Origin of the sequence: Pseudomonas sp. NPDC089422 (genome assembly GCF_044749405.1) — a bacterium.
Taxonomy (GTDB): Bacteria; Pseudomonadota; Gammaproteobacteria; order Pseudomonadales; family Pseudomonadaceae; genus Aquipseudomonas.
Genome location: NZ_JBIVHW010000018.1, coordinates 1 through 55,218 on the forward strand (window position 1 = coordinate 1; position 55,218 = coordinate 55,218).

The 55,218-nt window shown below is 64.0% G+C and carries 53 protein-coding genes and 4 pseudogenes (1 of these 57 only partly in view); 41 read left to right on the plus strand and 16 right to left on the minus strand.

The genetic code is table 11. From position 1 onward, the window contains the following. Positions 1-373 precede the first annotated feature (373 nt). From ACIPZ8_RS25820 to ACIPZ8_RS25865, 10 genes are all read left to right on the plus strand, one after another. Positions 374-1,888 (plus strand): ArnT family glycosyltransferase, encoded by a 1,515-nt coding sequence (locus tag ACIPZ8_RS25820; RefSeq protein ID WP_400729396.1) that lies wholly within the window; start codon positions 374-376, stop codon positions 1,886-1,888. 407 nt (positions 1,889-2,295) lie between these two features. Then, positions 2,296-3,447: a UDP-4-amino-4-deoxy-L-arabinose aminotransferase gene (arnB, locus tag ACIPZ8_RS25825; protein WP_400729399.1), complete on the plus strand. Its 1,152-nt coding sequence runs from the start codon at positions 2,296-2,298 to the stop codon at positions 3,445-3,447. Then, positions 3,444-4,466, plus strand: coding sequence for an undecaprenyl-phosphate 4-deoxy-4-formamido-L-arabinose transferase (arnC, locus tag ACIPZ8_RS25830; protein WP_400729402.1), 1,023 nt, complete (start codon positions 3,444-3,446; stop codon positions 4,464-4,466). Before arnB ends, arnC begins: the two co-directional genes overlap by 4 nt. Continuing rightward, entirely contained in the window at positions 4,463-6,469 is a 2,007-nt protein-coding gene (arnA, locus tag ACIPZ8_RS25835) for a bifunctional UDP-4-amino-4-deoxy-L-arabinose formyltransferase/UDP-glucuronic acid oxidase ArnA (protein ID WP_400729405.1), read from the plus strand. Before arnC ends, arnA begins: the two co-directional genes overlap by 4 nt. Continuing rightward, on the plus strand, positions 6,469-7,353 hold the full coding sequence (gene arnD, locus ACIPZ8_RS25840) for a 4-deoxy-4-formamido-L-arabinose-phosphoundecaprenol deformylase (RefSeq protein WP_400729408.1): 885 nt from the start codon (positions 6,469-6,471) through the stop codon (positions 7,351-7,353). The genes arnA and arnD overlap by 1 nt, the downstream gene beginning before the upstream one ends. After that, complete coding sequence (gene arnT, locus ACIPZ8_RS25845; RefSeq protein WP_400729411.1) at positions 7,350-8,999, plus strand: lipid IV(A) 4-amino-4-deoxy-L-arabinosyltransferase; 1,650 nt, start codon at positions 7,350-7,352, stop codon at positions 8,997-8,999. Before arnD ends, arnT begins: the two co-directional genes overlap by 4 nt. Further along, positions 8,996-9,340 carry a 4-amino-4-deoxy-L-arabinose-phosphoundecaprenol flippase subunit ArnE gene (gene arnE, locus ACIPZ8_RS25850; RefSeq protein WP_400729414.1) on the plus strand — a complete coding sequence of 115 codons (345 nt, stop codon included), beginning with the start codon at positions 8,996-8,998 and terminating at the stop codon, positions 9,338-9,340. Before arnT ends, arnE begins: the two co-directional genes overlap by 4 nt. Continuing rightward, entirely contained in the window at positions 9,337-9,750 is a 414-nt protein-coding gene (gene arnF / locus ACIPZ8_RS25855) for a 4-amino-4-deoxy-L-arabinose-phosphoundecaprenol flippase subunit ArnF (RefSeq protein WP_400729416.1), read from the plus strand. The genes arnE and arnF overlap by 4 nt, the downstream gene beginning before the upstream one ends. Beyond that, on the plus strand, positions 9,747-11,120 hold the full coding sequence (locus tag ACIPZ8_RS25860) for a UDP-glucose dehydrogenase family protein (RefSeq protein WP_400729418.1): 1,374 nt from the start codon (positions 9,747-9,749) through the stop codon (positions 11,118-11,120). Before arnF ends, ACIPZ8_RS25860 begins: the two co-directional genes overlap by 4 nt. Next, on the plus strand, positions 11,117-12,712 hold the full coding sequence (locus tag ACIPZ8_RS25865) for an ArnT family glycosyltransferase (protein WP_400729421.1): 1,596 nt from the start codon (positions 11,117-11,119) through the stop codon (positions 12,710-12,712). The genes ACIPZ8_RS25860 and ACIPZ8_RS25865 overlap by 4 nt, the downstream gene beginning before the upstream one ends. 17 nt (positions 12,713-12,729) lie before the next feature. Here the strand turns inward: ACIPZ8_RS25865 and ACIPZ8_RS25870 are convergent, their stop codons facing one another. Continuing rightward, on the minus strand, positions 12,730-13,005 hold the full coding sequence (locus tag ACIPZ8_RS25870; protein WP_400729424.1) for a hypothetical protein: 276 nt from the start codon (positions 13,003-13,005) through the stop codon (positions 12,730-12,732). A 181-nt stretch (positions 13,006-13,186) separates the two neighbouring features. Between ACIPZ8_RS25870 and ACIPZ8_RS25875 the strand changes: the two genes are divergently transcribed. Continuing rightward, positions 13,187-13,882 carry an ATP-binding cassette domain-containing protein gene (locus ACIPZ8_RS25875; RefSeq protein WP_400729427.1) on the plus strand — a complete coding sequence of 232 codons (696 nt, stop codon included), beginning with the start codon at positions 13,187-13,189 and terminating at the stop codon, positions 13,880-13,882. Then, the gene (locus tag ACIPZ8_RS25880) at positions 13,879-14,673 is read left to right on the plus strand and encodes an ABC transporter permease (RefSeq protein WP_400729429.1); all 795 of its coding nucleotides are present in this window, start codon (positions 13,879-13,881) and stop codon (positions 14,671-14,673) included. Before ACIPZ8_RS25875 ends, ACIPZ8_RS25880 begins: the two co-directional genes overlap by 4 nt. A gap of 11 nt (positions 14,674-14,684) precedes the next feature. Here ACIPZ8_RS25880 and paaX read toward each other — a convergent pair whose 3' ends face one another. Both paaX and paaY read right to left on the minus strand, forming a co-directional pair. Further along, positions 14,685-15,608, minus strand: a complete 924-nt coding sequence (paaX, locus tag ACIPZ8_RS25885; RefSeq protein WP_400729431.1) for a phenylacetic acid degradation operon negative regulatory protein PaaX — start codon at positions 15,606-15,608, stop codon at positions 14,685-14,687. A gap of 77 nt (positions 15,609-15,685) precedes the next feature. Further along, a complete protein-coding gene (gene paaY, locus ACIPZ8_RS25890) occupies positions 15,686-16,285 on the minus strand; it encodes a phenylacetic acid degradation protein PaaY (protein ID WP_400729432.1) in 600 nt (199 codons plus the stop codon). Positions 16,286-16,561: 276 nt separating this feature from the next. Here paaY and paaF point away from each other — a divergent pair, with 276 nt between their 5' ends. The 16 genes and pseudogenes from paaF (at position 16,562) to ACIPZ8_RS25970 (ending at position 32,771) form a co-directional block, all read left to right on the plus strand. Beyond that, positions 16,562-17,335 (plus strand): 2,3-dehydroadipyl-CoA hydratase PaaF, encoded by a 774-nt coding sequence (gene paaF / locus ACIPZ8_RS25895; RefSeq protein ID WP_400729433.1) that lies wholly within the window; start codon positions 16,562-16,564, stop codon positions 17,333-17,335. A 38-nt stretch (positions 17,336-17,373) separates the two neighbouring features. Next, the gene (paaG, locus tag ACIPZ8_RS25900) at positions 17,374-18,165 is read left to right on the plus strand and encodes a 2-(1,2-epoxy-1,2-dihydrophenyl)acetyl-CoA isomerase PaaG (RefSeq protein WP_400729435.1); all 792 of its coding nucleotides are present in this window, start codon (positions 17,374-17,376) and stop codon (positions 18,163-18,165) included. A gap of 2 nt (positions 18,166-18,167) precedes the next feature. Further along, positions 18,168-19,685, plus strand: coding sequence for a 3-hydroxyacyl-CoA dehydrogenase PaaH (gene paaH, locus ACIPZ8_RS25905; RefSeq protein WP_400729437.1), 1,518 nt, complete (start codon positions 18,168-18,170; stop codon positions 19,683-19,685). Next, positions 19,678-20,133: a hydroxyphenylacetyl-CoA thioesterase PaaI gene (paaI, locus tag ACIPZ8_RS25910; RefSeq protein WP_400729439.1), complete on the plus strand. Its 456-nt coding sequence runs from the start codon at positions 19,678-19,680 to the stop codon at positions 20,131-20,133. Before paaH ends, paaI begins: the two co-directional genes overlap by 8 nt. After that, positions 20,126-21,346 carry a 3-oxoadipyl-CoA thiolase gene (gene pcaF / locus ACIPZ8_RS25915; protein ID WP_400729441.1) on the plus strand — a complete coding sequence of 407 codons (1,221 nt, stop codon included), beginning with the start codon at positions 20,126-20,128 and terminating at the stop codon, positions 21,344-21,346. The genes paaI and pcaF overlap by 8 nt, the downstream gene beginning before the upstream one ends. Positions 21,347-21,459: 113 nt before the next feature. Continuing rightward, complete coding sequence (gene paaK / locus ACIPZ8_RS25920; RefSeq protein WP_400729443.1) at positions 21,460-22,779, plus strand: phenylacetate--CoA ligase PaaK; 1,320 nt, start codon at positions 21,460-21,462, stop codon at positions 22,777-22,779. Positions 22,780-23,204: 425 nt separating this feature from the next. Continuing rightward, positions 23,205-24,194 carry a 1,2-phenylacetyl-CoA epoxidase subunit PaaA gene (paaA, locus tag ACIPZ8_RS25925; RefSeq protein ID WP_110637633.1) on the plus strand — a complete coding sequence of 330 codons (990 nt, stop codon included), beginning with the start codon at positions 23,205-23,207 and terminating at the stop codon, positions 24,192-24,194. Positions 24,195-24,219: 25 nt separating this feature from the next. Then, complete coding sequence (gene paaB, locus ACIPZ8_RS25930) at positions 24,220-24,501, plus strand: 1,2-phenylacetyl-CoA epoxidase subunit PaaB (protein ID WP_004374528.1); 282 nt, start codon at positions 24,220-24,222, stop codon at positions 24,499-24,501. 8 nt (positions 24,502-24,509) lie between these two features. Further along, complete coding sequence (gene paaC, locus ACIPZ8_RS25935) at positions 24,510-25,268, plus strand: 1,2-phenylacetyl-CoA epoxidase subunit PaaC (RefSeq protein WP_400729445.1); 759 nt, start codon at positions 24,510-24,512, stop codon at positions 25,266-25,268. Beyond that, complete coding sequence (paaD, locus tag ACIPZ8_RS25940) at positions 25,255-25,788, plus strand: 1,2-phenylacetyl-CoA epoxidase subunit PaaD (RefSeq protein ID WP_400729447.1); 534 nt, start codon at positions 25,255-25,257, stop codon at positions 25,786-25,788. Before paaC ends, paaD begins: the two co-directional genes overlap by 14 nt. A gap of 15 nt (positions 25,789-25,803) precedes the next feature. Continuing rightward, a complete protein-coding gene (gene paaE / locus ACIPZ8_RS25945; RefSeq protein WP_400729450.1) occupies positions 25,804-26,880 on the plus strand; it encodes a 1,2-phenylacetyl-CoA epoxidase subunit PaaE in 1,077 nt (358 codons plus the stop codon). Between the two features lie 131 nt (positions 26,881-27,011). After that, the gene (locus ACIPZ8_RS25950) at positions 27,012-27,320 is read left to right on the plus strand and encodes a DUF485 domain-containing protein (protein WP_110637637.1); all 309 of its coding nucleotides are present in this window, start codon (positions 27,012-27,014) and stop codon (positions 27,318-27,320) included. Beyond that, positions 27,317-28,879 (plus strand): annotated as a pseudogene (locus ACIPZ8_RS25955) (cation acetate symporter); the annotation flags it as partial. The gene ACIPZ8_RS25950 and the pseudogene ACIPZ8_RS25955, both read left to right, overlap by 4 nt. 27 nt (positions 28,880-28,906) lie before the next feature. Continuing rightward, entirely contained in the window at positions 28,907-30,139 is a 1,233-nt protein-coding gene (locus ACIPZ8_RS25960) for an OprD family porin (protein WP_400729453.1), read from the plus strand. 24 nt (positions 30,140-30,163) lie between these two features. Then, entirely contained in the window at positions 30,164-32,215 is a 2,052-nt protein-coding gene (gene paaZ / locus ACIPZ8_RS25965; protein ID WP_400729456.1) for a phenylacetic acid degradation bifunctional protein PaaZ, read from the plus strand. A 256-nt stretch (positions 32,216-32,471) separates the two neighbouring features. Continuing rightward, the gene (locus tag ACIPZ8_RS25970) at positions 32,472-32,771 is read left to right on the plus strand and encodes a hypothetical protein (protein WP_159410483.1); all 300 of its coding nucleotides are present in this window, start codon (positions 32,472-32,474) and stop codon (positions 32,769-32,771) included. On the opposite strand, the gene ACIPZ8_RS25975 is transcribed toward ACIPZ8_RS25970, so the two are convergent. Further along, positions 32,758-34,413, minus strand: a complete 1,656-nt coding sequence (locus ACIPZ8_RS25975; RefSeq protein ID WP_400729459.1) for a hybrid sensor histidine kinase/response regulator — start codon at positions 34,411-34,413, stop codon at positions 32,758-32,760. The genes ACIPZ8_RS25970 and ACIPZ8_RS25975 overlap by 14 nt on opposite strands. 116 nt (positions 34,414-34,529) lie before the next feature. On the opposite strand from ACIPZ8_RS25975, the gene ACIPZ8_RS25980 reads away from it, so the two are divergent. After that, on the plus strand, positions 34,530-35,144 hold the full coding sequence (locus tag ACIPZ8_RS25980; RefSeq protein WP_400729462.1) for a LuxR C-terminal-related transcriptional regulator: 615 nt from the start codon (positions 34,530-34,532) through the stop codon (positions 35,142-35,144). 4 nt (positions 35,145-35,148) lie between these two features. Here the strand turns inward: ACIPZ8_RS25980 and ACIPZ8_RS25985 are convergent, their stop codons facing one another. Next, on the minus strand, positions 35,149-35,418 hold the full coding sequence (locus ACIPZ8_RS25985) for a DUF6555 family protein (RefSeq protein WP_400729464.1): 270 nt from the start codon (positions 35,416-35,418) through the stop codon (positions 35,149-35,151). A 138-nt stretch (positions 35,419-35,556) separates the two neighbouring features. Next, a complete protein-coding gene (locus tag ACIPZ8_RS25990) occupies positions 35,557-35,772 on the minus strand; it encodes a general stress protein (protein WP_079228121.1) in 216 nt (71 codons plus the stop codon). Positions 35,773-35,882: 110 nt separating this feature from the next. On the opposite strand from ACIPZ8_RS25990, the gene ACIPZ8_RS25995 reads away from it, so the two are divergent. Then, on the plus strand, positions 35,883-36,665 hold the full coding sequence (locus tag ACIPZ8_RS25995; RefSeq protein ID WP_400729579.1) for a response regulator: 783 nt from the start codon (positions 35,883-35,885) through the stop codon (positions 36,663-36,665). Positions 36,666-36,696: 31 nt separating this feature from the next. Here ACIPZ8_RS25995 and ACIPZ8_RS26000 read toward each other — a convergent pair whose 3' ends face one another. Beyond that, positions 36,697-37,248, minus strand: coding sequence for an ATP-dependent Clp protease proteolytic subunit (locus ACIPZ8_RS26000; RefSeq protein ID WP_400729467.1), 552 nt, complete (start codon positions 37,246-37,248; stop codon positions 36,697-36,699). A gap of 249 nt (positions 37,249-37,497) precedes the next feature. On the opposite strand from ACIPZ8_RS26000, the gene ACIPZ8_RS26005 reads away from it, so the two are divergent. The 7 genes and pseudogenes from ACIPZ8_RS26005 to ACIPZ8_RS26035 form a co-directional block, all read left to right on the plus strand. Further along, the gene (locus tag ACIPZ8_RS26005) at positions 37,498-38,283 is read left to right on the plus strand and encodes an endonuclease/exonuclease/phosphatase family protein (RefSeq protein WP_400729470.1); all 786 of its coding nucleotides are present in this window, start codon (positions 37,498-37,500) and stop codon (positions 38,281-38,283) included. Further along, positions 38,280-39,482, plus strand: coding sequence for a cardiolipin synthase ClsB (gene clsB, locus ACIPZ8_RS26010; protein WP_400729473.1), 1,203 nt, complete (start codon positions 38,280-38,282; stop codon positions 39,480-39,482). The genes ACIPZ8_RS26005 and clsB overlap by 4 nt, the downstream gene beginning before the upstream one ends. Further along, positions 39,482-40,429, plus strand: coding sequence for a lysylphosphatidylglycerol synthase domain-containing protein (locus ACIPZ8_RS26015; protein WP_400729476.1), 948 nt, complete (start codon positions 39,482-39,484; stop codon positions 40,427-40,429). The genes clsB and ACIPZ8_RS26015 overlap by 1 nt, the downstream gene beginning before the upstream one ends. 140 nt (positions 40,430-40,569) lie before the next feature. Continuing rightward, entirely contained in the window at positions 40,570-43,068 is a 2,499-nt protein-coding gene (gene ligD, locus ACIPZ8_RS26020; RefSeq protein ID WP_400729479.1) for a DNA ligase D, read from the plus strand. Further along, entirely contained in the window at positions 43,065-44,108 is a 1,044-nt protein-coding gene (locus ACIPZ8_RS26025; RefSeq protein ID WP_400729481.1) for an acyl-CoA dehydrogenase, read from the plus strand. The genes ligD and ACIPZ8_RS26025 overlap by 4 nt, the downstream gene beginning before the upstream one ends. After that, on the plus strand, positions 44,105-44,860 hold the full coding sequence (locus ACIPZ8_RS26030) for a PIG-L deacetylase family protein (RefSeq protein ID WP_400729484.1): 756 nt from the start codon (positions 44,105-44,107) through the stop codon (positions 44,858-44,860). Before ACIPZ8_RS26025 ends, ACIPZ8_RS26030 begins: the two co-directional genes overlap by 4 nt. A gap of 1 nt (position 44,861) precedes the next feature. After that, a pseudogene (locus ACIPZ8_RS26035) lies at positions 44,862-44,957 on the plus strand (glycosyltransferase family 2 protein); the annotation flags it as partial. A gap of 15 nt (positions 44,958-44,972) precedes the next feature. Here ACIPZ8_RS26035 and ACIPZ8_RS26040 read toward each other — a convergent pair. From ACIPZ8_RS26040 to ACIPZ8_RS26060, 5 genes and pseudogenes are all read right to left on the minus strand, one after another. Further along, the gene (locus ACIPZ8_RS26040; RefSeq protein WP_400729487.1) at positions 44,973-45,812 is read right to left on the minus strand and encodes a Ku protein; all 840 of its coding nucleotides are present in this window, start codon (positions 45,810-45,812) and stop codon (positions 44,973-44,975) included. A gap of 91 nt (positions 45,813-45,903) precedes the next feature. Next, the gene (locus tag ACIPZ8_RS26045; RefSeq protein WP_400729490.1) at positions 45,904-46,494 is read right to left on the minus strand and encodes a nucleosidase; all 591 of its coding nucleotides are present in this window, start codon (positions 46,492-46,494) and stop codon (positions 45,904-45,906) included. A 244-nt stretch (positions 46,495-46,738) separates the two neighbouring features. Next, positions 46,739-46,861: pseudogene (locus ACIPZ8_RS26050) on the minus strand (general stress protein); the annotation flags it as partial. A gap of 248 nt (positions 46,862-47,109) precedes the next feature. Beyond that, a complete protein-coding gene (locus ACIPZ8_RS26055; RefSeq protein WP_400729493.1) occupies positions 47,110-47,301 on the minus strand; it encodes a hypothetical protein in 192 nt (63 codons plus the stop codon). Positions 47,302-47,650: 349 nt separating this feature from the next. Next, positions 47,651-48,532, minus strand: a complete 882-nt coding sequence (locus ACIPZ8_RS26060) for a Dyp-type peroxidase (protein WP_400729496.1) — start codon at positions 48,530-48,532, stop codon at positions 47,651-47,653. A gap of 192 nt (positions 48,533-48,724) precedes the next feature. Here ACIPZ8_RS26060 and ACIPZ8_RS26065 point away from each other — a divergent pair, with 192 nt between their 5' ends. Further along, positions 48,725-49,612, plus strand: coding sequence for a bile acid:sodium symporter family protein (locus tag ACIPZ8_RS26065; protein WP_400729499.1), 888 nt, complete (start codon positions 48,725-48,727; stop codon positions 49,610-49,612). Here the strand turns inward: ACIPZ8_RS26065 and ACIPZ8_RS26070 are convergent. Next, positions 49,569-50,042 (minus strand): sterol desaturase family protein, encoded by a 474-nt coding sequence (locus tag ACIPZ8_RS26070; RefSeq protein WP_400729502.1) that lies wholly within the window; start codon positions 50,040-50,042, stop codon positions 49,569-49,571. The two genes, ACIPZ8_RS26065 and ACIPZ8_RS26070, sit on opposite strands and share 44 nt — an antisense overlap. A 383-nt stretch (positions 50,043-50,425) precedes the next feature. Here ACIPZ8_RS26070 and ACIPZ8_RS26075 point away from each other — a divergent pair, with 383 nt between their 5' ends. After that, the gene (locus tag ACIPZ8_RS26075; RefSeq protein WP_400729505.1) at positions 50,426-51,139 is read left to right on the plus strand and encodes an MgtC/SapB family protein; all 714 of its coding nucleotides are present in this window, start codon (positions 50,426-50,428) and stop codon (positions 51,137-51,139) included. On the opposite strand, the gene dksA is transcribed toward ACIPZ8_RS26075, so the two are convergent. Continuing rightward, positions 51,136-51,543, minus strand: a complete 408-nt coding sequence (gene dksA / locus ACIPZ8_RS26080) for an RNA polymerase-binding protein DksA (protein ID WP_400729507.1) — start codon at positions 51,541-51,543, stop codon at positions 51,136-51,138. The two genes, ACIPZ8_RS26075 and dksA, sit on opposite strands and share 4 nt — an antisense overlap. A gap of 108 nt (positions 51,544-51,651) precedes the next feature. Between dksA and ACIPZ8_RS26085 the strand changes: the two genes are divergently transcribed. Continuing rightward, positions 51,652-52,161 carry a GNAT family N-acetyltransferase gene (locus tag ACIPZ8_RS26085; RefSeq protein ID WP_400729510.1) on the plus strand — a complete coding sequence of 170 codons (510 nt, stop codon included), beginning with the start codon at positions 51,652-51,654 and terminating at the stop codon, positions 52,159-52,161. Between the two features lie 37 nt (positions 52,162-52,198). On the opposite strand, the gene ACIPZ8_RS26090 is transcribed toward ACIPZ8_RS26085, so the two are convergent. After that, positions 52,199-53,179 (minus strand): DNA-binding protein, encoded by a 981-nt coding sequence (locus ACIPZ8_RS26090; protein WP_400729512.1) that lies wholly within the window; start codon positions 53,177-53,179, stop codon positions 52,199-52,201. A 959-nt stretch (positions 53,180-54,138) separates the two neighbouring features. Here ACIPZ8_RS26090 and ACIPZ8_RS26095 point away from each other — a divergent pair. Further along, a pseudogene (locus tag ACIPZ8_RS26095) lies at positions 54,139-54,468 on the plus strand (PrpF domain-containing protein); the annotation flags it as partial. Here ACIPZ8_RS26095 and ACIPZ8_RS26100 read toward each other — a convergent pair. Next, positions 54,456-55,218, minus strand: the 3' portion of a protein-coding gene (locus ACIPZ8_RS26100; RefSeq protein ID WP_400729515.1) for a TonB-dependent siderophore receptor. It continues 1,679 nt past the right edge of the window; only the last 763 of its 2,442 coding nucleotides appear in the window; the start codon falls outside the window, past its right edge; its stop codon occupies positions 54,456-54,458. The pseudogene ACIPZ8_RS26095 and the gene ACIPZ8_RS26100 overlap by 13 nt on opposite strands.

The window sequence follows — 55,218 nt, forward strand, 5'->3', positions numbered from 1 at the left end:
AGTGAGTAATCACGCTGTGTGCGCTTTACACCTTGCTCCATCTGACTCTCCGGAAATTCGGGATGGGAGGTGTAAACCTTATTCAGGACGGGACAACAGGAATATATAAGCCTGCTGCAGAACCATGGTATCGTAACCCTGGATCACATCGTGGAAGACCCGGCCTGTGGCGGCCTGACGGTCTGGCTCGCCCGCTCCTGTCTTTGAATGCCACCGTAATCTGGTTATAACTACACTAAATATTCATTTAGTTTAGTTATATAAAGAGCGTGCTCCGCCCACTATTCTGCAACTTTTTCACCAATTCTTCACTGCCCTCGCACTTTTTGCTGCCTAGGATTCGCCGACAATTTGCCTGCCCGCAGAGTCAGCCATGCATCAGAGAAGAACCGATCAACGCGCGCTGCTGTTACTGCTTGCCACTACCGCCGTCTTATTGATGCTCGGCCTGGGTAGTCGCGAACTATGGGGTGCAGAAACCCGTTGGGCAAACATCGCCCTGCAGATGCTGCAAAGCGGCGACTACTTTGACCCGTACCTCAAGGGTGGCGCCTATTACGACAAACCCCTGCTGTCCTACTGGCTGATCACTGCCAGCGCCTGGCTGACCGGTGGCCTGGGCCCCTGGTCACTGCGCATGTCCTCCGTCATCGCGGCGTGGTTCAGCGTCTGGCTAATCTACCTGCTCGGCGAGCGCCTGTTCCGTAAAGGCACCGGCCTGGTGGCTGGCTGGATGCTGGCCACGACCTTCTACTTCGTGTTCTGGGCACGGGTCGCCACCGCTGACATCCTGACGGTGTGCGGCGTGCTGGCAGCGGTCTGGTGGTACTGGCGTGGGCCGGACGATACCCGTTTCTGGCGCTATGTCGGCTTCTTCGGGCTGCTGGCGTTGACCTCGCTGTTCAAGGGCCTGATCGGCTTCATCCTGCCAGGCCTGGTGTTGCTACCGCACCTGCTGAGTGAAGGCCGTTGGCGCCGCCACCTGAACCTGCGCCTGCTGGCTGCGCTGTTGCTGGCCGGAGCGCTGTACATGTTGCCGTTTCTACTTTCGCACCTGTACGGCGCGCCCAACTACGGCGAAAGCGGCCTGGGGCTGGTGCTGCGGGAAAACGTGGTGCGGTTCTTCCAGCCATTCGACAACCTCGGGCCGATCTACACCTACCTGGTGTACCTGCCGGTCTACACCCTGCCCTGGGCGCCCTGCTGGATCATTGCCGTGTGGGTCGCCCTGCGCCACTGGCGACAGATCGAGCCGGATACCCGCTGGCTGGTTCAGGGTCTTGGCCTGCTGATGCTGTTCTTCACCGCCAGTGGCAGCAGGCGCAGCTACTACGTGCTGCCGCTGGTGCCGTTCGCGCAACTGCTCGGTGCCTGGTGGATCACCCGGCGCATGGCCCTGCGCGAGGCCGCTGGGCGGCGCCTGCAGGCCGGCTTCGCGGTCACCGCGGTGTTGCTGATGGCGGTGCTGGGCATTCTGGTGCCCTGGAGCAATGGCGGCGGCGGCGTGATCCGCTTCGGCGAGGCCGTGCGTAAGCAGGCGAGCCGTCAGGCACCCCTGGCGCAGTGGCAGCTGGTCATGGTCGAGGTGGATAACAAGGTGCCGATGTACCTCCAAACGGGTGGTGCCCCCTTCTACTATGTGGCGCAGACCGAGGATTACCCGCGCAGTGGCGACACCGCCCGCTTGATGGCCTGGCTGGAACGTACCAGCGGCAAGCACTGGGACCCGCAGCGCACGATCATCGTCGCGCATTACCGCCACGGCGAGGTGCCCCCTTTTGGCTACCTGGATCGTGACCATCAGGTCGTCACCACCCGGCCCAGCCGTGGCGAGCAATGGCTGCACGCACGCGATGATCAAAGCGTGGCTTATATTCCCAAAGCCTAGACCAGGCTCCCGGTTGCTCTGTAAGGCCGTAACTAACGGGGACTTTTCGGTCAACTACAAGCACCGCTCTACATCCATCCGAATGGATGTTTATACGTATCCAATTTGTTGGTACGTTCAAACTTGTTGAGCAACCTGAACCTCAGCTGTCTGACCTTGCAATCTAATGATAATGCGACCCTTTTTTAATACTTCTTTCACAAAATCGAGCATAACCTTGGCCGGATAAGCCCCTGACAATCACTACGGCATGGATGACTGAGCCTCGCAGAAAAAACCTGACTTAGCGCAACACAGCAACTTTTAGCCTGTGCACAGGATGCAAAAAATCCCTTTGCGTCTACGCTGGCAATTGAACCAATGAAATCAATGGGTTCTGTCATTTTTCCTGTATCACCGAGGTGCTCATGAGTGAGGCGTTTCTCCCCTTCTCTCGTCCGAGTATGGGCGAAGAAGAAATTGCGGCTGTCGAAAAAGTCCTGCGTTCGGGCTGGATTACGACCGGGCCACAGAACCAGGCACTTGAAGAGCAGTTCGCGCAGTACGTCGGTTGCCGCCATGCGGTAGCCTTGTCATCGGCCACGGGTGGTATGCACATCGCCTTGCTGGCACTGGGTATCGGCCCGGGGGATGAAGTCATCACCCCGTCGCAGACCTGGGTGTCCACGGCCAACATGATTTCCCTGCTCGGTGCCACGCCGGTGTTCGTCGATGTCGATCGCGACACCCTGATGACCGACGCGTCGCGCATCGAGGCAGCCATCACCCCGCGGACCAAGGCCATCATTCCGGTGCATTACGCCGGCGCTGCCTTCGACCTCGACCCGCTGTACGCACTCGCCGACAAACATGGCATCGCCGTCATCGAAGACGCCGCCCATGCCGCCGGCACCCGTTACAAGGGCCGCCATGTCGGGGCCCGTGGCACGGCAATCTTCTCGTTCCATGCCATCAAGAACATGACCTGCGCCGAAGGCGCAATGTTCGTCAGCGACGACGAAGCCCTGGCCAGCCGCGTGCGCATGCTCAAGTTCCACGGCCTGGGTGTCGATGCCTACGATCGCATGACCCATGGCCGCAAGCCCCAGGCCCAGGTCATGGAGCCAGGCTTCAAGTACAACCTCGCCGACATCAACGCCGCCATCGCCCTGGTGCAACTCAAGCGCCTGGACGCGATCAACACCCGCCGAACCGAGCTGGCCGCCCGCTACCAGCAACGCCTCGAAGGCGTGCCAGTGCAGCCCCTGGCCGTGCCGACTGCCTATCCGCAGCAGCACGCCTGGCACCTGTACATCCTGCGCATCGACAGCGAACGCTGTGGCCTGGACCGCGAAGCCTTCATGAAAGGCCTGCAGGAGCGCGGCATCGGCACCGGTATCCATTTCATCGCCACGCACCTGCACACCTGGTACCGCCAGCGTGATCCACAACTCTCGCTGCCGAACACCGAATGGAACTCGGCGCGGCTGTGCTCCATTCCGTTGTTCCCCGACATGACCGACCACGACCTCGACCGGGTCGTCACCGCCATTGAACAGCTTGTGGGAAATCGCTCGTGAGACCTTATCCGATCCATTGCGTATCCATCGTCATCCCGGTCTACAACGAGCAGGAAAGCCTGCCCGAACTGCTGCGCCGCACGGGCGCAGCCTGCCAGCAGCTGCGCCATCCCTATGAAATCGTGCTGGTCGACGACGGCAGCCGCGACCATTCTGCGCAAATCCTCGAAGACGCCGCCCAGGCCGAGAACAGCCCGTTCGTGGCGGTCATTCTCAACCGCAACTACGGGCAGCACGCGGCGATCATGGCGGGTTTCGAACAGTGCAAGGGCGACGTGGTGATCACCCTCGACGCCGACCTGCAGAACCCGCCGGAAGAAATCCCGCGCCTGGTCGCCGAAGCCGAACGCGGCTTTGACGTGGTCGGCACGGTGCGCAGCAACCGCCAGGATTCGGCCCTGCGCCGCTGGCCATCCAAGGTGATCAACTACGCGGTCAAGCGCTCCACCGGCGTAGCCATGAGCGACTATGGCTGCATGCTGCGCGCCTACCGGCGCACGGTGATCGACGCCATGCTCGCCTGCCGCGAGCGCAGCACCTTCATCCCGATCCTGGCAAACAGCTTCGCCCGCCACACCACCGAGATCACCGTGCACCACGCCGAGCGCGAACACGGCGACTCGAAGTACAGCCCCATGCGCCTGATCAGCCTGATGTTCGACCTGATCACCTGCATGACCACCACGCCGTTGCGCCTGCTGAGCATCGTCGGTTTCAGCATGGCCGCGCTTGGCGTGCTGTTCGCCTTCGGGCTGATCGTGCTGCGCCTGGCGTTTGGCCCGGGCTGGGCCGGTAACGGCCTGTTCGTGCTGTTCGCCGTCTTGTTCGTGTTCACCGGTGGCCAGTTCATCGGCATGGGCCTGCTCGGCGAGTACCTGGGGCGCATGTACAGCGACGTGCGCGCCCGCCCGCGCTTCTTCATCGAAAAAGTGCTGCGCAGCGGTCCGCCGCCTGTGCCGGCCCAAAGCGCCACCGTTGATGGTTTCAATTCTTCTACTTCTGGTCAGGTTCACTCATGAGTGCAAAAACAGTTGTCTTCGCGTACCACGATATCGGCTGCGCCGGCATTGAAGCCCTGCTCGACAGCGGCTATGACATCGCAGCAGTGTTCACTCATGCCGACGATCCCAAGGAAAACACCTTCTACGCTTCGGTCGCACAGCTGTGTGCCCGCAAAGGCATCCCGGTGCATGCGCCGGAAGACGTCAACCACCCGCTGTGGGTCGAGCGCATCAGCCAGCTCGACCCCGACTACCTGTTCTCGTTCTACTACCGCAACCTGCTGAGCGAACCGCTGCTGGCCACCGGCCGCAAAGGCGCGTTCAACCTGCACGGTTCGCTGCTGCCGCGCTACCGGGGCCGTGCACCGGCCAACTGGGTGCTGGTCAACGGTGAAACCGAAACCGGCGTGACCCTGCACCGTATGGTCAAGCGTGCCGATGCCGGCGCCATCGTTGCCCAGCTGCGGGTGGCCATCGAACGCAGCGACACCGCGCTGAGCCTGCATGGCAAGCTGCGCGCCGCCGCCGCCGACCTGCTGCGCGACACCTTGCCGAACCTGCGCCAGGGCAAGGTCAGTGAAACCCCGCAGGATGAATCGAAAGCCACGGTGTTCGGCCGTCGCACCGCGGCCGATGGCCGCCTGGACTGGCAGCAGCCTGCCGAAACCCTGTTCAACCTGGTGCGCGCGGTGACCCAGCCCTACCCTGGCGCCTTCTGCCAGGTCGGTGAGCACAAGCTGATCGTCTGGAGCGCCGACGTGGTCAAGGGCAACGACGGCCTGGCCCCTGGCCGGGTGATCAGCACCGAGCCGCTGCGCATTGCCTGTGGCGAGGACTCGCTGGTGATCAATGCCGGCCAGCGCAACGACAACGGTCTGTACCTGAGCGGCCCGCAACTGGCCAATGAACTGGGCCTGGTCGAAGGTTCACTGCTGCGTGGCACCGACGCCCGCCGCGGCGCTCGGCGCACCCGGGTGTTGATCCTTGGCGTCAACGGTTTCATCGGCAACCACCTGTCCGAGCGCCTGCTCAGCGACGAGCGCTACGAGGTCTACGGCCTGGACATCGGCTCCGACGCCATCGAGCGCCTGCGCAACCATCCACGCTTCCACTTCGTCGAAGGCGACATCAGCATCCACTCCGAGTGGATCGAGTACCACATCAAGAAGTGCGACGTGGTGCTGCCATTGGTGGCCATCGCCACGCCGATCGAATACACCCGCAACCCGCTGCGCGTGTTCGAGCTGGACTTCGAAGAAAACCTGCGCCTGGTGCGCTACTGCGTCAAGTACAACAAGCGCGTGATCTTCCCGTCGACCTCGGAAGTCTACGGCATGTGCCAGGACCCGAACTTCGACGAAGACACCTCCAACCTGGTGGTCGGGCCGATCAACAAGCAGCGCTGGATCTACTCGGTGTCCAAGCAGTTGCTCGACCGGGTCATCTGGGCCTATGGCCAGAAAGGCCTGAACTTCACCCTGTTCCGCCCATTCAACTGGATGGGCCCACGCCTGGACCGCCTGGACTCCGCGCGTATCGGCAGTTCCCGGGCCATCACCCAGCTGATCCTGAACCTGGTGGAAGGCACACCGATCCGCCTGTTCGACGGCGGCGCACAGAAGCGTTGCTTCACCGACATCGCCGACGGCGTCGAGGCCCTGGCGCGGATCATCGACAACGACAACGATGCCTGCAACGGCCAGATCATCAACATCGGCAACCCGGACAACGAAGCCAGCATCCGCCAGCTGGGCGAAGAGCTGCTGCGTCAGTTCGAAGCCCACCCGCTGCGCAGCCACTTCCCGCCGTTCGCCGGTTTCCGCGACGTCGAGAGCAAGGCGTTCTACGGCGGCGGCTACCAGGACGTGTCCCACCGCAAGCCGAGCATCGCCAACGCCAAGCGCCTGCTGAACTGGGAACCGACCGTGGAGATGCGCGAAACCATCGGCAACACGCTGGACTTCTTCCTGCGTGAAGCCATGCATGAGCTCAAGGCCCGTCCGGCAGAAGAAGCACGCTGATGCAGGCAGGTTTGCGCATCGATGTCGACACCTACCGCGGCACCCGTGAAGGTGTGCCGCGCCTGTTGGAGCTGCTCGACGAGGCGCAGGTCAAGGCGACGTTCTTCTTCAGTGTCGGGCCGGACAACATGGGGCGCCACTTGTGGCGCCTGATCCGCCCGCAGTTCCTGTGGAAGATGCTGCGCTCCAATGCCGCCGGGCTGTACGGCTGGGACATTCTCCTGGCCGGCACCGCCTGGCCCGGCAAGCCGATTGGCCGCGACCTCGGGCACCTGATGCGTCAGGCCCGCGACGCCGGCCACGAGGTCGGTCTGCACGCCTGGGACCACCACGGCTGGCAGGCCAACGCCGGGCACTGGAGCATGGCGCAACTGACCGTGCAGATCCGTCAGGGCGTCGACACCCTCAGTGACATCCTCGGCGCACCGGTGGACTGTTCGGCCGTCGCCGGCTGGCGCGCGGACGAGCGGGTCATCGAGGCCAAGCAGGCCTTTGGTTTTCGCTACAACAGCGATTGCCGGGGCACTGGCCTGTTCCGTCCTCGCCTGGCCGACGGCTCGCCAGGGGCGCCACAGATTCCGGTGGACCTGCCGACCTTCGACGAGGTCGTCGGCCCACAGGTGGCTGCCGCGCACTTCAACGAATTCATCCTGGGGCGCTTCCGCCCTCAGGCACTCAACGTCTACACCATCCATGCAGAGGTAGAAGGGATTCTGATGGCCCAGGACTTCCGCCAATTGCTGGCCGATGCACGCCAGCGCGAGATTATGTTCAAACCCTTGGGCGAGCTGCTCCCCGCCTCGCTCGACACCTTGCCCGTTGCCAGTGTGCAACGCGGCATCCTGCAAGGCCGTGAGGGCTGGCTGGGAGTGCAAGGCTCATGAGCAGACGCTGGACGCTACCGCTGCTGCTCGGCCTGTTCGTGCTGGCCTTCCTGCTGCCACTGGGCGGCCATGGCTTGTGGATCCCCGACGAAACCCGCTACGCCCAGGTCAGCCAGGAGATGCTGCTGACCGGCAACTGGGTCTCGCCCCACTTCATGGGGCTGCGCTACTTCGAAAAACCTGCAGCCGGCTACTGGATGATCGCCCTCAGCCAAGGGCTGTTCGGCCAGAACCTGTTCGGCGTGCGTTTTGCCTCGGCACTGAGCGTCGGCCTGAGCCTGATCCTCTGCTACCTGGTGGCACGCCGGCTGTGGAACGACCCGCGCAAGAGCCTGGTCTGCACCCTGATCTACATGAGCTTCTGCGTCATGGTGGGCCAGGCTGTTTATGCCAACCTCGATCCGCAGTTCACCCTGTGGGTCAACCTCAGCCTGGTGGCCCTGTGGTTCGCCGTGGACAGCCGCAGCAAGGGCCAGCGCTTGGCGGCCTGGGCGGTACTGGGGCTGGCCTGTGCCATGGGTTTCATGACCAAGGGCTTTCTCGCCTGGCTGCTGCCGGTGCTGATCGCACTGCCGTGGATGCTCTGGCAGAAACGCTGGCGCGAACTGTTGGTATACGGGCCAGTGGCCGTGGTGGTGGCGATCGTCGTCAGCCTGCCCTGGGTGCTGGCGGTGCATGTCCAGGAGCCGGACTACTGGCGGTTCTTCTTCTGGCATGAGCACATCCGCCGGTTTGCCGGTGACGATGCCCAGCACAGCGCGCCCTTTTGGTACTACCTGCCACTGCTGGTGGCCTACAGCCTGCCCTGGATCGCCATGCTGCCACCGGCCCTGAAGCAGGCCTGGCAGAGCCGTACCCAGGCCAAGGTCGTGTTCCTGCTGCTGTGGCTGCTGATGCCGTTGCTGTTCTTCAGCCTGAGCAAGGGCAAGTTGCCGACTTACATCTTCCCGTGCCTGCTGCCACTGGCTCTGCTGATCGGCCACGCAGTGGAAGAACGGCTGCGCCTGCAGCAAGGCCGCGCGCTGGGGATCAACGGCTGGCTCAACCTGGTGATGGGCGCGGTTGCCCTGATTGCACTGGCCTGGCTGCAGTTGAAAAAGCCTGTATATGACCACGAACTGACCAGCCTGCTGCTGATGTGCGTGGCGCTGCTGGGGTGGTCCATGGCCAGCCTGACCCAGGCCCTGTCACCGCTACGCTGCTGGGCGGCCCCGGTGGCCGGCAGCCTGTTGCTGATGGCCCTGCTGCCGGCGGCACTGCCCAAGTCGGTGGAAGGCAACAAGATGCCCGACCAGTTCATCCTGCAGCACCTCGACGAACTGTCCGGCGCCACTCACCTGATCAGCAATGACCTCGGCGCGGCATCGGCACTGGCCTGGCGCCTGAAACAGCCGAACGTGGCGTTCTACAACACCGTCGGCGAACTGAAGTACGGCCTGGCGACCCCGGAAGGTCAGGGCCGCCGCTTGAGCGACAAGAATGTACGCCAATGGGTCGATGACGCCCGCCGCACTGGCACGGTCGCGGTGGTGATGCGGGTCAAGGGTGAAGACGAGCAGCGGGAGCTTGCCCTGCTGCCCGAGGATGGCAACCGCTACCAACAAGGCAAGATGGTGATCCTCATTCTGCCCAGAGTATCGCCATGAGCTGGCTGCTGCTGTTGACCGCCTGCCTGCTGACCTGCCTGGGCCAGGTGGCGCAGAAGTTCGCCGTGGAAGGCTGGCGTGGGCAAGCGGGGCCGTGGACGGACAAGTTGCGTTCGCCCTGGCTGTGGCTGGCCCTGCTGGCCCTCGGCAGCGGTTTGCTGGTCTGGCTACTGGTACTGCAGCGCATGGAGGTGGGTATCGCCTATCCGATGCTCAGCCTGAACTTCGTGGTGATCACCCTGATCGCCCGCTTCGGCTTCCATGAACCGGTCGATCGCCGTCACTGGCTGGGCGTAGCCCTGGTCATCGCCGGTGTGGCCCTGCTGGGGCAGCAATCATGAATCAGCGCCTGGGTATCAGCTTTGCCCTGGGCAGCGTGCTGCTGGTCAGCACTGCCCAGCTGGCCATGCGCTGGAGCATGACCCGCCTGCCGCACCCCGGCCAGTGGCTATCGACGCTGACCGGCCAGGGCATCGATGCCCTCGCCGTTGCCGTGGTACTGGCGGCGATCGCCGCCTATGGCCTGTCGATGCTTTGCTGGTTGCTGGCCCTGCGCGACCTGCCGCTGGGCCGTGCCTACTCGCTGCTGAGCTTGAGCTACGCCCTGGTTTACCTGTTGGCGGCCAGCCTGCCGCTGTTCGACGAATCCTTCAGTTTGAGCAAATCACTGGGCGTGGCACTGGTCATGCTCGGCGTCATTACGATCAATACGCGTCCGGCCCGTTCGCCCGCATTAAGGAGTGCTCCATGAAAATTACAGTGTTTGGTAGCGGGTACGTCGGCCTGGTGCAAGCCGCGGTACTGGCCGAGGTCGGCCATGATGTGGTGTGCATGGATGTCGATGAGAAGAAAGTCGAATTGTTACGCCAAGGCCATGTCAGCATCTTCGAACCGGGCCTTTCGAGCCTGGTGCGCGAAGGCCTGGAGGGCGGCCGACTGCAATTCACCACTGATGAAAAGCTGGCCGTCGAGCATGGCCGCGTTGCCTTCATTGCCGTCGGCACCCCCTCCTGCCCGGATGGTTCGGCGGATCTCAAGTATGTGCTGTCGGTCGGCGACGCGATCGCCCGCCACCGCCAGCAGCCGTTGATCCTGGTCGAAAAGTCCACCGTACCGGTCGGCACCGGTGACACCCTGCGCGCACATATCAACACTGCACTCAATGGCCGTGAACTGCGCGTCGATATCGTCTCCAACCCGGAGTTCCTCAAAGAAGGCTCGGCCGTCGCCGATTGCCGCCGCCCGGACCGTATCGTCATCGGTTGCGAGGGTGACGACGTGCGCGATGTCATGCGCGACCTGTACTCACCGTTCAACCGCAACCATGACCGCATCATGTTCATGGACCTGCGCAGCGCCGAGCTGACCAAGTACGCCGCCAACTGCATGCTTGCCACCAAGATCAGCTTCATCAACCAGATCGCCGAGCTGGCCGAGCACCTGGGCGCTGATATCGAATCGGTGCGCCAGGGCATCGGTGCCGACACCCGCATCGGCTACCACTTCATCTACCCAGGCTGTGGCTATGGCGGCTCGTGCTTCCCCAAGGACATGCGTGCGCTGATCCACAGTGCCGGGCAGGTGCATTGCTCCAGCGACCTGCTGCAGGCGGTGGAGGCGATCAACGAGCGCCAGAAGCACAAGCTGTTCGATCGCATCCATGCGTTCTACAACGGCGAGCTTGCCGGCAAGACCTTTGCCGTGTGGGGCCTGGCGTTCAAGCCCAACACCGACGACATGCGCGACGCCCCCAGCCGGGTGCTGCTCGAGTCGCTGTGGGCGGCCGGTGCCAGCGTGCGGGCCTTCGACCCCGAGGCCATGCAGGAAACCCAGCACCTGTATCCGGACGAAGAGAAATTGATGCTCATGGGGACCCCGGAATCGGTGCTGTCTGGCGCCGACGCGTTGATCATCTGCACCGAATGGCAACAGTTCAAGGCGCCGGATTTCGACTTGATCCAGCAACGCCTGAAGGCACCGGTGATCTTCGACGGGCGCAACCTCTATGACGCCGAGCGCCTGTCGCGCAAAGGTTTCAAGTACTTCCCGATCGGCCGTGGCGATTCCTGCCAGCTGCCGGTTTCCCCGCAACTGCCCCGCCAGGGTTCGAAAGCAGCGTGAAGACACTGCCACTGACCATTCGCCGGCAGTCCCTGCTTGCAGGGCTGCTGGCGCTGCTGCTGTTCTGCGTCGGTGTGTATGGGCAGGCGCCGATCGGTTTCGACTCACGCTTCGTGCTGTTTGCCCAGGAGATGCTGCGCCACGGCCCGACGGTGTTCCCGACCACCTACGGCCAGCCCTATGCCGACTACACGTCGCTCTCGACACTGTTCATCTGGCTGCTGTCACTGCCGTTCGGGGCAGTCAACAGCTTGAGCGCATGGCTGCCCAGTGCCATCGCCGGCGCGGTGATCGTGACCCTGATGTACCGGCTGCTGGCGCCGTTATCGCTGCGCTGGGCATGGAGCAGCATTGCCCTGCTGCTGCTGACCGTCACCTTCGTCAGCGAAGTCCGGGCCGTGTCGCAGGACCTCATGCTGGCGGCCGTCGCCTTCAGCGTGTTCTACCTGGGTTACGCCCACGACCAGCGTGCTGCCGGGCGGCGCTGGCCGCTGGTGTTCGCCTTGTTGCTGTTGGGGTTCGGTATTCGCGGGCCGATCGGCCTGGTGGTACCGACCGGCATGCTGTGCAGCTACTACCTGCTGACGGGCCAATGGCGGCGGATGCTGCACTTTGGTGTGCTGGCCAGTCTGCTGCTGGTCGCCAGCGTCGGCCTGCTGCTGTGGCTGGCCAAGGCCAGCGGCGGCCAGGCGTTTCTGGATGATGTGATTCGCATGCAGTTCATGGGGCGCATGGACGGCAGCGAGGGCGCCAGCAGCCCGCTGTACTACTTCACCAGCGCGCTGGGCAACTATGCGCTGGCCTATCCTTTGGCATTGCTGGCATTGCTTGCCGCGTGGCTGGGCCGTGCGCAGTTGCAGGGGTCGGCACTGCGTCTGGTCGGTTACTGCGCGGCTGCCGCGTTGCTGGTCATGGTCGGGCTGTCGATCCCCCTGGCGAAGAAGGCCCGCTATCTGCTGCCGATGCTGCCGATGGTTGCGATCATCGCCGCTTACCCGTTCCAGGTGGCACAGGGGCGGATGTTTGCCTGGCTGCGCGGTGCAATCCAGGCGCTGTGGCTGCTGATGCCGGGGCTGATGATGATTGCCGTGCTGGTGGCTCAGCGCCGATTCCCCGAAGAAACCGGTTCCATCACGGTACTGATGGTGTTGCTGGCGGCGTTGCAGTTGTGGGCGCTGTCGCGCCTCGTGCAGCCACGCTGGCGTGCCGAGGTCAGCGCCGGTTGTGCGGTCATGGCGTTGTGGCTGGTGTATGTCGCGGTGTTCGAACCGGTAGAGCGTCGCCTGTATGACACCCGCAGCTTCACCCAGGCAGTGCTCGCACAGGTTTCGCAGCAACCTGCCCCGCTGGTGCTGCACCGCCTGGGCCAGGATGCCAAGGCCATCAAGTTCATGGTCAACCTCGACCAGGACCTGCAACCGCTGTTCACCGAGACCCCCACACAACTGCAGGCCGTGCAGGGGCCGGCGTGGCTGATGATGGATCGACACGACTTCCAGGCCCTGCATGGCACGCCGATGCAAGCGCTGCAGCCGCAAATCAGTGGACGCTTCGACAACAACGACTATGTGCTGGTGTACCTCGGGCATTGAAGAGCAGTTGAGGGTGCCTACAACTTGCGAGCGCGCAAGCGCTCGTGATACCGGCCGCCCCATGCACCTCCCCAGGGCATGATCAGGCCGATCACCAGCAGCACGATCAACAGTGTGACCCCTTCGAACGGGCTGAAAAACTCCAGCACGGCGCAGCCCAGGGTCAACAGCAGCCCCAGGACCGTCAAGGCGTCCGGTTTGAGTATCGGGCAGTCGCCGCTCGCCGCTGAGGGGTGCAGAAAACCCACCAGCCACAGATAAAGCCAGCTGACCACGGATGCGATGAACAACATCAGAAACATCAAGTGATGGCTAAACGTCGAAATGTGCATGATGGGCTGCCCTGCTCAAGTATGCGTGTGGCCTTATGGCTGGTTTAAGCCATTCAAAGTGAAAGTTCCGTCAAAAAAACCTGAGCTCATGTCTGGACTGCTTAAAATGTCGATTTCCACTCGGCGTCAAGGAACCCCACCATTGAAAGGCCCGCAGAACTCTCACGCCGAAGCGGTCTTGCTCGAGGCCAGGCAGCTGGGCCGTGTCGATCTGCAACGCCAGGCCACCTTGCTGGCGCCAACCGACTTTTCACTGCGCGCTGGCGAACGCACAGCGCTCATCGGAGCGTCGGGTTCGGGTAAAAGTGTCTTGCTGCGGGCCCTGGCCCTGCTGGACGCGCCCAGTTCAGGCGAAGTCCTGTGGCTTGGCGAGCCGGTGCCGCCGTCACGCATACCGCATTTTCGCTCCCGCGCCTGCTACCTGACCCAACGTGCCGCGCTGGTGGAGGGCAGTGTCATGGACAACGTGCGGCTGCCCTTCACGCTCAAGCACAACCGTCAGTACCCCTTCGATGCGGCCACGGCGGCGCGCCTGCTGGCGCTGGCCGGCAAGCCGCACAGCTTTCTCGACAAGGCCGGCGCCGACCTGTCCGGCGGCGAGGCACAGCTGGTCGCGCTGGTACGGGCCCTGTTGCTGGCGCCACAGGTGTTGTTGCTCGACGAACCGACCTCGGCGCTCGACCCACAAGCAGTGGCCGCCGTAGAAGCGCTGGTCATGAACTGGCTCGACGAATCACCCACAGCTCGCGCTTTCCTGTGGATCACCCACGATCACGCTCAAGCCCGGCGCATCAGTACGCGCACCTTGACGATGCACCAAGGCGCCTTGTTGAAATGAACTACCACAACCTCGCCTACACCGACGTGGCGATTGCCGCCGCGCTGATCCTGGTCAACGGCCTACTGTCGCTACTGCTGAAGCTGCAACTGGAGCGCCAGCTGCTCTGGGCGTCGCTGCGCACCATCACCCAGCTGCTGGCCATCGGCTACATCCTCGGCTGGGTGTTCCAGCATGCCCAGTGGTACATCGTGCTGCCGCTGATGCTGAGCATGACCCTGATTGCCGGTTTCTCATCGGCTGGCAGGGGCCAGCATCGCCATCGTGGGCTGTTGGCCGACAGCGTGATCTCGGTCGGGCTGAGTGCCTGGCTGGTCACGGCTATCGGCTTGTTCGTGGTGCTGCGCGTACGCCCCTGGTACGAACCCCAGTACGCCATTCCCATTCTGGGCATGATCCTGGGCAATACCCTGACCGCCGTAGCCCTGGGGATCGACCGCATGACCCGTGAGCTGAGTGCCCAGCGGCCGGTGGTGGACATGATCCTGTCACTGGGTGGCACGCGCTGGGAGGCGGCGCGCGCCGCAGCCAGCCAGGCACTGAAGGCCGGCATGATGCCGACACTGAACCAGATGTCGGTGGTGGGTATTGTCAGCCTGCCGGGCATGATGACCGGCCAGATACTGGCTGGGCAGGCGCCTGGGGACGCCGTGCGTTACCAGATCGTGATCATGTTCCTGATTGCCGCGGCGTCAGCACTGGGCACCGTGTGTGCCGTGCTGCTGACCTTCAGCCGGCTGTTTTCCCCCGCCCACCAGTTCATGGCGCACAAGCTGGCACGGCGCAGCTGAGCTGCCCAGGGTCAGGCCAGGCCACCAAAGCGCTTATAGAAGTTTTCGTTGACATCAGGAAGTGGCCCATCGGCCGTTTCCAGGGCGCTGTTGAGCCAGGTTTCCGCCTTGGCACAGACCAGGCGATACAGGTTGCGGCACAGCTGGCGAGCGGCACGGCCCTCCCAGTCGCCGGGCAGCAGCTCGTCTGGCAGTTGCGGATCGCGTAACAGCAAGCGGCGGTATTCGTGGATCAGCAAGGTCCGCGCCAGGAAGCAATCCTGGGCATCGAGCTCGTCCTGCTCTTTCAGGCTCTGCCACAACGGCCGGAACAACTGGATGAACTCGCTGTACTGCTGGCCCAGCTCGTCGATGCGCCAGCTTTCCCGCACCTGGGCGCGCATGGCCCGGGAGGCCAGCACTTCCTGGGTATGGGTTTCGAAGACGATGCTGTCGTCGCTGGCCTCCAGCTCGCGCAAGGTGGCGGCCAGGTCGCTGCGATCGGCCCGCGGGCAGCCCAGCAGGTTCGGCGCCATGGCACCGAAGCCTTGCCATTCCAGCTCTTCGCGCACGGCCTTGCGCTTGCCGGCGTCAAGCTGAGACAGCAGCACCAGCGTCCAGGCACCGTCCCAGGCCGGTTGGTTCGGGCTGTACACGCGCTTGAAGGCCTTTTCGAAACGCCGCCGCCCGGTGCCGGTCAGGCTGTAGTAACTGCGCCGCCCCACCTTCTCGGCGGTCAGCCAGTCTTCCTTGGTCAGGCGGAAGATCGAGGTGCGGATCAGCCGCTCGTTGATGCCGATCGGCTCCAGCAGGTTGATCAGGCTGCCCAGCCAGACCGTACCACCGTGGGGCTCGATGGCATCACCGTAGAGGGTGATGATCAGCGAGCTGGCGCGGATCGGGGTCTGCTCCTGAAAGCGGGTGATCAGGTTGTTCAGCGGAACGAGGTTGCTCATGGACGAACTGCGCGCATTGAAAGCACCGACTATACCTGTGCGACGGGTCGCCTGACCATGGCGCGACGCCGCCAGGTTCATGCGCCCGCCTCGCCTTTGGGCCTGAAGCCACCGTCACCCATGCGCGGGCGCTGTGCTTCGGCCCGGGCCAGCGGCGGGCACTCCACCATCGTCGCCATGCAGCGCTGGCTCAAGTGCTGGTACTCGGCAGTACCGCGCTGCTTCCAGCTCAGTTCCTGCTCGGTCAGCGGGCGCTTGACCTGGGCCGGCGCGCCCATCACCAGGCTCTGTTCGGCGCACGCGAAGCCTGCTTTGACAAACGCCGTGGCGCCAACGATGCAGCGTGGCGCGATGTGCGCACCGTCCATGACCACGGCATTCATGCCGATCAGGGCGTCCTCGCCCACGCGGCAGCCATGCAGCACGGCGCCGTGGCCAACATGGCCATTGCGCTCGATCACCGTGTCAGCGCCCGGGAAACCATGCATGACGCAGGTGTCCTGCAGGTTCGCGCCTTCTTCCAGGACGATGCGCCCGAAGTCGCCGCGCAGGGACGCCAGCGGGCCAACGTAGCAGCGCGGGCCGACGATGACATCACCAATCAGCACGGCACTCGGGTGCACATAAGCAGTGGGGTCGACCACCGGGGTCAGGCCGTCGAGTCGATAGCAAGGCATATCTTTGCTCCATTAATTTCTATGACAATACATTTTGTGTATCGCAACCGTATGCGCCTTCTAACCGCGCATAAGCCTTATTAACTCTGGCATTGAGTCATCGCACTGTTACGATCAACATAAAACGAGATACACAAAAACACAATTGCTATTGCATTGGTGTATCACATGGTGCTTATACTGATTGCACCTGGGCAGGCCCCCGCCGCCCCTGCAGACAATTCCAATAAATGCCGGCCTCCCGAAGTGCCGTGCGAGCAGCCTGAGGACCCCGACATGCCTCGTTTCATCGATGTGCAGGCCCCTGAACACGGCGTTCGCCTGCTCACCCTGCAGCGCCCGGAGGCGCTCAATGCCCTGTGCACCGAGTTGCTGGCGGAGCTCGCCGCCGCCCTCGCCGATGCAGATACCGACCCCGCTACCCGCGCTGTGGTCATCACTGGCAGCCGCAAGGCCTTTGCCGCTGGCGCCGACATCCGCGAGATGGCCGAGCGCGACCTGGTCGGCATTCTCGATGATCCCCGTGTCGCCCACTGGCAACGCATCGCGGCGTTTTCCAAACCCTTGATCGCCGCGGTAAACGGCTATGCCTTGGGTGGCGGCTGCGAGCTGGTGATGTGCGCCGACATCGTGATCGCCGGCGAAGACGCCCGCTTCGGCCAGCCCGAGATCAACCTCGGCATCATGCCGGGGGCCGGAGGCACCCAGCGCCTGCTGCGTGCGGTGGGCAAGCCGCTGGCCATGCAGATGGTCCTGACCGGTGAGGCCATCACTGCCCGCCATGCCTTGCAGGCCGGCCTGGTTAGCGAAATCACCCAACCTGAACTGGTCGTGGAGCGTGCGCTCAAGGTCGCCAGCAGCATCGCCGCCAAGGCACCACTGGCCGTGCGCCTGGCCAAGGAAGCACTGCTCAAGGCCGGCGACAGCGACCTGGCCAGCGGCCTGCGCTTCGAGCGCCATGCCTTCACCGTGCTGGCCGGCACCGCCGACCGTGACGAAGGCATCCGCGCCTTCCAGGAAAAACGCCCGGCGCAGTTCAAAGGCTGCTGAGCCGCCCACTTCCCATCGACTGATCGAGCGAGTCCGTCATGACTTTCGAGCACATTGTGTTTTCCATCGAGGACGGCGTGGCCTTCCTCGCGCTGAACCGCCCCGAGCAGCTGAACAGCTTCAACACGCAGATGCACCTGGAAGTGCGCGAAGCCCTAAAGCAGGTGCGCCAGAGCAGCGAGGCCCGGGTCCTGCTGCTGACCGGTGAAGGCCGCGGCTTCTGCGCCGGCCAGGACCTGTCCGACCGCAACGTCGCGCCAGGCGCGGCCATGCCCGACCTGGGCGAGTCCATCGACAGGTTCTACAACCCGCTGGTACGTACCCTGCGCGACCTGCCGCTGCCGGTCATCTGCGCCGTCAATGGCGTGGCTGCCGGTGCCGGTGCCAACATCCCGCTGGCCTGCGACCTGGTGCTGGCCGCCCGTTCAGCCAGCTTCATCCAGGCCTTCTGCAAGATCGGCCTGGTGCCGGATTCCGGCGGTACCTGGCTGCTGCCACGGCTGGTCGGCATGGCACGGGCCAAGGCACTGGCCATGCTCGGCGAGCGCCTGAGCGCGGAGCAGGCCGAGCGTTGGGGCTTGATCCACCGCGTGGTGGACGATGCCGAGCTGCGCGACGAGGCCCTTGCCCTCGCCCGCCACCTGGCCAGCCAGCCGACTTACGGCCTGGCCCTGATCAAACGCAGCCTCAACGCCAGCTTCGACAACGGTTTCGACCAGCAGCTGGAGCTTGAGCGCGACCTGCAGAGGCTGGCCGGGCGCAGCGAGGATTACCGTGAAGGTGTGAGCGCCTTCATGAACAAGCGCACGCCTGCATTCAAGGGCCGCTGACCATGAGCGCACTCAACAGCAACGCCCTGGTGGCGGTCATCGGCGCCGGTGCCATGGGGGCAGGTATTGCCCAGGTCGCCGCCCAGGCCGGTCATCCGGTAAAACTCTATGACAACCGCCCGGGCGCTGCTGCCCAGGCGGTCGTCGGCATCGATCGCCAGCTCGGGCGCCTGGTGGAAAAAGGCAAGCTGCAGCCACAAGCACGTGAAGCCATCAGCGCACGCCTGCAGCCGGTAGAGGCGATCGAAACCCTGGCCGACGCCCGCCTGGTAATCGAGGCCATCGTCGAGAACCTGCAGGTCAAGCAGCAACTGCTGCAGCAGCTGGAAGGCCTGTGTGCCGCGGACTGCATCCTCGCCAGCAACACCTCGTCGCTGTCGATCACCAGCCTCGCGGCCGGCCTGCAGCGGCCGCAACAGGTGGTCGGCATGCACTTCTTCAACCCGGCGCCGCTGATGGCGCTGGTGGAGATCGTGTCCGGCCTGGCGACCGCGCCGGGCATCGCCAGCACGCTCTATGACACCGCCAAGGCCTGGGGCAAGAAGCCCGTGCATACGCGCTCTACCCCAGGTTTCATCGTCAACCGCGTGGCCCGGCCGTTCTATGCCGAAAGCCTGCGGCTGTTGCAGGAAGGCGCTGCCGATTGCGCGACGCTGGATGCCCTGCTGCGTGATGCCGGCGGTTTTCGCATGGGCGCGTTCGAGCTGACCGACCTGATCGGCCACGACGTCAACTACGCCGTTACCTGCTCGGTATTCGAGGCCTTTTATGGCGACTTCCGCTTCCAGCCCTCGCTGGTGCAGAAAGAGCTGGTGGATGCCGGGCGCCTGGGACGCAAGAGTGGCCAAGGTTTCTATCGCTACGCCGAGGGCGTCGAACGCCCACCGGTCGCGCAGTTGCACAGCCGGGCAAGCACCGAATGCTGCGTCGTCGAAGGCCACCTGGGCGCCCTGCAACCGCTGGTAGCACGCTTGCGTGACCGCGGCCTGGCGATCACCGAGCGGGCGGGTAACGGCCTGCTGCGCATCGGTGACGCCACCCTGGCCCTGTCCGACGGCCGCCTGGCCAGCCAGCGTGCCCGTGAAGAGGGCCTGCGCAACCTGGTACTGGTCGACCTCGCGCTGGACTACCAGGCCGCCACACGCATCGCCATCAGCTGGTCGGCCGACACCACGGCCGAGGCACGTGACCAGGCGGTGGCGCTGCTGCAGCGCGCCGGCCTGAACGTGACCGGCATCGCCGACCTGCCCGGCCTGGTGGTACTGCGCACCGTGGCGATGCTCGCCAACGAAGCGGCCGATGCGGTGCTGCAGGGGGTTGGTAGCGCCGCTGACATCGACCTGGCCATGTGTGCCGGGGTCAATTACCCCCGTGGCCCGTTGGCCTGGGCCGAGCAGCTTGGCGTCGGTTACACCCTGCGGGTGCTGGAAAACCTGCAAGCCAGTTACGGCGAGAGCCGCTACCGGCCTTCCCTGCTGCTGCGCCGCAGCGCCGAACAAGGAGCCAACCTGCATGACTGACCTGCCGCGTAATCCCGATGAGCTGGCCCAGGCCTGTGCCGACGCCATGTACTCCCGCGACCAGGCCACACAAGGCCTGGGCATTACCCTGCTCGACATTGGCCCGGGCCGGGCGCGCCTGAGTATGCCGGTGCGCGCCGACATGCTGCAGGGCCATGGCACCTGCCACGGCGGCTTCCTGTTCGCCCTGGCCGACTCGGCCTTCGCCTTTGCCTGCAACAGCCAGGACAAGGCCACGGTCGCCCAGGGCTGCAGCATCGACTACATCGCCGCAGCACTGCCAGGTGACCTGCTCGTCGCTTCGGCCATCGAGCTCAGCCGTAAAGGCCGTACCGGCGTGTATGACGTGCGCATCGAAAACCAGCGCGGCGAGCTGATCGCCCTGTTCCGCGGCAAATCCTACCAAGTGCGCGGCACCGTGCTCGCGCAGGAGACCCAAGATGATTGAAGCCAAGCCCCTCGATGCCCTGATCATCGATGCCGTGCGCACCCCCATTGGCCGTTACGGCGGCGCATTGAGCAGCGTCCGTGCCGACGACCTGGCCGCCGTGCCGATCAAGGCTCTGATCGCGCGCCACCCGGCGCTGGACTGGCAAGCCATCGACGACGTGATCCTCGGCTGCGCCAACCAGGCCGGTGAAGACAACCGCAACGTTGCGCGCATGGCCGGCCTGCTGGCCGGGCTGCCGATCAGTGTGCCGGGCAGCACCATCAACCGCCTGTGCGGCTCGGGCCTGGACGCCATCGGCAATGCCGCCCGCGCCCTGCGCTGTGGCGAGGCCGGGCTGATGCTGGCCGGCGGCGTCGAGTCGATGTCGCGCGCACCATTCGTCATGGGCAAGTCGGAGCAAGCGTTCGGCCGCAGCGCCGAGCTGTTCGACACCACCATCGGCTGGCGTTTCGTCAATAAACTGATGAAGGCCGAGTACGGCATCGACTCGATGCCGGATACGGCAGAGAACGTCGCTGAGCAGTTTGGCATTTCCCGTGCCGACCAGGACGCCTTTGCCTTGCGCAGCCAGCACAAAGCGGCAGCGGCCCAGGCCAATGGCCGCCTGGCAATGGAAATCGTCCCGGTCGAAATCGCCCAGCGCAAAGGCCCGGCCATCCGTGTCGAGCAAGACGAGCACCCGCGTGCCGATACCACCCTGGCGCAGCTGGCGAAGCTGGGCACGCCGTTCCGCCAGGGCGGCAGCGTCACGGCGGGCAATGCTTCCGGCGTCAACGACGGCGCCTGTGCCCTGCTGCTGGCCAGCAGCGCGGCTGCCCAGCGCCACGGTCTCAAGGCCCGCGGGCGTATCGTCGGCATGGCCGTCGCCGGCGTCGAGCCACGCATCATGGGCATCGGCCCGGTACCGGCAACCCGCAAGGTGTTGGAGCTGACCGGCCTGTCCCTGGCCGACATGGACGTCATCGAGCTCAACGAAGCCTTCGCCGCCCAAGGCCTGGCCGTGCTGCGCGAACTGGGCCTGGCCGACGACGACCCACGGGTCAACCCCAATGGCGGCGCCATCGCCCTGGGCCACCCGCTCGGCATGAGCGGTGCGCGGCTGGTCACCACTGCCCTGCACCAGCTTGAGCAAACCAGCGGCCGCTATGCCCTCTGCACCATGTGCATCGGCGTCGGCCAAGGCATTGCCATGGTCATCGAGCGCCTCTGACCAAAGGCTTGTTACCGAACGCGACGCCGCCGGTTATGCTGCGTCCATGACACTCACGATAAGCCGCTTTCCCTGACAGGCGGCCGACGTACAAGAACAATTCGAGTGAAGCCATGAACATGTACCATGATGCCGATCGTGCCCTGCTGGACCCGATGGAAACCGCCAGTATCGACGCCCTGCGCCAGCACCAGCTGGAGCGGCTGCGCTGGAGCCTCAAGCACGCCTACGACAATGTGCCGCTGTACCGGAAGCGCTTTGACGAGTCCGGCGCCCACCCTGATGACCTGAAATCCCTCGACGACCTGGCGAAGTTCCCCTTCACCGGCAAGAACGACCTGCGCGACAACTACCCCTATGGCATGTTCGCCGTGCCTCAGGAAGAGGTGGTGCGCCTGCACGCCTCCAGTGGCACTACCGGCAAGCCGACCGTAGTCGGTTACACCCAGAACGACATTGACACCTGGGCCAACGTGGTTGCCCGTTCGATCCGTGCCGCGGGCGGGCGCAAGGGCGACAAGGTGCATGTGTCCTATGGCTATGGCCTGTTCACCGGCGGCCTCGGGGCCCACTACGGCGCCGAGCGCCTGGGCTGCACGGTGATCCCCATGTCCGGCGGCCAGACCGAGAAGCAGGTGCAGCTGATCCGCGACTTCCAGCCCGACATCATCATGGTCACGCCTTCCTACATGCTCAACCTCGCCGACGAGATCGAGCGCCAGGGCATCGACCCCCATGACCTGAAGCTGCGCCTGGGCATCTTTGGCGCCGAGCCGTGGACCGACGAGTTGCGCCGCTCCATCGAGCAGCGCCTGGGCATCGACGCCCTGGATATCTATGGCCTGTCGGAAATCATGGGCCCGGGTGTGGCCATGGAGTGCATCGAGACCAAGGATGGCCCGACCATCTGGGAAGACCACTTCTACCCCGAGATCATCGACCCGGTGACCGGCGCGGTGCTGCCGGACGGGCAACTGGGCGAACTGGTGTTCACCTCGCTGAGCAAGGAGGCGCTGCCGATGGTGCGCTACCGCACCCGCGACCTCACCCGTCTGCTGCCGGGCACGGCGCGGCCGATGCGGCGCATTGGCAAGATCACCGGGCGCAGTGACGACATGCTGATCATTCGCGGGGTGAACGTGTTCCCGACGCAGATCGAAGAGCAGGTGCTGAAAATAAAACAGCTTTCTGAGCTTTATGAGATTTATCTGTATCGTAATGGCAACCTGGACAGTGTCGAGGTGCATGTGGAATTGCGTGCGGAATGCCAGCACCTCGATGAGTCGCAGCGCAAGCTGGTGATCGGGGAGCTGAGCAAGCAGATCAAGACCTATATCGGTATCAGCACCCAGGTGCTTCTGCAGCCTTGCGGCACGCTCAAGCGGTCCGAGGGCAAGGCGTGTCACGTGTTCGACAAACGGTTGGCCAGCTGAGTCATCGGCTGCCTTTTCGGCCCCGGCATCGTCCGGGGCTTTTTTTTGTACGCCTTGAGAGGTGTGGCGCCTGTGAGATCGAGCGCCGCCCGCGCGGCGCATCGCAGGCAAGCCTGCTCCTACATCTGTTTCGGGCCAGTAAAGCCTGTGCCATTGGCGCGCGTACCCTTGGTGCATGACTCAGTATCGCGTCGTACAAACAAGGGAGCGCGCGCCAATGGATGCAGGAAATATTGGCCCGAAACAGATGTAGGAGCAGGCTTGCCTGCGATGCGCCGCGCGGGCGGCGCTCGATCTGATAGGCGCTAAAAATCCAACGGCGAACCCCAAAGCGATACACAAATCTTATTTGATACACATAAAACTGTTTGACGTTGCGTTTTGTATCGCTTACAAATGACTCATGCCTTAGCAGGAGTCGGAACATGTACGCACAGCTAGTGGAAACCGGAGTCAAGCGCGTCAAGTCGCTGGAAGAGATGTCGCCCGAAGAGCGCAACTTCCAGGAAAAGATCGACGCCGAAATCAAGATCGAAGCCAAGAACTGGATGCCCGAGGCCTACCGCCAGACCCTGATCCGGCAGATCTCCCAGCACGCCCATTCGGAAATCGTCGGCATGCTGCCCGAAGGCAACTGGGTCACCCGTGCCCCCAGCCTCAAGCGCAAGCTGCAGCTGATGGCCAAGATCCAGGACGAAGCCGGCCACGGCCTGTACCTGTACAGCGCCATGGAAACCCTCGGCGCCGACCGCGACGAAGAAATCGCCAAGCTGCACAGCGGCAAGGCCAAGTATTCGAGCATCTTCAACTACCCGACCCTGAGCTGGGCCGACATGGGCGCCGTGGGCTGGCTGGTCGATGGCGCCGCCATCGTCAACCAGGTGGTGCTGCAGCGCACCTCCTACGGCCCCTACTCCCGCGCCATGATCCGTATCTGCAAGGAAGAGAGCTTCCACCAGCGCCAGGGGTATGAGCTGCTACTGACCATGATGCGCGAGGGTACCCAGGCGCAGAAGGACATGGTCCAGGACGCCATCAACCGCCTCTGGTGGCCGGCACTGATGATGTTCGGCCCCAGCGACGAGCATTCACCCAACAGTGCCCAGTCGATGGCCTGGAAGATCAAGCGCCAGACCAACGACGAGCTGCGCCAGCGCTTCATCGACCAGACCGTGCCCCAGCTCGAACTGCTCGGCTGCACCGCCCCTGACCCGCACCTGAAGTGGAACGCCGAGCGCGGCCACTACGACTTCGGCGAGATCCAGTGGGACGAATTCTACGAAGTGATCAAGGGCAACGGCCCGTGCAACCAGGAACGCGTGGCCACCCGGCGCAAGGCCATCGAGGATGGCGCCTGGGTACGCGAAGCGGCCGTGGCCTATGCACGCAAGCAACAGAACAAGAACGCCGCCTGAGCGGCGATTGATGCGGAGATCGAAAATGTCTGTCTGGACCCTCTACGAAGTGTTCGTGCGCAGCAAGCACGGCCTTAACCACAAGCATGTCGGCAGCGTGCATGCCGCCGACGCCGCGATGGCCATCGAAAACGCCCGCGAGCTGTACACCCGCCGCAGCGAAGGCGTGAGCTTGTGGGTGGTGCCGTCGGCACTGATCACCGCCTCCTCGCCTGACGAGAAAGACCCGCTGTTCGCGCCTTCGGACGACAAGGTCTACCGCCACGCCAGCTTCTACGAACTGCCCGACGAAGTCGGGCACATGTGAGGTTGGCCATGCACAAGCACGATCTGATCCCGTATTTGCTGCTGCTCGGCGACAGCGCCCTGATCCAGGGCCAGCGCCTGTGCGAATGGTGCGGCCACGCGCCGGCACTGGAAGAAGAACTGGCACTGATGAACGTCGGCCTCGACCTGGTGGGCCAGGCGCGCAACTGGCTGGAGTACGCCTCCGAGCTGCTGGAGGACGGCCGCGACGCCGATGCCCTGGCGTTTCGCCGCGACGAGCGCGCATTCCGCAACCTGCTGCTGGTCGAACAACCCAATGGCGACTTCGCCGTGACCATGACCAAACAGTTCCTGTACGACGCCTGGCACCATGCCGTGCTGCGGGGCCTGGCCGAGTCGAACGATGAACGTATCGCCGGCATTGCCGCCAAGGCCTTGAAAGAAGTCACCTATCACCTGCGCCGCTCCGCCGAATGGGTACAGCGCCTGGGTGGCGGCACCGATGAAAGCCGCCGGCGCATGCTGGAAGCGATCCCCGCCGTGTGGCGCTTCACCCTCGAACTCAGCGCCGGCAGCGACAACGAGGTGCAACTGGCACAGGCCGGCATTGCCGCAGACCCGGCTGCAGTCGGTGCGGCCTGGCTGAAGCAGGTGAGCGCGACCTTCGAATCGGTCGAGCTGCCGCTGCCCAAGGCCGCCAGCCACTTCTACCTGAACGGTCGCCAGGGCCTGCACACCGAGCACCTGGGGCTGCTGCTGGCCGAGATGCAGTTCCTGCCAAGGGCCTACCCCGATGCAACCTGGTGAGCTGATTGCCGGCGACCGCGGCGCCCGTGCGCCGCGCGGCGACGACCTGGCCCGGGCCTGGGAGGTCCTGGGCCAGGTGATGGACCCGGAAGTGCCCGTGGTCAGCGTGGTCGACCTGGGGATCGTGCGCGACCTCGACTGGCGTGCCGGCCACCTGCACCTTGTGGTCACGCCGACCTACTCCGGCTGCCCGGCCACCGAGGTGATCGAGGGTGATATTCGCCAGGCGCTGGAGCAGGCCGGGTTCGCTGCGCCGGACCTGGAGCGCAGGCTGACCCCGGCCTGGAGCACCGACTGGATCAGCGCACTGGGCCGCGAACGCTTGCGTGCCTATGGCATCGCCCCGCCGCACGGCAGCGCCAGCAAGCGCAGCCTGCTCGGCGAGGCCCCCGAGGTGTGCTGCCCGCAATGCGGCAGCCACCACACCGAATTGCTCAGCCAGTTCGGCTCCACGGCCTGCAAGGCGCTGTACCGCTGCCGCGAGTGCCTGGAGCCGTTCGACTACTTCAAATGCATTTGAGCCGTGGAGACCACCATGAGCCAGTTTCACAGCCTGACCATCAAGCAAGTGCGTAACGAAACCCGTGATGCGGTGTCGATCACCTTCGACGTACCGGCGCACCTGCAAGCGGCCTTCCGCTTCACCCAGGGCCAGTACCTGGTGATGCGCACCCAGCTGGACAACGAAGAGGTCCGCCGCTCCTACTCCATCTGCAGCGCCGTGCAGGACGGCGAGCTGCGGGTGGCCGTCAAGCGCGTGCCCGGCGGGCGTTTTTCGGCCTTTGCCAACGAAGTGCTCAAGGCCGGCCAGCAACTGGAAGTGATGCCGCCCTCGGGCAGCTTCTTCGTGCCGCTGGACCCGGCGCGCCAGGGCAACTACCTGGCCGTGGCCGCTGGCAGTGGCATCACGCCGATCCTGTCGATCATCGCCACCACCCTGGCCAGCGAGCCACACAGCCGCTTCACCCTGCTGTACGGCAACCGCTCCAGTTCTGGGGCGCTGTTCCGCGACAAGCTCGAAGACCTGAAGAACCGTTACCTCGACCGCCTCAACCTGATTTTCGTGTTCAGCCGCGAGCAGCAGGATGTCGACCTGTACAACGGCCGCATCGATGCCGACAAGTGCGGCCAGCTGTTCTCGCGCTGGATGGACGTGCCCAGCCTCGACGCCGCGTTCATCTGCGGCCCGCAGGCGATGACCGAAACCGTGCGCGACAGCCTGCAGGCCAACGGCCTGGCCAAGGAGCGCATTCACTTCGAGCTGTTCGCTGCCGCCGGCAACGAAGCCCGCCGTGAAGCCCGCGAGGCCGCACGCCAGGTGGACTCGGCGCTCAGCCATGTCACCGTGATCAGCGATGGCCGGGCACTGAGCTTCGACCTGCCGCGCAATACCCAGAACGTGCTGGATGCCGGCAATGGCATCGGCGCCGAACTGCCCTACTCGTGCAAGGCCGGCGTGTGCTCGACCTGCAAATGCCGGGTGATCGAGGGCGAAGTGGAGATGGACAGCAACCATGCCCTGGAGGACTACGAAGTGGCGGCCGGGTATGTGCTGTCGTGCCAGACCTACCCGGTGAGCGACAAGGTGGTGCTCGACTTCGACCAGCTCTGATACCGCGTCGCCTTCATCGCGGATAAATCCGCTCCTACAGGCGTAGGAGCGGATTTATCCGCGAAAGGCCATCAGCAACACCTCAAAGTGACCTGATTACAACAATTACAAGAGAAAAGAGATCGCTTGCCATGACCCCGGAACACATCGAAAGCATCAGCAACCACCCCGACTTCCAGCACCTGGTGCGGCGCAAGCGCCGCCTCAACGGCAGCCTGACCCTTGCCATGCTGGTGATCTACTACGGCTTCGTCCTGCTGGTGGCGTTCTCCCCCAGCACCCTCGGCCAGTCCCTGAGCGGCGGCGTGACCACCGTAGGCATGCTGGTCGGCGTGCTGATGGTGCTGCTGTCCTTCGCCCTCACCGGCATCTACGTGCACCGCGCCAACAACGTGCTCGACCCGCTCAACGACAAGCTCAAGCAGGAGTGTGCGCAATGAACTGGACTGCCATCTCGATGTTCATGGTGTTCGTCTGCTTCACCTTGCTGGTGACCCGCTGGGCAGCCCTGCGCACCCGTTCGGCCAGCGATTTCTATACCGCTGGCGGCGGCCTGACTGGCATGCAGAACGGCCTGGCGATTGCCGGGGACATGATCAGCGCGGCGTCGTTTCTCGGCATTTCCGCGATGATGTTCATGAACGGCTATGACGGCCTGCTATATGCCCTGGGTGTGCTGGCCGGCTGGCCGATCATCCTGTTCCTGATCGCCGAGCGCCTGCGCAACCTGGGCAAGTACACCTTCGCCGACGTGGTTTCCTACCGCCTGGCACAGACCCCGGTGCGCCTGAGCTCGGCGTTCGGCACCCTGGTGGTGGCACTGATGTACCTGGTGGCTCAGATGGTCGGCGCCGGCAAGCTGATCGAGCTGCTGTTCGGCATCAGCTACCTGTATGCGGTGATGCTGGTCGGTGTGCTGATGGTTGCCTACGTCACCTTCGGCGGCATGCTGGCCACCACCTGGGTGCAGATCATCAAGGCTGTAATGCTGCTGTCCGGCACCAGTTTCATGGCCTTCATGGTGCTCAAGCACTTTGGTTTCAGCACCGAAGCGATGTTCGCCAGCGCCGTGGCGGTGCATGCCAAGGGCCAGGCGATCATGGCCCCGGGCGGCCTGCTGTCGAACCCGGTGGATGCGATTTCGCTGGGCCTGGGCATGATGTTCGGCACCGCCGGCCTGCCGCATATCCTGATGCGCTTCTTCACCGTCAGTGACGCCAAGGAAGCGCGCAAGAGCGTGTTCTACGCCACCGGCTTCATCGGCTACTTCTACCTGCTGCTGATCGTCATCGGCTTCGGCGCCATCGTCATGGTCGGTACCGAACCTGCGTATCGCGACGCGGCGGGCGCGATCATCGGTGGCGGCAACATGGTCGCCGTGCACCTGGCCCAGGCCGTGGGCGGCAACCTGTTCCTCGGCTTCATCTCCGCCGTGGCCTTCGCCACCATCCTCGCGGTGGTGGCCGGGCTGGCCTTGTCTGGTGCCTCTGCGGTGTCCCACGACCTGTATGCCTGCGTGGTACGCAAGGGCCAGGCCAGCGAGCAGGAAGAAATGCGCGTGTCGCGGATCGCCACTCTGGTGATCGGCCTGCTCGCCGTGGTGCTGGGCCTGGTGTTCGAGTCGCAGAACATCGCCTTCCTGTCCGGCCTGGTGCTGGCGGTGGCGGCCTCGGTCAACTTCCCGGTGCTGCTGCTTTCGATGTTCTGGAAGGGCCTGACCACCCGTGGCGCGGTGTGCGGCAGCATGGCCGGGCTGGTGTCGGCGGTGCTGCTGGTGGTGCTCGGCCCTGCGGTGTGGGTCAACGTGCTGCACAACGAAACGCCACTGTTCCCCTACAGCAACCCGGCGCTGTTCTCGATGAGCCTGGCGTTCCTTGGCGCCTGGGCGTTCTCGGTCAGCGACAGCTCGGAGCGTGCCAAGGAAGAACGCGGCCGCTACCTGGCGCAGTTCATCCGCTCCATGACCGGTATCGGCGCCGCCGGCGCCAGCAAGCACTGATCTTTGACTCTGTCGGGTATAACAACAATGAACCGCACGCACCTGAAATCGGCCGCCTGGTTGGCCACCCTCGCCCTGCCGCTCCCGGCCCTGGCGGACTTCATCGACGACAGCCACGCACGGCTGGAACTGCGCAACCACTACATCAACCGCGACTTCCGCCAGAGCAACGCGCCCCAGGCCAAGGCCGAGGAATGGGCCCAGGGCTTTACCGCAAAAGTGGAATCGGGCTTCACCGAGGGGATGGTCGGTTTCGGCCTCGATGCCATGGGCCAGCTGGGCGTCAAGCTCGATTCCAGCCCTGACCGGCGCAACACCGGCCTGCTGCCGTTTGGCCCGAACAGCCATGAGCCGGTCGATGACTACAGCGAGCTGGGCCTGACTGGCAAGGTGCGGGTGTCCAAGAGCACCCTGCGCCTGGGCACGCTGCAGCCGATCCTGCCGGTGGTGGTGTACAACGACACCCGCCTGCTGGCCTCGACTTTCCAGGGCGGCCAGCTGACCAGCCAGGACATCGACGGCCTGACCGTCAACGCCGGGCGCCTGAGCAAGGTCAACCTGCGCGATTCGTCCGGCCGCGACGACATGGGCTATGGCGCCGCGACCAGCGACCACTTGGACTTCGGCGGCGGCAGTTACGCGCTCACCCCGCAGACCAGCGTCAGCTATTACTACGCCAAGCTTGAAGACATCTACCGCCAGCAGTTCGTCGGCCTGATCGACACCCGCCCGCTGGGCGAGGGCCTGAGCCTGCGCAGTGATCTGCGCTACTTCGACAGCCGCAACGACGGCGCCGAGCGTGCCGGCAACATCGACAACCGCAACTTCAACGCCATGTTCACCCTCGGCGTAAGGGCCCACAAGTTCACCGCCACCTGGCAACAGATGTCCGGTGACAGTGCGTTCCCGTTCGTCAACGGCGGCGACCCGTTCACCGTCAACCTGGTGACCTACAACACCTTCACCCGCGCCGGGCTGGATTCGTGGCAGCTGCGCTACGACTACGACTTCGTCGCCATGGGCATCCCCGGCCTGAGCTTCATGACCCGCTACACCGACGGCCGCCATGCCGAAACCGCCACGGTCAGCAACGGCCGCGAGCGTGAACGCGACACCGACCTCACCTACGTCATCCAGAGCGGCCCGTTCAAGGACGTCAGCCTGCGCTGGCGCAACGTCACCTTCCGTTCCGGCAATGGCCTGACCAACGCCGTGGACGAAAACCGCCTGATCATCGGCTACACCCTGGCGCTGTGGTAACAGCGCCCATAAGAGGAAAACAGCATGTCTGACGCCCCAACCCTGCAGAGCTTCATTGCTGGCCGCTGGATCGGCCAGCACGGCGCCCAGGCCCTGCGCAGCGCCCTGGACGGCCATGTCCTGGCCTACAGCCACGAAGAACGCCCGGATTTCGCCGAAGCCGTGGATTTTGCCCGTGCCCGCGGCCTGGCCGAACTGATGGCCATGGATTTCCAGCAGCGCGCCCAGCGCCTCAAGGCCCTGGCCCTGTACCTGGCTGAGCGCAAGGAACAGCTCTACGCCCTGTCGCACCACAGCGGTGCCACCCGCGCCGACAGCTGGATCGACATCGAGGGCGGCAACGCCACGCTGTTCAGCTACGCCGGCATCGGCAGCCGCGAGCTGCCGTCGGGCAACCTGGTGCACGAAGGGCCGGCGATCCCGCTGGGCAAACAGGGCCACTTCGCCGGTAGCCACATCCTGGTGCCGCGCGCTGGCGTGGCCGTGCACATCAACGCCTTCAACTTCCCGATCTGGGGCATGCTTGAGAAGTTCGCGCCGACCTTCCTCGCCGGTATGCCGTGTATCGTCAAGCCAGCCACCTCGACCAGCTACCTGACCGAAGCCGTGGTACGCATGATGAACGACTCCGGCCTGCTGCCAGCGGGTAGCCTGCAGCTGGTGATCGGCAGCACCGGCGACCTGCTCGACCGCCTGCAAGGCCAGGACGTGGTGACCTTCACCGGCTCCGCCGACACCGCCGCGAAACTGCGCGTCACCCCTAACCTGATCCGCAACTCGGTGCCGTTCACCGCCGAGGCCGATTCGCTCAACTGCGCCATCCTCGGCCCGGATGTCAGCCCGGACAGTGAAGAGTTCGAGCTGTACATCAAGGAAGTGGTACGGGAAATGACCACCAAGGCCGGTCAGAAGTGCACTGCCATCCGCCGCGCCATCGTCCCGGCCCGGCACATCGATGCGGTGGCTACCCGCCTGCGCGAGCGCCTGAGCAAGGTCGTGGTCGGTGACCCATCGGTGGAAGGCGTGCGCATGGGTGCCCTGGCCTCCCATGACCAGCAACGCGACGTCGGTGAGCGTGTGCGCAGCCTGCTGCAGAGCTGTGACCAGCTGTTCGGCGCCAGCGATGGCTTTGCCCCGCGTGGTGAAGGCGTTGCCGAAGGTGCATTCTTCGCCCCGACCCTGCTCCAGGCCCGTGACCCGCATGCCGAGGGCGGTGCCCACGACATCGAGGCGTTCGGCCCGGTCAGCACGCTGATGGCCTATGACGACCTGGATGAGGCCCTGGCCCTGGCAGCCCGCGGCAAAGGCAGCCTGGTGGCGACCCTGGTCACCGCCGACCGTAGCGTGGCCGCCAAGGCCATTCCCGCAGCTGCCGCCTGGCACGGGCGCCTGCTGGTGCTCGACAGTGAAGCGGCCAAGGAGTCCACCGGCCATGGCTCGCCGCTGCCGCAACTCAAGCACGGCGGCCCGGGCCGCGCCGGGGGTGGCGAGGAGCTGGGCGGCCTGCGGGCGGTCAAGCACTACCTGCAGCGCGCCGCGGTGCAGGGCTCGCCCAGCATGCTGACGGCCGTCACCGGCGAATACGTGCGCGGCGCCGAAGTGATCGAGACCGAGGTACACCCGTTCCGCCGTTACTTCGACGACCTGCGCATCGGTGAATCGCTACTGACCCACCGTCGCACCGTGACCGAAGCCGACCTGGTCAACTTCGGCTGCCTGTCGGGCGACCATTTCTACATGCACTTCGACGAGATTGCGGCCAAGGAATCGCAGTTCGGCAAGCGCATCGCCCATGGCTACTTTGTGCTCTCCGCCGCGGCCGGGCTGTTCGTCTCGCCCGGCGCCGGCCCCGTGCTGGCCAACTACGGGCTGGACACCTTGCGCTTCATCAACCCGGTAGGCATCGGCGACACGATCCAGGCGCGGCTGACCTGCAAGCGCAAGATCGACCAGGGCAAGACCAGCCCACTGGGGCAGCCGCAGGGTGTGGTGGCGTGGGATGTGGAGGTGACCAACCAGCTCGGTGAGCTGGTGGCCAGTTATGACATTCTGACCCTCGTCCTCAAAAAGCCCTGACCTGCTTGACGCGGTCGCTGTAGGAGCGGCCTTGTGTCGCGAAAGGGTCGCATCGCGGCCCCAGAGATCCCTGGAAAACTGCTGAAGCTGCCGGGGCTGCTTTGCAGCCCTTTCGCGACACAAGGCCGCTTCTACAATGATCGCGGCAGCATTGAAGGCACATAGCCACTTCGTACATCCGCCCTAATGCCCTGCCTGCTCCTCGGCGCTATAGTCCGGCCATCCGCCACACCCCACGCCAAGGAAGCCACCCACCATGAAACCCGCCAAGCTCCTGCTGAGCGCCGCTGTCCTGTTCGCCGTCGCCGGCTGTCAGACCATCAAACCTTCCGACCAGACCCTCAAGGAGCGCGCCGAATTCGCGCTCAATACCCCGGTCAGCAAAGTCGCCAACGTGCGCAGCGACAGCACCCTCACCTACTACACCGTCACCACCGCCAAGGGCGAGTACAACTGCCAGATGCCCAGCGGTGCCATCGTCGCGGTCGGCAGCATGGGCCTGTATGAGCCCACCCCGTCGTGCCTGAAGGAAGGCCAGGCGATTATCCTGCAGTAATGCTGCCCCCGGCGCCGCGCTCCCGCTCCGGCGCCGCCGGCACCTCGCGCAAGGCCCGCAGGGCCGCGCGCAATTCCGCCGGGCGCACCGGCTTGGACAACAGAGCGATGCTGCGCCCCTGCACGATCGTCTGGATCTTCTCCAGGTCATGCCCGGTCATGATCAAGGCCGGCACTTCCCAGCCCCGCTGCGCCCGCAAGCTGTCGATGCAATCGACCCCGGTGGCCTCCTGGCCCAGGTCGTAGTCGGCGACAATCACGTCACATCCGCTGACCAGCCCCATGGGTGACCCATGCGCTTCAACGTCGCAGCCCCAACGTTGCAGCAACGCCGATGTCGCACGCAGCACGTTGTGATCATCCTCCACCAGGCACACCTTCAGGCCTGCGAGCATGGCACCCTGCAACATTTGCTGTTCGCTACGTTGGGTCAAGGGCTGTGCGGCCAGCCGCGGCAAGCCCTGCAGGCTGACGGCGGTACCATGGCCTACACGAGAACGCAGTTGCACCTGCAAACCCATCAAATGCCCCAGGCGCTTGACGATCGACAGGCCCAGGCCAACCCCTTCGACGTCCTTGTCACGCACCTGGCGCACTCGGTAGAACTCTTCGAAGACCAAGCTCTGATGCACCTCGTCGATCCCGCGGCCCTGGTCATAGATCACGATGGCCAGTGCCTGACCATGACGTCGCACGCCGATCAGCAGCGGCCGCTGGGCGGCGTACTTGAAGCTGTTGGACAGCACGTTCTGCACCATGGTCGCGAGCATGCCGCGGTCGGCACGCGTCCAGTACACGCAAGGTCGCAAGCGCATCTCCACGCCAGCCCAGCGCGCCGCCTCGGCGTTCTGGCGCAGCAGTTCGGCAAGAAATTCATGCAATGCAAAGGCCTCGTACTTCGGTTGTACCCGGCCGTTGTCCAGCGTGTACAGGTCGAGGATCGAGCGGAACAGCTGCGACACGTTGAGCAACGAGCGGTCGATGCTGTCCACCAGGCGCCGCTCCTGCTCGGCCAGCGGCGCTTCACGCAGGCAGGCGGTAAACAGGCCGATGGAATGGATCGGTTGGCGCAGGTCATGGCTGGCCTGGGCCAGGAAACGCGATTTCTCCTGGGTGGCGGCCATCGCCAGTTCCGAGGCCTTGCGCGTGCGCTCCAGCAGTATATGGGCGTAGAGCGGGATGACCGTACTGGTGGTGAGCAGCATCAGCACCATGAACGGGTTGGCCTGCCAGTACGGGTTGAGCTGGTACACCGCCACCAGCGCGGTCAGCGCCAGCACCGTGGCGATGGCGAGGTAGCGGGTGCCGAAGCGCATGCCGTTGCCGAGGTTTACCCAGACCATCACCGCATACAGCGGCAGCGCCGCTTCGCCGCCAAGCACCAGACCGAAGCAGGTGCCGGTATAGTCGTGCACGATGCCCAGCACCCGCCGCCACGGGTAATGCCCCGGCCAGCGGGCGATGGCCTGGCGCAGGCCGATCGACAGCACGATGAAGCTGATGATGTAGTAGATCACCGGCAGGTAACTGTCGATCGATTCACCCGGCAGGAAACCCAATACGGTGATGTAGACCAGCGCGCAACTGGCGACGATGACGCGCAGGTTGGCCTGGTCGAGCTCGTTGTTCTTGTTGTAGTCCATGGTCGACGTCCTTGTGCACCGGGTCGCATAAACGCCCTCTTGGCGCAGCGCTTGTCGTTGTCGAATGTTACGTTAGCATGGTCGGAAGAACCGCCGTTCACAGGGAGTATCAGGACGTGACGTGCCGCATCATCGTGGCGGACGACCATCCATTGTTCAGGGAAGCGATGGTCCGCACCGTGCAGAGGGTATTGCCACAGGCGCAGCTCGAAGAAGCCGGCGACCTGCAGCAGGTATTGGCGCTGGCCCGCCAGGGCGAAGCACCGGATACGCTGATTCTCGACCTGCGCTTCCCGGGGCTCGACTGCATCGAGCGGCTGGCCGAGCTGCGCCAGCTGTTGCGCCGTACCACCTTGATCATCGTGTCGATGGTCGACGACCCGGCGCTGATCGAGCATGTCATGGCCAGTGGGGTCGATGGCTTCATTGGCAAAAGTGTGGCCCCTGACGAGCTCGGCGCGGCAATCCTGGCCATCCGCGACGGCGAGGTGCTGGTCAGGTACAGCCCTTCGGGGTTATTGCCGAGCCTGGGCAGCGCCTGCGAGCTGGAGCAGCTCACCCACCGCCAGCACGAGGTACTGCGCTTGATCGCCCAGGGCAAGACCAACAAGGAAATCGCCCGCGCCCTGGATATCTCGCCGTTCACGGTGCGCATTCACGTGTCGTCCTTGCTCAAGGCGCTGAATGTCACCTCGCGCACGGCCGCAGCGGTCAAGTACAGCGGTACCTGACATGTCAGCTGGTCATGCTTGAGTCACTGACCGCCTGGCTCGGTTTGCTGCCTGATAACCGCCAACTCACCGCGGTTATACCGTAGCGCTCAGCCATTGGCCGGCTCACTTTGCGGATCTTCTCCCGCCCGAATTTCGGGATGATGCCGATCCCCGCATCACAACTTGCCCAGTGCCAAGCCTCGGCGTTATCGATTTTCTCGAGCCGGATGATGAAACTGCGCGGCTCGCCGTGCAGCAGGTAATCGATAATGTAAAGCTGCGGACTCGGCATCACGCGGCCCTCCTCTTCTCCATGGATGACTTCTTCATTGAGTGGCGGGGGCCGGGAAAGATTCAAAAAGATTGTCGAGCAACTCAAGGAGCAGGCAGGCGGCCCGCCAGCCACGCTGGCGGGCCTTGGCGAACGCCGCTATTGCTGATGCTGGCGGCCTCCTCCGTGACTGTTCTGCCCACCCTTGCGGCCAGCCTCCGATGCTCGCTGCCGGTCGTTGGCGAAGTTGCCGCCAGACGCCTGGCCACCTTTGTGGCCGGCACGGGAGGCACGTTCGCGATCATTGGCGAAGTTCCCTGGGTTGGTTTCCTTGGTGCCGCCCCGTTGTCCGGTCCGTTGTTGATCACCAGCCATGTCGTTTCTCCTTGCGATGCGGATGGATTGCGCATGAAACGGTGCCATGCACTGGTTCCGAACCGGCGCTGGAAAACCCAGCGCTGAGCCCCAGCCACCTGGATTTTCCGGTGGTCGGCATCGGTGCTTCTGCCGGCGGTCTGGAAGCCATCCGTACCTTCTTCCAGCAGATGCCCGGCGATTGCGGCATGGCCTTCGTGGTGGTGCTGAGCCACGACGAGCAGCAGGCGCGGCTGCAGGTGATCGACCAGGGCGTGGGACTGAACCCCGACAGCCTGGAGCACATCTTCGACCTGTTCAGCCAGGCGGCGCCGCAGTTGGCCAACCATGGCCGGGAAGGTCTGGGCATCGGCCTGTCACTGGTGCGCCAGCTCGCCGAAGCTCATGGTGGCAGCGTCCACGCCTGCTCGGCAGGGCTTGGCAAGGGCTGCACCTTTACCCTGCGCCTGCCGTTGTGCGACCCCGGTTTGCACCTGCGCGCCGATGGCCCCGAACTGCTCAGCGAGGGACGGCTGCAGGGCACCTCGGTCTTGCTGGTCGACGATTCACCCGACGTCCTCGAGGTCATGCAGGAATTGCTGGAGATGGAGAGCGCCGAAGTCGCGGCCTTTAGCGACCCGCTGAGGGCGCTGGAAGTTGCGGCCAACAGCCACTATGACGTGATCATCTCGGACATCGGCATGCCCGGCATGGACGGTCACGCACTGATCAGGGCCTTGCGTGGCCATGCTCATCTGCGCAACACCCCGGCGATCGCTCTTACCGGTTACGGTGCCAGTGCCGATCAGTACAAGTCGCGGCAATCCGGTTTCGATCGGCATCTGAACAAGCCGGTCGGCTATGACGAACTGGTCGAGGCGATCGAGGCACTGAGCGGTTCGCTGCCCTACTGAAAGGCCGGGGCTGCAAAGCAGCCCCGGCAAGTCAGGCGTGCACGCTCCACTGGGTGGTTTCGGCCTCGATCGGCAGCTCATCGATGGCATGGATCATTCCGCTCTCCAGTGCCTCGCTGGGGCCGAGGATCCGCGGATAGGCCATCAGGTAGCGCGGCACATCCAGCACTTCGCGACTACCTTCGGTACGTTCGGCGACGATCTGCGCATACAGCCGCAAGTCATAATCCAGACTCATGGCGTATTCCGCCATCCGCGCATGGTCCACCGAGCCGTGCAGCGTCCAGTGGAACGGGTGGAACAGAAACTTGCTGTAGCTGCACGCCGTGCGGTGTTCGCCCGCCAGAAACAGGATATTGCCCATGGACTCGACGGTGCCGAGGTTATGGGTGTGCACGCTGACCGGCAGCGCGCGCAGGAAGTTGTACAAGGTAAAGCCGTAGCTGCATTCGCCGCCCATGGTGGCGATGTTCAGCTGCAGCACATCGGCGCCCTGCTGCAGGGCGCGGGAGCAGGTGTTGATGAGGTTGCCGCAGGTGGATGAATTGATCGGCCCGGTGAAATGGATGATATGTCTGGCCATGCTTGCCTCCAGTCTTGGCGGGTCATTCCTTCGATGTTTGCCCATCGTCGCCGCGGTTCTGCGTGTTCTTGATCAGGAACACCATCAGGAAGGTGGTCGAGGTATCGCTATGCGGTGGAATCGCTGGCGCAGGCAAAGTTCAACTCCGGCCTGCAACATGGCCTTCGATCAACTGCGCTGAACCTACGCAGCCGTGCTCCGGTCGCACGTTGACTGGTGTTCAAAGGATCAGGCCATGAGGACAGTTGCGTGAACAAGACCTTGCACGCCCCCCGCCGCATCATCGACAAGGTGACGGCGGTGCATCGCCTGAATGTGCTGACGATCAACGTGCACAAGGGCTTCACCCTGTTCAACCGGCGCTTCATCCTGCCCGAGCTGCGCGACGCGGTGCGCGCCACCAATGCCGACCTGGTGTTTCTCCAGGAAGTGCACGGCAGCCACCAGCAGCACGCCGTGCGCCACCCGGCCTGGCCTGAAACACCGCAGTACGAATTCCTCGCCGACAGCATGTGGCCGCAGTTTGCCTACGGCCGTAACGCGGTGTACCCCCACGGTGACCACGGCAACGCCCTGCTGTCGAAATTCCCGATTGCGCATTACGAGAATCTTGACGTGTCGATCCACGGCAACGAACAGCGCGGCCTGCTGCATTGCCGCCTGGAGGTGCCTGGCCATGGGCAGGTGCATGCCATCTGCGTGCACCTGGGGCTGCGCGAGTTGCACCGGCAAAGCCAGGTACAGCTGCTGCTGAAGTTGCTCGACAGCCTGCCAGTGCAGGCACCTGTGATCATCGCTGGCGATTTCAATGACTGGCGCCTCAAGGCCGATGCGGTGCTCTCCCAGCGCCTGGTCGAAGCCTTCGGCGAGCATTTTGGCAGCCCGGCGCGCAGCTTTCCGGCACGCCTGCCGCTGCTGCGACTGGACCGTATCTACCTGCGCAATGCCATGCCGGCCAAGGCCCAGGTGCTTTCCATGTACCCCTGGTCGCACCTGTCCGACCATGCGCCACTGGCTGCGGAGATCAACCTGTGAACAGACCTTGGGTAGAGGGCAACAGCGTCCGGCTGCTGATCAATGGCGAGGCCTATTACCCACGGGTATTCGAGGCGATGGCCCGGGCGCGGCAAGAGATCCTGCTGGAGACCTTTATCATCTACGACGACAAGGTCGGCCAGCAGTTGCAGCAGGTGCTGATCGATGCCGCCGGGCGCGGGGTGCGGGTGGAAATCGCGGTGGATGGTTACGGCACCGCCGACCTCCCCGACAGCTTCGTTGCGGCGCTGACCGATGCCGGTGTCAACGTTCATGCCTTCGACCCGCAACCCAGGCTGGCCGGCATGCGCACCAACCTGTTTCGCCGCCTGCACCGCAAGATCGTGGTGGTCGATGGCGAGCAGGGTTTCATCGGCGGGATCAACTACAGCGCCGACCACCTGAATGATTTCGGCCCCATGGCCAAGCAGGATTACGCCGTTGAAGTGACCGGCCCGGTGGTGGCGCAGGTGCATGCAGCCAGCCGCAGGCTGATGGCCCCGGTGCTGGAGCCCCCCAGTGAGGTACGCCCGGTTGCGCAGCCCACCGGCCGCAGCACGGCGGTGCTGGTCGAGCGTGACAACCGGCTGCGCAGCACCGACATCGAGGCCCACTACCTGCAGGCCCTGCGTGCGGCGCGGCGGCGGGTAGTGGTGGCCAATGCCTACTTCTTCCCCGGTTACCGCCTGCTGCGCGAGTTGCGCAATGCGGCGCGACGCGGCGTCGAGGTCACGCTGATTCTCCAGGGCCAGCCAGACATGCGCTGGGTGCGTGCCCTGTCGCGCCTGCTCTACAACTACCTGCTGCGCGACGGCGTGCGCATCCACGAGTATTGCCAGCGGCCATTACACGGCAAGGTCGCGCTGGTCGACGATGCATGGGCCACGGTCGGTTCCAGCAACCTCGACCCCCTGAGCCTGTCGTTCAACCTTGAAGCCAACCTGTTCATCCGTGACCCGGCATTCAATCAGCAGCTGTTCGAGCACCTGCAGATGCTGGTAGACCAACACTGCAAACCGGTGACGCTGGAACGGATGGTTCGTGGCTACTGGTGGCGAGCACCGCTGATTTTCGTGTGCTTCCACGTGATCCGGCATTTTCCGCGGATCGCCGGTTGGTTCCCCGCGCACCGCCAGCGCCTGCGTTCGGTACAGCCGGAGGTCGAGGCCCAGGGCGATCTGCATGAGGGCAATACCTGATGGCGCAGAAACCATGGCAAATCTGGGGCAAGCGGCTGTTCACCGTGGCGTTCCTGATCCTGATTCCGGTATTGCTGTATTTTCTGGCGCGCAACCTGGACTGGAACGAGGTACGCCAGTCGCTGCTGGCCTACAAGCCGGGCACGCTGGCCATCGGCCTGGCACTGGCGCTGTGCAGCTACCTGATCTTCGCCAGCTACGACCTGCTGGCCCGCGCTTATACCGGGCACCGCCTGCCGGCTCGGCAGGTAATGCCGGTGGCATTCGTGTGCTACGCCTTCAACCTCAACTTCACCACCTGGGTCGGTGGCGTTGCCTTGCGCTACCGCCTGTACAGCCGCCTGGGCCTGGATACGCCAACCATCACCCGCATCCTCACCCTCGGCCTGCTGACCAACTGGATGGGCTACATGCTGCTGGGCGGCAGCGTGTTCGCCCTGGGCCTGATCGAATTGCCGACGAACTGGGCCGTCGGTGCCACTGGCTTGCGCGTGATTGGCGTGCTGTTGCTGGCCATCGCAGTCGGCTACCTGCTGGCTTGTGGCTTTGCGCAAAAGCGCACCTGGCACTGGCGTGAGCACGAAGTCACCCTGCCCTCGCTGCGCCTGGCCCTGTGCCAGGTGGCATTGGGCGCGAGCAACTGGGCCATGATGGCCTTGCTGATTTTCTGGCTGTTGCCTGGCGAAGCGTTCTACCCCTCGATCCTCGGCATTCTGCTGATCAGCTGTGTCGCGGGGGTGGTCGCCCATATACCTGCCGGCCTTGGCGTGCTCGAAACCGTCTTCCTCGCCCTGCTCCACGGGCAGATCGGCCAGGGCACCCTGGTGGCGGCTCTGCTGGGCTATCGGACGTTGTACTACCTGGTTCCACTGGTAGCCGCCGTACTCACCTACCTGATCCTGGAAAAGCGCGCCAAGGCCATGCGCCAGCGTGACAAACCGGCCTGAGGAAAGATACGCGCATGCCCTTGTAAGAGCGGCCTTGTGTCGCGAAAGGGCTGCAAGGCAGCCCCCTTCGACTTTTTTTGAACTAGCACGCAGGCAGCCGCCTCCCAATCTACAGACAGGGAATCACCCCGGAGCCGGCCATGGCCAATCCCCTTGCAGAGTACGAACGCAAGCGCGATTTCAACGCTACGCCCGAGCCCAACGGCAAGCGCAGCCGGGGCAAGCACGTTCATGCTTTGCAGTTCTGCATCCAGAAGCACGACGCCAGCAACCTGCACTACGACTTTCGCCTGGAGCTGGACGGTACGCTGAAGAGCTGGGCCATCCCCAAAGGCCCGTCACTCGACCCGAACGTGCGGCGCCTGGCGGTGCATGTCGAGGACCACCCGCTGGACTACGCCGATTTCGAGGGGCATATCCCTGAAGGCCACTACGGGGCCGGCGACGTGATCGTCTGGGACCGGGGTGTCTGGGAAGCCGAAGGTGATGCCCGCCAAGCCTACGCCAAGGGCAAGTTGCGCTTTCGCCTGCAGGGCGAAAAGCTCAACGGTGTGTGGAACCTGTTCCGCACTCACCTGGCCGGCAAGAAAGAGCTATGGATGCTGGTAAAGTCCCACGACGAACAAGCGCGCAGCGAAGCCGAATACAGCATTGTCGAGGCCCAGCCGGACAGCGTGCTCACTGACCGCACGCTGCTGACCCGGCGTACGGCCAAAGCCAAACCCTCACCAAGCCGGACCAACCGCAAGCGAACCGGCAGCGCGGTCAAGGCCGCACTGCCCGAGCACTTGCAACCGCAGCTCGCCACCCTGGTCGATTCGCCGCCCGACGGCGACTGGCGTTACGAGGTGAAATTCGACGGCTATCGCATGCTTGCCCGGATTGATGGCGACGACATCCGCCTGTTCACCCGTAATGGCCATGACTGGAGCGCCAGGATGCCTGGCCAGGTTGCCGCACTGCGGGCGCTGGGTGTCGATTCAGCCTGGCTCGATGGCGAGATGGTGGTTAACGACGAGCACGGCAAGGCTGACTTCCAGGCGCTGCAGAACGCCTTTGACACCGATCGCGACGAACAGATCAGCTACTACCTCTTCGACCTGCCGTATCTGGGCGGCCAGGACTTGCGCCAAGTGCCCCTGCAAGAACGCCGTGAGACCTTGCGCCGGCTGCTCGAGCACAGCAAGTCGGACAGGCTCAGGTTCTCCGAAGACTTCGACCAGCCTGTCCAATCACTGCTGGACAGCGCCTGTCGCCTGGCGCTCGAAGGCCTGATCGGCAAACGTGCAGACAGCCCCTATGTCAGCCGGCGCAGTGCCGAATGGGTCAAGCTCAAGTGCAAGCAACGCCAGGAGTTCGTGATCGTCGGCTTCACCGCCCCCAAAGGCAGCCGTAACGGCTTTGGCGCCCTGTTGCTGGCACTGCACGACCATGACAGCGGTGAACTGCGGTATGCCGGCAAAGTCGGCACCGGCTTCAGCTCCACTACGCTGGACGGTATCCATGCCCGCCTCAAGCCGCTGGAAATCGCCAGCCCCGCACTGCCCAGGCCGCCGACCGGCGTCGAAGCGCGTGGCGTGCACTGGCTCAAGCCGCAGCTGCTGGCCGAGGTTGCCTATGCCCAGATGACCCGCGACGGCGTGGTGCGCCACGCGGTGTTCCATGGGCTGCGCGACGACAAGCCTGCCACCGCCATTGACCTGGAGCGCGCCATGGCCGGCAAGACCCTGCCAAAACACAAACAAGCCGACCTTGCGCAAGACTTCGGCGAGCTGCGCCTGACCCATCCCGACCGGGTGATCGATGCGACTATCGGTGCCACCAAACGGCAGATTGCCGAGTACTACGCCGAAGTCAGCCAGTGGCTCTTGCCGCAACTCAAGGACCGCCCCGTGGCGCTGGTGCGGGCCCCGGACGGCCTGGCCGGGGAGCTGTTCTTCCAGAAGCACGCCGGTCAGTTGCATATGCCCCATGTGCTCACCTACGAGAAGGCCCAAGCCGGTCAGGCGGCCATGGTCATCAACCGCGCCGATACCTTGCTGGGCGCGGTGCAGATGAACATGCTCGAACTGCACACCTGGAACGCCACCGACAAGGACTTCGACAAGCCCGACCGCTTCGTCCTCGACCTTGACCCGGACCCTGCGCTGCCGTGGAAAGCCATGCTCGAAGCCACGCAACTGGCCCTCACCCTGCTCGATGAGCTGGGCCTGAAGGTGTTTCTCAAGACCAGCGGCGGTAAGGGCATGCACCTTGTCATTCCCCTCACCCGTCGTGCCGGCTGGGACGAAGTGAAGGATTTCAGCCACGCCATCGTCGATTACCTGGCCAAGCTGTTCCCCGATCGGCTCAGCGCCGTCTCCGGGCCGAAGAACCGGGTCGGCCGGATCTTCATCGACTACCTGCGCAACGGCAAAGGCGCTACCACGGTGTGCGCCTATTCCCTGCGCGCCCGCCAAGGCCTGCCGGTGTCGGTGCCGATCTGGCGCGAGGAGCTGGCCCTGCTAAAGGGCGCCAACCAGTGGCATATCGGCAACCTGCGCGAGCGCCTGGCCGAAATCGACGACCCGTGGGCCGGCATGGCCAAGGTTCGGCAATCGATCACCGCGCGCATGCGCAAGCAAATGGGGATGGCATGAGCATCGTCCAGGATTTCGACCTCAACAACCTCGACCGGCTGTTGCGTACCTTTGGCGAGCGGCCGCAGCCGCTGAACCTCGACACCCAGCTGCCGCAACTGATCCAGGCCCTGCAGTCCGACCACCTGGACCTGCTGCCCCTGCCTGGGCAGGGCAACACCTTGCGGCGCTGGCAGACGTTGGCGCGGGTGGCCGGTTGCGACCTGGCATTGGCCAAGCTTTACGAGGGGCATACCGATGCCCTGGCCATTCTCGCTGAATGCAGCGTAGCGCACTGCGTCGATGAAGGGATCTGGGGTGTCTGGGCCGCAGAGCCGCCAGATGCCCGCGCCCGCATCGTCGCCCGTGACGGCGACCAGGTGCGCCTGACCGGGCGCAAGGCCTGGTGCTCCGGCGCACTGCAGATCGATCGGGCGCTGATTACTGCCTGGGCCGAAGACGACCAGCCACAGCTGGTGGCGATCGAACTGGCGCACCCGAGCCAGGGCTTGAGCATCGACAGCTGGCAGGCCGTTGGCATGGCGACCACCGCGAGCATCGAGGTGGAATTCGACCAGACGCCCGGCATCGCCATTGGCCGACCTGGGCAATACCTGTCGCGCCCCGGCTTCTGGCACGGCGGCGCCGGCATTGCCGCGTGCTGGTATGGCGCCGCCGAGGCCTTGGCCGATTACCTGCGGGCGCATTGCCGCAAACCGCGGCCCGATGCCCACGCCGATGCCCACCTGGGTGCGGTGGATGCCGCCTTGTTTGGCGCCCGCGCTGCACTGCGCGAATGCGCGGCATGGATCGACCGCCAGCCCGAGGCCGACGCCAGTTTCGAAGTGCGACGTACCCGCGCCCAGGTCGAGCAGGCGGTCGAGCAGGTGATTCACCACGTCGGCCGGGCGCTGGGGGCTACGCCCTTTTGCCGCAACAGCCACTTCGCCAGGCTCAGCGCCGACCTGCCGGTCTACCTGCGCCAGAGCCATGCTGAACACGACCTGGCGGCATTGGGTGCGCAATTGACACAAGTACCAGCCGGAGCGTGGAAGCTATGAATACCAACCTGATCCAGTCCAGCGACGGTACCCCCTGGGCCGAGTGGCAGCAGGCCGCCCACCTGGCGCGTGCTACCTGGGTAACGCCGCAACAACTGTGCCCGCCCGGGCGCCGCCTGGTGCTGATTGCGCCGCACCCGGACGACGAGGTGCTGATGGCCGGCGGGTTGCTGACGCATTTTCACGGTCGCGAAGACGAACTGCTGCTGATTTCCGCCACCGATGGTGAGGCTAGCCACGCTGGCTCCGAACATTGGACCGAGCATCGTCTGCGCAGGCAGCGCCCGCTGGAGAGCCGGCAGGCCTTGCAGCAGCTCGATCTGGACCTGAACCGCCTGGACTGGCGCCGACTGAACCTCAAGGATGGCGCCTTGCCCCGCGAAGAGGCCTTTCTGGTCAACCACCTGACCCAGGTGCTGCGGCCCGATGACGTGCTGATGGCGACCTGGCGCAACGATGGGCATGGCGACCACGAGGCGGTCGGCAGAGCCGCCGCGCAGGCCGCCCAGGCACGCAAAGCGCAATTGATCGAAGTGCCGGTATGGGCCTGGTACTGGGCACAGCCGGACGACCCGCGCCTGCCCTGGCCACGCGCCCACCGAATTCAATTGGGCGACACCGCCCTGGCGCGCAAACGCAAGGCCCTGGCCGCCCATGTCAGCCAGCTGGAGCCGGACGGCCCACGCCCGCCCGTGCTGCCGGCCCGGCTGCTGGATTGCCTGCTGCAACCGTTCGAACTGGTATTCCTGTAAACGGATCGTGTGGACGGCCAGGCACAGTGTGGCGACCAGCAGCCGCATCGACAGCCGGGCTCGGGAAGGGTTTGGGGATTATCTGGCGAGTCTGTAGTTACCTGTTCCGGCCTCAGGAGGCCTTGCGGCTACGCTTGGCCGGTTTTTTCTCGGCAGCAGCTTTCTTGCCACCCAGGCTGCGCTTGAGCAGTTCGGTAAGGTCGATGATATCGGCGCCCTTCTCGCTGCCGCCGGCCTCGCCCTTGTCGACCATGCTGATTTTGCCCTTGCTGGCCTTCTCCTCCACTAGGTCCATGATGGTCTGGCGAAACGCATCGTGGTACTCATCGGGCGCCCACGGCCCGCTCATGTCTTCGACCAGCCGCTTGGCCATGTCCAGCTCGCGCTTGTCGGGCTTGCTGTCGGTCACGCTCTTGTCCAGCTCCAGCGTTTCCAGGCCTCGCACTTCCTCCGGCCAGCGCAAGGTGATCATCACCAGCGCAGCGTCCAGCGGGCGCAGCAGCGCCAGGTGTTGGCGGGTATGAAGTACCACGGTGGCCAGCGCCACCTTGCCGGTCGCTTCCAGGGTTTCGCGCAGCAGGGCATAGACCTTGCCGCCGCGCTTGTCGGGGCTCAGGTAATACGGTGTGTCGAACTGCTGCAGGGGAATGTCCGCGGCTTCCACGAACGAGAAGATATCGATGGTCTGGGTGGCTTCAGGGCGAGCCTTGCGAATCTCCTCTTCGCTGATCACCACGTAGCGGCCTTTCTCGTACTCCACACCCTTGACGATGTTGTCCTTGTCGATGTCCTTGCCGGTGACCTTGTTCACCCGCTTGTAGCCCACCGGCTCCATGCTGCGCTTGTCGAGCCAGTCGAAATCGACCCGCTCGGTGCGCACCGCAGTGTTGAGCGACACCGGGATATGGACCAGACCGAAACTGATCGCGCCTTTCCAGATAGCCCTGGCCATGGTTGTCACCTCCCCGACCCGACGATGGGCCTCATATCAGAAATGACTGCGTGGCGCCCGGAAGGTTTACTCGATTCGCCCTGCGGATCTTTCAGCCCACCTGGGTGAACAGCACCCGCTTGAACGCCTCGGCTGCCAGGTGCACCTGCACTGCCCAGTCACCCGCCGCGTCGCTGCCGGCATCATCGGAGATGTACTTCAGGCACACGAAAGGAATGCCCTCTTCGCGGGCAATCAGTGCGAGCACGTAGGCTTCCATGTCGACCACATCGTAAGGGGCGTCGCCATGGTTGATTTCGAAGCTGTCGCCGCTGCCGCAGGTTTCCACAGGCAAGCCGGGGATCGCCTGGCCATGCTCCAGCAGTACCGGGATATTCGACAGCGGCGTTTCATAGCGGGCGAAGCCCAGCGGGGTGACGTCCATGTCACGCTGCACGAAGCGCGTGCAGCACACCACCTCGCCCTTGCCGTGGCGCTGGCTGCCGGCCGAGCCGAGGTTGACGATCAGCTTGGGGCGCTGCTGCTGGATCGCCCGGGTCAGGGCGATGGCGGCGTTGACCTTGCCGATACCGGTGAACACAGTCTTCACCTCGGTGAAGACATCACCGGCCTCTGCCTCCAGGGCGAACACGAACAAGGTATCGGCGAGGGAAATGTCAGGGAATTGCTTGATCAGCATCATGGCGCAGGGGGTCCGAATGGCTTGCGATGGGCGCCGCCATTGTCGGTCATCGCGACCTGATTGCAAGCGCTGTCGCCGTAGCGGCGCCTTCGCCCGACAACAGTGCCTGGTAACGGCTGGCAAGGCTGTTGCAATTGGCCCGGCTCCCTGTCGGGGCTGTGGTGTTGCGGGTCATGACCGTCGCGCCTTGCTCCCGATCCAGTTGACCGCAGCGCCAGGTCGCCCCGGCACTGCGTTGCCTCACTTACGAACGGCCGCCCTTGCGGCCCGACTCGCTGCTGGTACGGCCGCTGCCGGATTGCTGGCCGCCTTTGCGACCGGCCTCGGAGGCCTTCTCGCGATCATTGGCGAAGTTGCCTGGGTTCTTGTTGCCACCCTGGCTACCGGTGCGGCTGTTTTCTTTATTGGCCATGGTCTCTAACCTCTTGTGGCTTTCGAAGTGCACGGCGCTGCGCCGTACATAAGGTCGGAGTTCGGCGATATCGGGGGATTCGGTTTATTGCGAAGGGTTCGGACCGGTGGCGTTAAATAAGCGGCGGGGATGTATTTGGTGCGCCAGCGGAAAGGTGAAAGCTGACGAGGTATGCCTCGCCAGCCATGGGCACGAGTGAACGATCAACCCTCGTCATCACTATCATCTTCATCATCTGCCTGCGGGGAGCCAGGCACCTGCGGTGCAGTCGTTTTTTCCAGAGCAGCCACGCCGTTGCCTGTCTGGGTCACTGCGTGTGACTGGGATACGTTGGCATAAGTGAAACTGCTCAGCAGCAGGCAGCCGACCAGGCACAGCATCTTTTGAATGGTCATTTCCATACTCTCCATGAACTGAATGACATGGCCGATTGCAAGTGCGACCGGCTCGATGATTAGTACCCATCAAGGCCGCAGCCACAACTGGCAAAAATATCAGGTGCGGGCGGGACCAGGCTCCGTTGCCCTGCGCTGATGTCGCCTGCCGAGCCCCAGGCCCGTCTCACTCCAGCCGAGCACGAGGATGACGCCTATCGTCATTGCCAGCTGCGGATGCTCGGCCATGGCGTCCAGGCCGCGGAAGTGCCGGCACCAATCACCGGCAAGGCCTCGCCCGTGGAGGGGAGCTTGCGCGTCAGCAACCCACCGGAGCTGGCAGGTGATTCTATATCTGGATGTTTTGTTATCAGGCCTGCAGCAGCACGCTCAGGTCCAGGCCCGCCTCGGCCATCGGTGGGCACCAGTAGTAACCGCCGGTCAGCGGCCGGCTGAAGCGGTACAGGCCGTCGATGATGCCGTCTTCCAGGCCGCTCATGCGCCGCAGTTGCACTTCGAAGGCATCGAAGCTGTGGCCCAGGGCAACGAACGCCAGGCCTGCGCCACGGCTGTCGGCCCAGGCTACCGAACGGCGCACCATGAAGGCTTCCGGCTCGAAGCTTTCCTGGGCAGTACGTTTGACATGAGCCGATTCCGGCGCGTCGTCGAGTTCTTCGTTATCGCTCAGGCGGCGGCCGATGATGTTGTCCTGGTCGGCCTGGGGCAGAGACTTGAAGTACTCCAGGTCGTGCTTCCACAGCTGGAAGGCGGCGAAGCTGGAACCGGCCAGGCCTGGCTGCTCGCCGGCAACAATGGCGGCGTCCACGGCATCCTGATCCACCGGGTTCTCGGTACCGTCTTCGTAACCGGTCAGGTCGTGGCCACCGCGGTGCAGGAAACCATCGACGCTGTCAGCCAGGCGCAGTGCCGGGGCCAGCGCCTGTTCCAGTGCCTGGGCCTGGAGCAGCAGGTCGCCACGTTCGTTGCCGCGCAACCACAGCCACAGGGCGTGTTGGGTGCTCGGGTTTTCCACCGCGGCATCGAGTTGCGGGAAAGCGCGCAGGCCAGGAATGTCACGGCCAAGGGCTTTTACCAACGGCGCACCGATACCAAGAATCAGGTTCTGACCATCCACCTGCGGCAGCAATACATCCAGTACGGCAGGCAGCGCCTCGGGCGACTGCAGGGCGAAGAACAGGTGACGGGCGTGGGCCGGCACGGGGGTGGCAAGCAGACCTTGCTGGAACGGCATGACAGGCTAATCCTCGGCAAAAGCGAAATGCTACTGCGCCGGGGCGCCTATCGCAACGCGGCATGCAGACACTGTGCGCCAAGGTTTACTGGGAATCCGGTAACAAACGGTTACCAAGTACTGGCGCATTGCAATTATCCAGCCCGCAAGGCCCGCCTAGACTGCCTGCATCCCTTGCCCGAGTGCCTGCCCATGACCGCCTCACCCTTGTTGACTGCGTTCCTCCCCCTGGCACTGGGCATCATCATGCTCGGGCTCGGCTTGTCCCTGACGCTGGCTGACTTCGCCCGCGTGGTGAAATACCCGAAACCGGTGGTCGTCGGCCTGTGCTGCCAGATCCTGCTGCTGCCATTGGTGTGCTTCCTGATCGCCAATGGCTTTGGCCTGGAGTCGGCGCTGGCGGTCGGCCTGATGCTGCTGGCAGCGTCCCCGGGCGGCACCACGGCCAATCTGTTCAGTCACCTGGCCCACGGCGATGTGGCGCTGAATATCACCCTGACAGCGGTCAATTCGCTGATCGCGATTCTGACCATGCCGCTGCTGGTGAACCTGTCGCTGGCCTGGTTCATGGCATCGGACCAGGCGATTCCGCTGCAATTCGCCAAGGTCATGCAGGTGTTCGCCATCGTCCTGCTGCCAGTGGCCCTGGGCATGCTGATCCGCCATTGGGCGCCGCGCTTCGCCGCACGCATGGAAAAACCGATGAAACTGGTGGCAGCGCTGTTCCTGGCATTCACCATCGTGCTGGCGTTGGCCAAGGACTGGCAGACCGTCGTCGAATATGCTCCGGTGGTGGGCCTGGCAGCCTTGCTGTTCAACCTGATCAGCCTGACGCTCGGCTACTGGGTGCCCCGCCTGCTGAGCATTCCCAAGCGTCAGGCCATCGCCATCGGCATGGAAATCGGCATCCATAACGGCACCTTGGCCATTGCCCTGGCGTTGAGCCCATCGCTGCTGAACAACGCCACCATGGCCGTGCCAGCCGCGCTGTACAGCCTGATCATGTTCTTCACCGCAGCAGGGTTTGGCTGGTGGGTCAGCCGCGGTCGCGTGGCACCCGCGCCTGCAGCTGGCGCTTGAGCACCTTCAGCGGTGGTGCATAGAAAAAGCCGAACGATACGCTGCCCGTGCGCCCCTTCACGGCGTGGTGCAACTGATGGGCACGGTGCAGGCGCTGGAGGTAACGGTTGACTGGCCGTGGCTTGCACGGCCAGTGCCGGTGAAAGAAGCCGTCGTGGGCCAGTACATAAAGCACCCCATACCCGGCCACGCCGGCCCCCACCCACTGCAGTGGCGCATGGCCGGCCTTGCCCAAGGCGATCAGCGCCGTGGCGATCAGGCCCAGCGCCACCAGGTACAGGTCGTTGGTTTCCAGCATGCCCAGTTGCGGCTCGTGGTGCGAACGGTGCAGCCACCAGCCCCAGCCATGCATGATGTACTTGTGAGCCAGCGTGCCGACACCTTCCATGGCCACCAGTGTGCCGAGCAGCACGGCGATATTGAACAGCATGTAACGGTCCGGGGTGTGGCGGAGAATGGCGCAAGGGTACCGATTACCCAGGTTTATTTCCATGCAGGCGTGACCGGCTGTAGGGCATTTCCTGATGAATCCCTTGTCATGTTTTTGCCCTTGACCCCGTGTGGGCGGCGGCGTAAGGTCCGCGACGCAATTTCGCATCCCTGAACAGGAGTCCTGCTTTGGACAGTAGCCCCAGTCGCTTGCGACAGGCCCACACGGCGAGCTAGTCCGGCAGCTTCCTGCCACTGTCTCGCCATTGGCCAGGCGGTGGAATTCTCCAGCCTTTGAAGGCTTTCCCCCTCTTCCCTTTCGTGGTCCTTCGCATTTTCTGGTTATTCAACCGTGCGGGCGTATGCCCGTGGAAGAGGTTTGCTATGGATTGGAAAGTCTTTCTGCTGCGTGTCGGCATTGCCCTGCTGCTTGGCGCCCTGATCGGTGCCGAGCGCCAACTGCGTCAGCGCCTGACCGGGCTGCGCACCAACGCGCTGGTCAGCACCGGCGCCTGCCTGTTCGTGCTGATGACCCAGGCGGTGCCTGGCATGGCACCCAACGATGCCTCGCGGGTGGCCGCTTACGTGGTGTCGGGTATCGGGTTTCTGGGTGGCGGGGTGATCATGCGCGATGGCTTCAACGTGCGTGGCTTGAACACCGCTGCCACGCTCTGGTGCACCGCGGCGGTCGGTGTGCTGTGCAGCCTCGGGCTGCTGCTTGAGGCCGCGCTTGGCAGCCTGATGGTGCTGTGTGCCAATATCCTGCTGCGCGATATCGCCCAGCGTCTCGACCGCCAGGAGGTGCTGCCAGCCAGCGAGGTCGAACAACGGTTCGAGGTGCGCATCGTCTGCCGCGCCGAAGATGAGATCCAGGTGCGCAGCCTGATGCTGCACAGCCTGGGCGACCCACAGTTGCGCCTGCAATCGCTGCACAGTGAAGACCTGGCCAACCCGGCCCGCCTGGAAGTGCGCGCCGAACTGGTCGGCAACCCGCAGGCGCCAGCGCAACTGGAGCGGCTGGTAGGTCGGGTGAGCCTGGAAAAAGGTGTCAGCTCGGTGCGCTGGCAGTTGCAGCCACAGGCACTGGCGGCGGACTAGCGCTCTTCGCGCAGGTGCCGCTCCTTCTGCTCCTGGCGCTCCTTGGCTTCGATGCACAGCGTTGCCGTGGGGCGCAGCAGCAGGCGGCGCAGGCCGATCGGCTCAGCGGTTTCCTGGCACCAGCCATATTCACCCCGGGCCAGGCGCTCCAGTGCCTGGTCGATCTTGTCCAGCAGCTTCTTTTCCCGCTCCAGCGAGCGCAGCCGCCACTGTCGTTCCTCCTCGGCGCTGCCGATGTCGGCCGGGTCGCTGTGCACCTCCTGCTCGCGCAGGGCCCGGAACTCGACGTCGATGCGTGCTTGCAGGTCGCAACGCTGGCCAAGCAGCAGCGTGCGGAAAAATTGCTGCTGGACCTCGTTCATGTACGCTGCGGGCGCCTGGCGCAGCAGTTCCTCTTCAGTCATCAAGGCAGTCTCGCGTGGCTGGGAAAACGTAAATGTTACGTTATAACCCAATCATTGCAAGCCCCGCTCAACTCGCCGCAGACTATTGCCAGTCATGGAGGACATACAATGCGCATACGCCCCGCCCTGCTTCCCGACATCCCCCGGCTGATTGCCGTCGAGCAATCAGCCGCACAAGCGTTCCTGCAGCTGCCTGAGCTGGCCTGGCTGGCATCTGCCGAGGGGCTGGACGCAATGGCGCACAAGGCCTTCATTGATGACCATGGCAGTTGGTTGGCCGAGGATGACCAAGGCCAGGCCCTGGGCTTTGTGTGCCTGAGCCTGGAAGGCCAGGCACTGCATGTTCACGAGCTTTCGGTACGGTTGCAGTCGCAGGGGCAAGGTATCGGCAGCCAGTTGCTGGACCAGGCATGTACCGTGGCGCGGCATCGGGGCGCCCTGGAGGTGACCTTGACCACCTTTGCGCAAGTGGCCTGGAATGCGCCCTTCTATGTGAGGTGCGGATTCGAGGTGCTCGATGAACAGCACCTCGGGGCCAGGTTGCAGGGTATCCTCGCAACAGAGCGCGCACACGGGTTGTCAGGGCGCTGCGCGATGCGCATGCCGCTGCACGACTAACACTGGCTGAGCTGAAGGTCGCCAATGCAGGCAGCTACTAATCCGGCTGTTTCTGAGCCAGGCAGGCAGAGAGCGCTTCATCGCGTTTGCGCAATTCATCCTGTAGATACTGCAACTGCCTGCCCTGCTCCGTGCTGATGGCGCGGTTGTCTTCCAGGCTCCGGGTTTGTACCTGCAGTTGCCGGCGCATTTCATCGCTGGCGCCTTGTGCTTGCGCGAGGATTGTCCGCAAGCCCTGGATCTGCGCGTCCCGCTGCTCGAGCAATTGGTCCTTGACCTTGCACTCGCTGTTGGCCTGGCGGTGCTCGCCGAGCATCCGTTCGTTGTCGCGGTGCAGGCGGGTCAGTTCGTCCTGCTTGACGATCATGCCTTGCTGCAACTGGCGCAGCTCCACTTGCAACTGCTGGGTCTGCGCTTCGTGGCGGCGCTGTTCCTGCTCGCGCTGCTCGCGGCTGGCGCTGCGGTAATGCTCCAGCGCTTCACGGGCATGACGGTGCTTGTCTTCCAGCGAGCGTACCTGTTCCTCCTTGTCAGCCACGCGCACCTGCAATTCACCCAGCGACTGATTAAGGCTGGCGCTGCGCAACTGCTCGGCTTGCAGCGTGTTCTGCGCGGTAACCAGGCGCTCTGATTCGGCAGCCAGCGCAGCAGCCTGGATCTGCTGTTGCTGGTGAGCGGCCGCCAGTGCCTGCTGAGCCAACTGCAACTGTGCCTCGAGCTGTTCGCGCTGAGCGGCGAACGCAGCTTCGGCCTGCTCGATGCGGGCGTCTCCCTCCTCCTGCAGCTGAGCCGCCAATTGCGACACCAGCCTGGTCAGCGCGTCACTGAGGGCAGCCTGCCCCTGCAATGCAACAGGCTTCTGCTCCTCAAGCTCCTTCAAGTAGCGATGGATGGTGGTCTTTGACCCCGTGTTACCCAGCTCGATACGTACTGCATCGATGCTGGGGTACTCGCCCCGGGCTATCAGCACCTGCCGCGCCTGCTGCACTAACGCCTTGTTGATACCGCCCCGGGCCATGCTTGCTCCTACGATTTCGTAACATGATACGTACCATGTAAATACGCGTGGATTTTGTTCCTTTCCAGGCAAAATTTCAAGCTGGATCTAAGGCTTAATAATCACGGCTTATCGCATGTAAACACGTGTAAGAGAGGGTCTGCTTACCACTGCAGCAGCGGGGCTGGGCTACCTGGTCTGCTTGTTGGGTATCAGCGAAAGCGCGGCAATGGCCAAACAAGAGAAATAATGCCGGTGCAAGTTGAGTCAGTCATCGGAATGGGGCCAGCTGGGCATGCAAAAGCAGCAGGCACTGAGTTCGAGGTTGCGCAGCACCTGCGTCAGAAGAATGAACCGCCTGAAACTGCTCACTGGCTGCGTGTTTACTACCAAAAAAAATCATTGACGATGGCCAGAGGTGGGCTCGCAGAAACTACTTTTGGGCCCATACAGTATTTATGGTCTCGGTACTGGGTAGCTTCATCGCTTCTATTTTGGCATCCAGTGAGTTAGGCGTAACGTTTCTAGGTGCAACAGGTAACAAAGTGGCAACCGCATTCCTCGCAGCATTGCCGGGCCTGATGCTTCTTCTGAACAATACACTTCGCTTCGAAGAACGAACCAAGTGGTTCTGGAAAAAGGTACGTATTGCCGAGCGATATTACAGACAGGTGCGAGACACCGATCAGGCAGTGAGCGAGCCAAGCAGGCTCTTCAGCGAGGAATGTGAGCGTTTGGAGTCCGAGTGGCCAGCATTTGGTTCATCGCCAGGCCAGCTATCCAAACCAGGTAGTTGAAAAACGCCTTGCATTCAGACTGGCCTTAGCCTCGTTGCTTTTCTAGCCGCACTCATCTCACAGGCCTACCTGTCGCATTCGCAGAAAAAGAACGGCTTATCAAGACAGCCCCGGAGCGCGGCGGCACTTCGAAAGGCGCGTACTTCCTGCGGGACGACCTGCCCGCTGATGGCGGCCTGCGCGTGCCTGGTCTCCCCGGCGCGCAACGGCGGCACGATCAGTACCCGCTCGTTCATTCCGCACCGCTGCCATGCCTCGATCGGCGTGTTCGGCGCGGTCAGCGCCGCCACCGCCTGCCTGATCGAAGGCACGACGGCCCAGGGCATAGCTGTCACTGGCACGGGCGACTGCCAGCGGCTGTCGGTGGAGCACCCCAGTGGCGAGTTCAGTGTCGAGGTAACGCTGCAACAGGGCGCGTTGACCGGCTGCGGGCTGGTACGCACGGCCCGGCTGCTGTTCGACGGGCAGGCATGCCTACCCCGGGCGCTGTGGTCGGGTGCTCAGAAGTCGTAACGCACGTTCATCATCAGGTTGCGTGGCGCGCCATAATGCCCATAGCTGCCGGCGAACCCGGCGTAGTACTTCGCGTCGAACAGGTTGTTCAGGTTGACGGTGGTCGACAGGTGCTCGTTGACGCGGTAGCGGGCCATCAGGTTGACCACGGTGTAGTCATCCTGGCTGACGCGGCTGTTGAAATTGCTGAAGTACAGCGAGTTGCTGGCGTTCCAGTTGACCCCTCCGCCCACGGTCAGGCGCTGCCAGTCGCCCGGCAGCTGATAGGTGCTCCACAGGCGAAAGGTGTCCAGCGGCAGTTGCGCGGTCAGTCGCTCGCCGTCCGGGTCTTCGGTGCGCGAGTGGCTGTAGCCACCCTGGAGGTTCCAGCCCGGGCTCAGCTCGCCGGCCAACTCAAGATCGACGCCCTTGGTCTCGGCGCCATTGACCGCACGGTAGGCGCTTTCCTCGGAATCGGAGCCCGGCACGGTCAGGCCGCCATCCAGTTCGGCGACATTGTCACGCTTGATCAGGTACGCCGCGACGCTGGCATTCAGGCGGCCTTCATAGAATTCGCCCTTCCAGCCCATCTCATAGTTCTTGCCTACCACGGGCTCAAGCATCTTGCCGGTGCGGTCACGGGCCGACTGAGGTTTGAAGATGTCGGTATAGCTGACATAGACGGATTGCTCGGCGGTCAGGTCGTAGACCAGGCCTGCATAGGGCGTGACCACGCCGCGCTCAGTCAGGCGATAGTCGGTGGGGGCGCCG

What these genes read in the sequence shown, in the direction of transcription:
- ACIPZ8_RS25820 (WP_400729396.1), top strand. Translation starts at nt 374, where the DNA reads ATGCATCAGAGAAGAACCGATCAACGCGCGCTGCTGTTACTGCTTGCC.
- arnB (WP_400729399.1), top strand. Translation starts at nt 2,296, where the DNA reads ATGAGTGAGGCGTTTCTCCCCTTCTCTCGTCCGAGTATGGGCGAAGAA.
- arnA (WP_400729405.1), top strand. Translation starts at nt 4,463, where the DNA reads ATGAGTGCAAAAACAGTTGTCTTCGCGTACCACGATATCGGCTGCGCC.
- arnD (WP_400729408.1), top strand. Translation starts at nt 6,469, where the DNA reads ATGCAGGCAGGTTTGCGCATCGATGTCGACACCTACCGCGGCACCCGT.
- arnT (WP_400729411.1), top strand. Translation starts at nt 7,350, where the DNA reads ATGAGCAGACGCTGGACGCTACCGCTGCTGCTCGGCCTGTTCGTGCTG.
- arnE (WP_400729414.1), top strand. Translation starts at nt 8,996, where the DNA reads ATGAGCTGGCTGCTGCTGTTGACCGCCTGCCTGCTGACCTGCCTGGGC.
- arnF (WP_400729416.1), top strand. Translation starts at nt 9,337, where the DNA reads ATGAATCAGCGCCTGGGTATCAGCTTTGCCCTGGGCAGCGTGCTGCTG.
- ACIPZ8_RS25860 (WP_400729418.1), top strand. Translation starts at nt 9,747, where the DNA reads ATGAAAATTACAGTGTTTGGTAGCGGGTACGTCGGCCTGGTGCAAGCC.
- ACIPZ8_RS25870 (WP_400729424.1), bottom strand. Translation starts at nt 13,005, where the DNA reads ATGTTGTTCATCGCATCCGTGGTCAGCTGGCTTTATCTGTGGCTGGTG.
- ACIPZ8_RS25880 (WP_400729429.1), top strand. Translation starts at nt 13,879, where the DNA reads ATGAACTACCACAACCTCGCCTACACCGACGTGGCGATTGCCGCCGCG.
- paaX (WP_400729431.1), bottom strand. Translation starts at nt 15,608, where the DNA reads ATGAGCAACCTCGTTCCGCTGAACAACCTGATCACCCGCTTTCAGGAG.
- paaY (WP_400729432.1), bottom strand. Translation starts at nt 16,285, where the DNA reads ATGCCTTGCTATCGACTCGACGGCCTGACCCCGGTGGTCGACCCCACT.
- paaF (WP_400729433.1), top strand. Translation starts at nt 16,562, where the DNA reads ATGCCTCGTTTCATCGATGTGCAGGCCCCTGAACACGGCGTTCGCCTG.
- paaG (WP_400729435.1), top strand. Translation starts at nt 17,374, where the DNA reads ATGACTTTCGAGCACATTGTGTTTTCCATCGAGGACGGCGTGGCCTTC.
- paaH (WP_400729437.1), top strand. Translation starts at nt 18,168, where the DNA reads ATGAGCGCACTCAACAGCAACGCCCTGGTGGCGGTCATCGGCGCCGGT.
- paaI (WP_400729439.1), top strand. Translation starts at nt 19,678, where the DNA reads ATGACTGACCTGCCGCGTAATCCCGATGAGCTGGCCCAGGCCTGTGCC.
- pcaF (WP_400729441.1), top strand. Translation starts at nt 20,126, where the DNA reads ATGATTGAAGCCAAGCCCCTCGATGCCCTGATCATCGATGCCGTGCGC.
- paaK (WP_400729443.1), top strand. Translation starts at nt 21,460, where the DNA reads ATGAACATGTACCATGATGCCGATCGTGCCCTGCTGGACCCGATGGAA.
- paaA (WP_110637633.1), top strand. Translation starts at nt 23,205, where the DNA reads ATGTACGCACAGCTAGTGGAAACCGGAGTCAAGCGCGTCAAGTCGCTG.
- paaB (WP_004374528.1), top strand. Translation starts at nt 24,220, where the DNA reads ATGTCTGTCTGGACCCTCTACGAAGTGTTCGTGCGCAGCAAGCACGGC.
- paaC (WP_400729445.1), top strand. Translation starts at nt 24,510, where the DNA reads ATGCACAAGCACGATCTGATCCCGTATTTGCTGCTGCTCGGCGACAGC.
- paaD (WP_400729447.1), top strand. Translation starts at nt 25,255, where the DNA reads ATGCAACCTGGTGAGCTGATTGCCGGCGACCGCGGCGCCCGTGCGCCG.
- paaE (WP_400729450.1), top strand. Translation starts at nt 25,804, where the DNA reads ATGAGCCAGTTTCACAGCCTGACCATCAAGCAAGTGCGTAACGAAACC.
- ACIPZ8_RS25950 (WP_110637637.1), top strand. Translation starts at nt 27,012, where the DNA reads ATGACCCCGGAACACATCGAAAGCATCAGCAACCACCCCGACTTCCAG.
- ACIPZ8_RS25960 (WP_400729453.1), top strand. Translation starts at nt 28,907, where the DNA reads ATGAACCGCACGCACCTGAAATCGGCCGCCTGGTTGGCCACCCTCGCC.
- paaZ (WP_400729456.1), top strand. Translation starts at nt 30,164, where the DNA reads ATGTCTGACGCCCCAACCCTGCAGAGCTTCATTGCTGGCCGCTGGATC.
- ACIPZ8_RS25970 (WP_159410483.1), top strand. Translation starts at nt 32,472, where the DNA reads ATGAAACCCGCCAAGCTCCTGCTGAGCGCCGCTGTCCTGTTCGCCGTC.
- ACIPZ8_RS25975 (WP_400729459.1), bottom strand. Translation starts at nt 34,413, where the DNA reads ATGGACTACAACAAGAACAACGAGCTCGACCAGGCCAACCTGCGCGTC.
- ACIPZ8_RS25985 (WP_400729464.1), bottom strand. Translation starts at nt 35,418, where the DNA reads ATGCCGAGTCCGCAGCTTTACATTATCGATTACCTGCTGCACGGCGAG.
- ACIPZ8_RS25990 (WP_079228121.1), bottom strand. Translation starts at nt 35,772, where the DNA reads ATGGCTGGTGATCAACAACGGACCGGACAACGGGGCGGCACCAAGGAA.
- ACIPZ8_RS26000 (WP_400729467.1), bottom strand. Translation starts at nt 37,248, where the DNA reads ATGGCCAGACATATCATCCATTTCACCGGGCCGATCAATTCATCCACC.
- ACIPZ8_RS26015 (WP_400729476.1), top strand. Translation starts at nt 39,482, where the DNA reads ATGGCGCAGAAACCATGGCAAATCTGGGGCAAGCGGCTGTTCACCGTG.
- ligD (WP_400729479.1), top strand. Translation starts at nt 40,570, where the DNA reads ATGGCCAATCCCCTTGCAGAGTACGAACGCAAGCGCGATTTCAACGCT.
- ACIPZ8_RS26025 (WP_400729481.1), top strand. Translation starts at nt 43,065, where the DNA reads ATGAGCATCGTCCAGGATTTCGACCTCAACAACCTCGACCGGCTGTTG.
- ACIPZ8_RS26030 (WP_400729484.1), top strand. Translation starts at nt 44,105, where the DNA reads ATGAATACCAACCTGATCCAGTCCAGCGACGGTACCCCCTGGGCCGAG.
- ACIPZ8_RS26040 (WP_400729487.1), bottom strand. Translation starts at nt 45,812, where the DNA reads ATGGCCAGGGCTATCTGGAAAGGCGCGATCAGTTTCGGTCTGGTCCAT.
- ACIPZ8_RS26045 (WP_400729490.1), bottom strand. Translation starts at nt 46,494, where the DNA reads ATGATGCTGATCAAGCAATTCCCTGACATTTCCCTCGCCGATACCTTG.
- ACIPZ8_RS26055 (WP_400729493.1), bottom strand. Translation starts at nt 47,301, where the DNA reads ATGACCATTCAAAAGATGCTGTGCCTGGTCGGCTGCCTGCTGCTGAGC.
- ACIPZ8_RS26060 (WP_400729496.1), bottom strand. Translation starts at nt 48,532, where the DNA reads ATGCCGTTCCAGCAAGGTCTGCTTGCCACCCCCGTGCCGGCCCACGCC.
- ACIPZ8_RS26065 (WP_400729499.1), top strand. Translation starts at nt 48,725, where the DNA reads ATGACCGCCTCACCCTTGTTGACTGCGTTCCTCCCCCTGGCACTGGGC.
- ACIPZ8_RS26070 (WP_400729502.1), bottom strand. Translation starts at nt 50,042, where the DNA reads ATGCTGTTCAATATCGCCGTGCTGCTCGGCACACTGGTGGCCATGGAA.
- ACIPZ8_RS26075 (WP_400729505.1), top strand. Translation starts at nt 50,426, where the DNA reads ATGGATTGGAAAGTCTTTCTGCTGCGTGTCGGCATTGCCCTGCTGCTT.
- dksA (WP_400729507.1), bottom strand. Translation starts at nt 51,543, where the DNA reads ATGACTGAAGAGGAACTGCTGCGCCAGGCGCCCGCAGCGTACATGAAC.
- ACIPZ8_RS26085 (WP_400729510.1), top strand. Translation starts at nt 51,652, where the DNA reads ATGCGCATACGCCCCGCCCTGCTTCCCGACATCCCCCGGCTGATTGCC.
- ACIPZ8_RS26090 (WP_400729512.1), bottom strand. Translation starts at nt 53,179, where the DNA reads ATGGCCCGGGGCGGTATCAACAAGGCGTTAGTGCAGCAGGCGCGGCAG.